Annotated in this window: 53 protein-coding genes (1 of these 53 cut by a window edge); 33 read left to right on the top strand and 20 right to left on the bottom strand. The window is 72.1% G+C overall.

What is annotated here, in order from left to right; translation table 11 throughout:
* Positions 1-74: the beginning of a phosphatidylglycerol lysyltransferase domain-containing protein gene (locus tag ACIOC0_RS07135; protein WP_402153361.1), read on the bottom strand. 1,741 nt of this gene lie to the left of the window's left edge; 74 of the gene's 1,815 nt are visible here — the first part of the coding sequence; it begins with the start codon at positions 72-74; its stop codon lies off the left edge, out of view.
* A gap of 232 nt (positions 75-306) precedes the next feature.
* Here ACIOC0_RS07135 and ACIOC0_RS07130 point away from each other — a divergent pair, with 232 nt between their 5' ends.
* Both ACIOC0_RS07130 and ACIOC0_RS07125 read left to right on the top strand, forming a co-directional pair.
* Entirely contained in the window at positions 307-1,431 is a 1,125-nt protein-coding gene (locus ACIOC0_RS07130; RefSeq protein WP_402153359.1) for an alpha/beta hydrolase, read from the top strand.
* A gap of 156 nt (positions 1,432-1,587) precedes the next feature.
* Complete coding sequence (locus ACIOC0_RS07125; RefSeq protein WP_402153357.1) at positions 1,588-3,114, top strand: hypothetical protein; 1,527 nt, start codon at positions 1,588-1,590, stop codon at positions 3,112-3,114.
* 21 nt (positions 3,115-3,135) lie between these two features.
* Here ACIOC0_RS07125 and ACIOC0_RS07120 read toward each other — a convergent pair whose 3' ends face one another.
* Positions 3,136-4,479, bottom strand: coding sequence for a PH domain-containing protein (locus ACIOC0_RS07120; RefSeq protein ID WP_402153355.1), 1,344 nt, complete (start codon positions 4,477-4,479; stop codon positions 3,136-3,138).
* Positions 4,476-4,988, bottom strand: a complete 513-nt coding sequence (locus ACIOC0_RS07115; protein WP_402153353.1) for a PH domain-containing protein — start codon at positions 4,986-4,988, stop codon at positions 4,476-4,478. Before ACIOC0_RS07115 ends, ACIOC0_RS07120 begins: the two co-directional genes overlap by 4 nt.
* 31 nt (positions 4,989-5,019) lie before the next feature.
* Here ACIOC0_RS07115 and ACIOC0_RS07110 point away from each other — a divergent pair, with 31 nt between their 5' ends.
* Positions 5,020-6,171, top strand: coding sequence for an NADH-quinone oxidoreductase subunit D (locus ACIOC0_RS07110; RefSeq protein ID WP_402153351.1), 1,152 nt, complete (start codon positions 5,020-5,022; stop codon positions 6,169-6,171).
* 52 nt (positions 6,172-6,223) lie between these two features.
* Here ACIOC0_RS07110 and ACIOC0_RS07105 read toward each other — a convergent pair whose 3' ends face one another.
* Complete coding sequence (locus ACIOC0_RS07105; protein ID WP_402153349.1) at positions 6,224-7,252, bottom strand: SAM-dependent methyltransferase; 1,029 nt, start codon at positions 7,250-7,252, stop codon at positions 6,224-6,226.
* Between the two features lie 118 nt (positions 7,253-7,370).
* On the opposite strand from ACIOC0_RS07105, the gene ACIOC0_RS07100 reads away from it, so the two are divergent.
* Genes ACIOC0_RS07100 through ACIOC0_RS07090 form a run of 3 tightly spaced genes read left to right on the top strand, consistent with a single transcriptional unit; the run spans position 7,371 to position 9,975 of the window.
* A complete protein-coding gene (locus tag ACIOC0_RS07100) occupies positions 7,371-8,576 on the top strand; it encodes a sensor histidine kinase (RefSeq protein ID WP_402153347.1) in 1,206 nt (401 codons plus the stop codon).
* 48 nt (positions 8,577-8,624) lie between these two features.
* A complete protein-coding gene (locus tag ACIOC0_RS07095; RefSeq protein WP_402153345.1) occupies positions 8,625-9,293 on the top strand; it encodes a response regulator in 669 nt (222 codons plus the stop codon).
* Positions 9,294-9,342: 49 nt separating this feature from the next.
* Positions 9,343-9,975: an AAA family ATPase gene (locus ACIOC0_RS07090; RefSeq protein ID WP_402153343.1), complete on the top strand. Its 633-nt coding sequence runs from the start codon at positions 9,343-9,345 to the stop codon at positions 9,973-9,975.
* Between the two features lie 35 nt (positions 9,976-10,010).
* Here the strand turns inward: ACIOC0_RS07090 and ACIOC0_RS07085 are convergent, their stop codons facing one another.
* Positions 10,011-11,117 (bottom strand): DUF5937 family protein, encoded by a 1,107-nt coding sequence (locus ACIOC0_RS07085; RefSeq protein ID WP_402153341.1) that lies wholly within the window; start codon positions 11,115-11,117, stop codon positions 10,011-10,013.
* A gap of 161 nt (positions 11,118-11,278) precedes the next feature.
* On the opposite strand from ACIOC0_RS07085, the gene ACIOC0_RS07080 reads away from it, so the two are divergent.
* Complete coding sequence (locus ACIOC0_RS07080; protein WP_402153339.1) at positions 11,279-11,497, top strand: hypothetical protein; 219 nt, start codon at positions 11,279-11,281, stop codon at positions 11,495-11,497.
* Here ACIOC0_RS07080 and ACIOC0_RS07075 read toward each other — a convergent pair.
* The gene (locus ACIOC0_RS07075) at positions 11,487-12,689 is read right to left on the bottom strand and encodes a threonine aldolase family protein (protein WP_402153337.1); all 1,203 of its coding nucleotides are present in this window, start codon (positions 12,687-12,689) and stop codon (positions 11,487-11,489) included. The genes ACIOC0_RS07080 and ACIOC0_RS07075 overlap by 11 nt on opposite strands.
* Before the next feature lie 197 nt (positions 12,690-12,886).
* Between ACIOC0_RS07075 and ACIOC0_RS07070 the strand changes: the two genes are divergently transcribed.
* The 10 genes from ACIOC0_RS07070 (at position 12,887) to ACIOC0_RS07025 (ending at position 21,152) form a co-directional block, all read left to right on the top strand.
* Positions 12,887-13,816, top strand: coding sequence for a DUF2520 domain-containing protein (locus ACIOC0_RS07070; RefSeq protein WP_351090592.1), 930 nt, complete (start codon positions 12,887-12,889; stop codon positions 13,814-13,816).
* Positions 13,813-14,826 carry a pantoate--beta-alanine ligase gene (gene panC / locus ACIOC0_RS07065; RefSeq protein WP_402153335.1) on the top strand — a complete coding sequence of 338 codons (1,014 nt, stop codon included), beginning with the start codon at positions 13,813-13,815 and terminating at the stop codon, positions 14,824-14,826. The genes ACIOC0_RS07070 and panC overlap by 4 nt, the downstream gene beginning before the upstream one ends.
* A complete protein-coding gene (locus ACIOC0_RS07060) occupies positions 14,823-16,538 on the top strand; it encodes an L-aspartate oxidase (RefSeq protein WP_402153333.1) in 1,716 nt (571 codons plus the stop codon). Before panC ends, ACIOC0_RS07060 begins: the two co-directional genes overlap by 4 nt.
* Positions 16,539-16,543: 5 nt before the next feature.
* Complete coding sequence (gene nadC / locus ACIOC0_RS07055) at positions 16,544-17,527, top strand: carboxylating nicotinate-nucleotide diphosphorylase (protein ID WP_402153331.1); 984 nt, start codon at positions 16,544-16,546, stop codon at positions 17,525-17,527.
* Between the two features lie 15 nt (positions 17,528-17,542).
* Positions 17,543-18,340 (top strand): type III pantothenate kinase, encoded by a 798-nt coding sequence (locus ACIOC0_RS07050; protein WP_130438376.1) that lies wholly within the window; start codon positions 17,543-17,545, stop codon positions 18,338-18,340.
* Between the two features lie 136 nt (positions 18,341-18,476).
* Positions 18,477-19,193 (top strand): hypothetical protein, encoded by a 717-nt coding sequence (locus tag ACIOC0_RS07045; RefSeq protein WP_402154341.1) that lies wholly within the window; start codon positions 18,477-18,479, stop codon positions 19,191-19,193.
* A gap of 112 nt (positions 19,194-19,305) precedes the next feature.
* Complete coding sequence (locus ACIOC0_RS07040) at positions 19,306-19,482, top strand: hypothetical protein (RefSeq protein WP_402153329.1); 177 nt, start codon at positions 19,306-19,308, stop codon at positions 19,480-19,482.
* A 137-nt stretch (positions 19,483-19,619) separates the two neighbouring features.
* Positions 19,620-20,048 (top strand): BlaI/MecI/CopY family transcriptional regulator, encoded by a 429-nt coding sequence (locus tag ACIOC0_RS07035; RefSeq protein ID WP_402154339.1) that lies wholly within the window; start codon positions 19,620-19,622, stop codon positions 20,046-20,048.
* A gap of 9 nt (positions 20,049-20,057) precedes the next feature.
* Positions 20,058-20,591, top strand: a complete 534-nt coding sequence (locus tag ACIOC0_RS07030) for an amino-acid N-acetyltransferase (RefSeq protein ID WP_130438374.1) — start codon at positions 20,058-20,060, stop codon at positions 20,589-20,591.
* Between the two features lie 225 nt (positions 20,592-20,816).
* The gene (locus tag ACIOC0_RS07025; RefSeq protein ID WP_130438373.1) at positions 20,817-21,152 is read left to right on the top strand and encodes an Lsr2 family protein; all 336 of its coding nucleotides are present in this window, start codon (positions 20,817-20,819) and stop codon (positions 21,150-21,152) included.
* On the opposite strand, the gene ACIOC0_RS07020 is transcribed toward ACIOC0_RS07025, so the two are convergent.
* Positions 21,131-21,802, bottom strand: a complete 672-nt coding sequence (locus tag ACIOC0_RS07020; protein WP_402153326.1) for an SCO3374 family protein — start codon at positions 21,800-21,802, stop codon at positions 21,131-21,133. The two genes, ACIOC0_RS07025 and ACIOC0_RS07020, sit on opposite strands and share 22 nt — an antisense overlap.
* Positions 21,803-22,231: 429 nt before the next feature.
* On the opposite strand from ACIOC0_RS07020, the gene ACIOC0_RS07015 reads away from it, so the two are divergent.
* Entirely contained in the window at positions 22,232-24,760 is a 2,529-nt protein-coding gene (locus ACIOC0_RS07015) for an ATP-dependent Clp protease ATP-binding subunit (RefSeq protein ID WP_130438371.1), read from the top strand.
* 84 nt (positions 24,761-24,844) lie between these two features.
* Here ACIOC0_RS07015 and ACIOC0_RS07010 read toward each other — a convergent pair whose 3' ends face one another.
* Positions 24,845-25,480, bottom strand: coding sequence for an HAD family acid phosphatase (locus ACIOC0_RS07010; RefSeq protein WP_402153324.1), 636 nt, complete (start codon positions 25,478-25,480; stop codon positions 24,845-24,847).
* 516 nt (positions 25,481-25,996) lie between these two features.
* Between ACIOC0_RS07010 and ACIOC0_RS07005 the strand changes: the two genes are divergently transcribed.
* Positions 25,997-26,599 (top strand): M23 family metallopeptidase, encoded by a 603-nt coding sequence (locus ACIOC0_RS07005; protein WP_402153322.1) that lies wholly within the window; start codon positions 25,997-25,999, stop codon positions 26,597-26,599.
* Between the two features lie 25 nt (positions 26,600-26,624).
* Here the strand turns inward: ACIOC0_RS07005 and ACIOC0_RS07000 are convergent, their stop codons facing one another.
* Positions 26,625-27,245 carry a TetR/AcrR family transcriptional regulator gene (locus ACIOC0_RS07000; protein WP_402153320.1) on the bottom strand — a complete coding sequence of 207 codons (621 nt, stop codon included), beginning with the start codon at positions 27,243-27,245 and terminating at the stop codon, positions 26,625-26,627.
* Between the two features lie 172 nt (positions 27,246-27,417).
* Between ACIOC0_RS07000 and ACIOC0_RS06995 the strand changes: the two genes are divergently transcribed.
* The gene (locus tag ACIOC0_RS06995) at positions 27,418-29,040 is read left to right on the top strand and encodes an MDR family MFS transporter (protein ID WP_402153318.1); all 1,623 of its coding nucleotides are present in this window, start codon (positions 27,418-27,420) and stop codon (positions 29,038-29,040) included.
* Positions 29,041-29,131: 91 nt separating this feature from the next.
* Here ACIOC0_RS06995 and cseC read toward each other — a convergent pair whose 3' ends face one another.
* The 5 genes from cseC to ACIOC0_RS06970 form a co-directional block, all read right to left on the bottom strand.
* Positions 29,132-30,469: a two-component system sensor histidine kinase CseC gene (gene cseC, locus ACIOC0_RS06990; RefSeq protein ID WP_402153316.1), complete on the bottom strand. Its 1,338-nt coding sequence runs from the start codon at positions 30,467-30,469 to the stop codon at positions 29,132-29,134.
* 19 nt (positions 30,470-30,488) lie between these two features.
* Positions 30,489-31,190, bottom strand: coding sequence for a two-component system response regulator CseB (gene cseB / locus ACIOC0_RS06985; protein WP_351090610.1), 702 nt, complete (start codon positions 31,188-31,190; stop codon positions 30,489-30,491).
* A 348-nt stretch (positions 31,191-31,538) separates the two neighbouring features.
* Positions 31,539-32,207, bottom strand: a complete 669-nt coding sequence (locus tag ACIOC0_RS06980) for a hypothetical protein (protein ID WP_402153314.1) — start codon at positions 32,205-32,207, stop codon at positions 31,539-31,541.
* Entirely contained in the window at positions 32,192-32,734 is a 543-nt protein-coding gene (locus ACIOC0_RS06975) for a SigE family RNA polymerase sigma factor (RefSeq protein ID WP_130438363.1), read from the bottom strand. The genes ACIOC0_RS06980 and ACIOC0_RS06975 overlap by 16 nt, the downstream gene beginning before the upstream one ends.
* A 310-nt stretch (positions 32,735-33,044) precedes the next feature.
* Positions 33,045-34,001, bottom strand: coding sequence for an A/G-specific adenine glycosylase (locus ACIOC0_RS06970; protein ID WP_402153312.1), 957 nt, complete (start codon positions 33,999-34,001; stop codon positions 33,045-33,047).
* A gap of 348 nt (positions 34,002-34,349) precedes the next feature.
* Between ACIOC0_RS06970 and ACIOC0_RS06965 the strand changes: the two genes are divergently transcribed.
* Positions 34,350-35,225: a hypothetical protein gene (locus ACIOC0_RS06965; protein WP_402153310.1), complete on the top strand. Its 876-nt coding sequence runs from the start codon at positions 34,350-34,352 to the stop codon at positions 35,223-35,225.
* A gap of 63 nt (positions 35,226-35,288) precedes the next feature.
* Here ACIOC0_RS06965 and disA read toward each other — a convergent pair whose 3' ends face one another.
* Together disA and radA are read right to left on the bottom strand one after the other, a co-directional pair.
* Complete coding sequence (gene disA, locus ACIOC0_RS06960) at positions 35,289-36,413, bottom strand: DNA integrity scanning diadenylate cyclase DisA (protein WP_389039642.1); 1,125 nt, start codon at positions 36,411-36,413, stop codon at positions 35,289-35,291.
* 81 nt (positions 36,414-36,494) lie between these two features.
* Positions 36,495-37,904 carry a DNA repair protein RadA gene (gene radA / locus ACIOC0_RS06955; RefSeq protein WP_402153308.1) on the bottom strand — a complete coding sequence of 470 codons (1,410 nt, stop codon included), beginning with the start codon at positions 37,902-37,904 and terminating at the stop codon, positions 36,495-36,497.
* A 200-nt stretch (positions 37,905-38,104) separates the two neighbouring features.
* Between radA and ACIOC0_RS06950 the strand changes: the two genes are divergently transcribed.
* Positions 38,105-39,859, top strand: coding sequence for a hypothetical protein (locus tag ACIOC0_RS06950; protein WP_402153306.1), 1,755 nt, complete (start codon positions 38,105-38,107; stop codon positions 39,857-39,859).
* 24 nt (positions 39,860-39,883) lie between these two features.
* Here the strand turns inward: ACIOC0_RS06950 and ACIOC0_RS06945 are convergent, their stop codons facing one another.
* Entirely contained in the window at positions 39,884-40,726 is an 843-nt protein-coding gene (locus tag ACIOC0_RS06945) for a hypothetical protein (RefSeq protein ID WP_402153304.1), read from the bottom strand.
* Positions 40,727-40,822: 96 nt separating this feature from the next.
* On the opposite strand from ACIOC0_RS06945, the gene ACIOC0_RS06940 reads away from it, so the two are divergent.
* The 4 genes from ACIOC0_RS06940 to ilvD all read left to right on the top strand — a co-directional run bounded on the left by ACIOC0_RS06940 (position 40,823) and on the right by ilvD (position 45,674).
* Positions 40,823-41,755, top strand: a complete 933-nt coding sequence (locus tag ACIOC0_RS06940) for a Ppx/GppA phosphatase family protein (protein WP_352244917.1) — start codon at positions 40,823-40,825, stop codon at positions 41,753-41,755.
* A 516-nt stretch (positions 41,756-42,271) separates the two neighbouring features.
* Positions 42,272-43,096, top strand: a complete 825-nt coding sequence (locus ACIOC0_RS06935; RefSeq protein WP_402153302.1) for a sugar phosphate isomerase/epimerase family protein — start codon at positions 42,272-42,274, stop codon at positions 43,094-43,096.
* Positions 43,093-43,698 carry a TetR family transcriptional regulator gene (locus tag ACIOC0_RS06930; RefSeq protein WP_351339550.1) on the top strand — a complete coding sequence of 202 codons (606 nt, stop codon included), beginning with the start codon at positions 43,093-43,095 and terminating at the stop codon, positions 43,696-43,698. The genes ACIOC0_RS06935 and ACIOC0_RS06930 overlap by 4 nt, the downstream gene beginning before the upstream one ends.
* A 122-nt stretch (positions 43,699-43,820) precedes the next feature.
* Positions 43,821-45,674: a dihydroxy-acid dehydratase gene (gene ilvD, locus ACIOC0_RS06925; protein WP_402153300.1), complete on the top strand. Its 1,854-nt coding sequence runs from the start codon at positions 43,821-43,823 to the stop codon at positions 45,672-45,674.
* A gap of 27 nt (positions 45,675-45,701) precedes the next feature.
* Here ilvD and ACIOC0_RS06920 read toward each other — a convergent pair whose 3' ends face one another.
* Positions 45,702-47,921, bottom strand: a complete 2,220-nt coding sequence (locus ACIOC0_RS06920) for a serine/threonine-protein kinase (protein ID WP_402153299.1) — start codon at positions 47,919-47,921, stop codon at positions 45,702-45,704.
* A 193-nt stretch (positions 47,922-48,114) separates the two neighbouring features.
* Between ACIOC0_RS06920 and ACIOC0_RS06915 the strand changes: the two genes are divergently transcribed.
* From ACIOC0_RS06915 to proC, 6 genes are all read left to right on the top strand, one after another.
* Complete coding sequence (locus ACIOC0_RS06915) at positions 48,115-48,429, top strand: SH3 domain-containing protein (protein WP_402153297.1); 315 nt, start codon at positions 48,115-48,117, stop codon at positions 48,427-48,429.
* 151 nt (positions 48,430-48,580) lie between these two features.
* Positions 48,581-49,075, top strand: coding sequence for an EamA/RhaT family transporter (locus ACIOC0_RS06910; protein ID WP_402153295.1), 495 nt, complete (start codon positions 48,581-48,583; stop codon positions 49,073-49,075).
* 101 nt (positions 49,076-49,176) lie between these two features.
* The gene (locus tag ACIOC0_RS06905) at positions 49,177-49,947 is read left to right on the top strand and encodes a class I SAM-dependent methyltransferase (RefSeq protein WP_402153293.1); all 771 of its coding nucleotides are present in this window, start codon (positions 49,177-49,179) and stop codon (positions 49,945-49,947) included.
* A 148-nt stretch (positions 49,948-50,095) separates the two neighbouring features.
* Positions 50,096-50,908 carry an ABC transporter ATP-binding protein gene (locus ACIOC0_RS06900; RefSeq protein WP_402153291.1) on the top strand — a complete coding sequence of 271 codons (813 nt, stop codon included), beginning with the start codon at positions 50,096-50,098 and terminating at the stop codon, positions 50,906-50,908.
* Complete coding sequence (locus tag ACIOC0_RS06895) at positions 50,905-51,678, top strand: ABC transporter permease (RefSeq protein ID WP_402153289.1); 774 nt, start codon at positions 50,905-50,907, stop codon at positions 51,676-51,678. Before ACIOC0_RS06900 ends, ACIOC0_RS06895 begins: the two co-directional genes overlap by 4 nt.
* A gap of 139 nt (positions 51,679-51,817) precedes the next feature.
* Positions 51,818-52,630 carry a pyrroline-5-carboxylate reductase gene (gene proC, locus ACIOC0_RS06890; RefSeq protein ID WP_402153287.1) on the top strand — a complete coding sequence of 271 codons (813 nt, stop codon included), beginning with the start codon at positions 51,818-51,820 and terminating at the stop codon, positions 52,628-52,630.
* 29 nt (positions 52,631-52,659) lie between these two features.
* On the opposite strand, the gene ACIOC0_RS06885 is transcribed toward proC, so the two are convergent.
* Positions 52,660-53,244: a cysteine hydrolase family protein gene (locus ACIOC0_RS06885; protein WP_402153285.1), complete on the bottom strand. Its 585-nt coding sequence runs from the start codon at positions 53,242-53,244 to the stop codon at positions 52,660-52,662.
* A gap of 75 nt (positions 53,245-53,319) precedes the next feature.
* On the opposite strand from ACIOC0_RS06885, the gene ACIOC0_RS06880 reads away from it, so the two are divergent.
* Positions 53,320-54,318: a GlxA family transcriptional regulator gene (locus ACIOC0_RS06880; RefSeq protein ID WP_402153283.1), complete on the top strand. Its 999-nt coding sequence runs from the start codon at positions 53,320-53,322 to the stop codon at positions 54,316-54,318.
* Here the strand turns inward: ACIOC0_RS06880 and trpS are convergent.
* Complete coding sequence (gene trpS, locus ACIOC0_RS06875) at positions 54,258-55,283, bottom strand: tryptophan--tRNA ligase (protein ID WP_402153281.1); 1,026 nt, start codon at positions 55,281-55,283, stop codon at positions 54,258-54,260. The genes ACIOC0_RS06880 and trpS overlap by 61 nt on opposite strands.
* Positions 55,284-55,903 lie beyond the last annotated feature (620 nt).

Below are 55,903 nucleotides of genomic sequence, written 5' to 3'. Positions count from 1 at the left end.
ACGAGGACGGGCACGGCCTCGGGGCGGGGGCCCCGGATCAGCCGACGAACCCTGCTCGGAACCCCGCCCGACATTTCCTCATCTTCCCTGACAGACATCGCATCCCGTAGTTCCGCGAGAGACATGGAGACCCGGGCCCGATCGGGCATCCGGCGACTTTGCGCCCTCTAGGACGGTGTCTCGGGGAGAGAGGTTCACTCGCCTCGTCAAAGCCGCCGAAAAGGCCAAGGAAAGTCCGGGAAAAGCCCTCGCGCAGGAGCGGAGGCGGACGGGAACCCCGGCGGAGAGCGCAGGCAGGAACACCTCATGGGTCTCACGAGCAACGCAACGCTGTGGACGACGGCCGCCGCCGCTCTACTGCTGTTCGCCGGCACGGTGTGGCAGTGGCCGCGGCTGGCCGGGCGCGGCTGGCGGGCCGTCACCGGGCGCGTCGGCCTGCTGCTCGCCACGCAGGTGGCGCTCTTCGCGGCGGTGGGCCTCGCCGCCAACCAGGCGTTCGGCTTCTACGCCAGCTGGGCCGACCTGTTCGGGCAGGAGAACGACCAGGGCGTCGTCGTCGACCACGCGGAGGACGGCCGTCCGACGGGACCGCTGCGCGTCGTGGACACGCACCGCCTGGCGGGCGGGGGGCAGACGAGCACGAGCGGGCAGATCCAGCAGGTCACCGTGGCGGGCCGGACGACGGGCATCAACTCGCCCGCGTTCGTGTACCTGCCCCCGGAGTACTTCGACCCGCAGCAGCGCACGCGTACGTTCCCCGCGGCCGTCGTCCTCACGGGCTACCCCGGCACGGCCAAGGCGCTCGTCGACAAGTTGGAGTACCCGCGCACCGCGCGGGAGCTCGCCAAGGCCGGCCGTATGGAGCCGACGATCCTGGTGATGCTGCGGCCGACGGTGGCGCCGCCGAGGGACACCGAGTGCGTGGACGTCCCGGGCGGGCCGCAGACCGAGTCGTTCTTCGCCAAGGACCTGCCGGAGGCGGTGGCGGCGCACTACCGGGTGAACAGGAAACAGGGCAGCAGATGGGGCGTCATAGGCAACTCCACCGGCGGCTACTGCGCCCTGAAGCTGGCGATGCACCATCCCGACGTCTTCGCGGCGGGCGCCGGCCTGTCGCCGTACTTCACCGCGCCGTCCGACCCGACGACCGGCGACCTCTTCCACGGCGACAAGACCCGCCGCGCCGAGGCCGATCTGCGCTGGTTCATCAAGCACCGGCCCGCGCCGGACACTTCGCTGCTCGTCACCAGCAGCAAGGTCGGGGAATCCGACTACAAGGCCACGATGAAGTTCATCGACATGGTGAAGGCGACGAAGAAGACGAGGATCTCGTCGATCATCCTCGAAAGCGGCGGACACAACTTCAACACCTGGCGGAGGGAGATCCCGGCGACCCTGGAGTGGGTCAGCGGACGGCTGAGCAGCCCGTGACACCGGGGCCGGGGCGGCCGCCCAGCGGAAACGATCTTGTTTGTTCGTCGAATTCCGTGACAGCGCCGAATGCCGATGCGCTGTGAAGACATCGGGACGGCTGGTTTTTACGGGGCGGGGCGCCAACAATCCTCTACGCGCGGTAAGTTTCTGGCCATGCCACGTGGACGTCACCGCCATTCACCGCCCTTGCACAGGCTGCTTCCTCCGTCGGCGATCGCAGGCGTCTCCGTCGTCTGCGCCCTCGGTCCCTGGGTGTTCACGGAGCCCTTCGCGCTCCGAGGTCTGGCCGCCGCCGCCGCGGCGACGGCGGTCATCGGCGCGATCGTCATGCGCCGTTGGGACATCCAGGCCGGCAAGCAGGTCGCCGACCTCACGCGCGCGCGTGCGGGCGACGAGTGGCGCTTCGAGGAGCGCGTCGCCGAGTTGGAGAGCGACCTCGACGAGTCGCGCGAGCTGCGGATCAAGCTGGAGCAGCGGCTGCGTGCCAAGCGCGCCGAACTCGCCGGTCTGCGCAACGAGCACGCGGCGCTGCTGCGCCGCTATGCCACCGCCGAGACGGAGCGGGCGACCGCCCTGGAGGGCCGTCGCCTGCTGGAGATAGAGGCCGCGCCACCGTCGAACGCCCTGCCGCCCGCGCGGGCTGCGGAGACGGCCGAGGGCGCGGGGACCGAGGGGACTTCGGTCGACGAGGCCGCGCTCGCCGAGGGATCGGTCGACGGGACTCCGGTCGTCGGGGCTTCGGCCACTGGAGCTTCGAAGGCCGACGTGTCCGCTTCCGGGGCGTCCGGCGGGGGCGAGCCCGACGCTCCCGCGGTCTTCTCCGCCGACGGCTCCAAGCTGTTCCTGCGTGCGCTGAGCGCGCTGGCCCGCTTCGACGCCGACCGGCCTGAGCGCGCGAAGCCCGCGGAGTCCGAGCCGGCTCGGCCCGCCGTGTCCGAGCCGGTGAAGTCCGCCGAGCCGACCGAGCCCGTCGGGCCGGCCAAGGCCGGCAAGTCGGCCGAGACCGCCAAGACCAAGCCCGCCGACACCCCCGGCACCACCGACTCCACCGAACCCGCCGACGCCAAGCCCGCTTCGGTCGCCTTCTCGAAGGCCGGCGGCGACAAGGAGGCCGCGCGGGAGGACGAGGCGGAGGGGAAGCCCGAGGCGGTCGACGAGCACGCGCGCGCGGCCGCCCCTCCCCTGGACCCCGACGAGGACGAGGCCCCGGCCCAGAAGACGGCCGCCGCCGCGCCGGAAGAGGCCGCCGAGCGGACGCAGGCCACAGACGCGAACCCGACAGACGGAACAGACGGAACAGGCGGCACGGGCGTCACGGACACCCCGGAAGCGCCTCACGCCGTCGTTCCCGCGCGGCGCCCCGGTGGGCACTTCACGGTGCCCACCGCCGTGGCCGTCGCTCCCGAGTCGCAGCCGGTGCGCCGGCCCACGGCCGAGGGCGGGTTCGACTTCTTCGGCACGAAGGAGTCGGCGGCGTCCGACGCCCTGGAGGCCGTGCAGAACGAGGACCTCGCCGATGTCGTCGGCCAGGAGGCGCTCGCGCTGCACAAGGCGGAGACCGAGGCGGAGTTCAAGCCGGCCGACGACGACTCGCGCCGCGTCGGCCAGGTGATCGACCTGACCGCGCACGACGAGACCGAGCAGATCGACCTGCACCGCCTGCGCAGCGCCGTCTCCTGAACAAGCCTTGCGCGACAGCGGCTAGGCCATCCACCGGTCGGGCCGGGCGTCACGGCGTCCGGTCCGGGACCGTTCGGCCTGGCCGCGCAGCAGCTCCGCGGCCTCACGCGCGTCCCGCAGACGCGCCGTGACGGTCGTGCCGGCCCCCGAGTCCACCCGCACGTCGGCGACGCGCCACAGCAGCTGCCAGGGGCCTTGCGTGAGTCGCACGCTCTGCACCTTGGCGTGCGGGACGAGCGCCAGACTCCGGCGCAGCAGCCCGTGCCGGGAGGCGAAGACCGTGTCGGTGACCGCCGTCCCGTAGCCCCGCCACCAGACCGGGAGACACCGTCCGGCCCGGCGGGGCGGCCGTGCCAGGGCGGCGGCGTCGGGGACGGTGACGCCGGGCAGCACGCGCGCGATGACGGCCTCCGCGGCCTCGCGCGGGGCGACCGGGACGAGCACGGAGTTGGTCGAGCCGGCCACGTCCAGCTCGACGCGCACCCACCCCCGGCGCCGCCACAGCAGCGGCTCGACGATCCGGACCGTCTGCACCCGCCCGGGCGGCACCGTCTCGTGCGCGCGGTCCAGCAGACCGTGGTCGATCCGCAGCCCGTCCGGTGAATCGCCGACGCTCCAGTCGAACTCCGCGACGAACCGCCCCACGCTGCGCGCACCCGCCGCGCCGAGCAGCGGCACACCCGTCGCCAGCACCGTCCACACGCTCTCGGTGACGAGCCACAGCACCGGCAGCACCACGAGCGCGGCGATCAGCGCGCCCCAGGTCGCGCCGGTCAGCGCCAGCGCGATCGCCAGCTCGCGCGCGGGCACGCGCAACAGCTCGCGCGCCGGGGCCTCACCGACCTCGTGCGCCGTCTCGGGGGCGAAGCCGGCCGCGCGCGCGAGCAGTTCGGCCCGCAGTGCGCTCGCCTCGTCCTCGCCGAGGAAGGCGAGTTCGTCCTTTTTGTCGGCGCCGACCACGTCGAGCCGCAGCTTGGCGACGCCGGCGATCCGCGCGAGCAGCGGCCGGGTGACGTCGACGGCCTGGATGCGCTCCAGCCGGATGTGCGCCGTGCGCCGGAACACCAGGCCGGTCCGTATGCGCAGTTCGCTGTCCGTCACCGCGAAGCGGGTGAACCACCAGCTCAGGAAGCCGTAGAGGGCGGCCGCGGGAATGACGACGGCGACCGCGATCAGCAGGGTCGTCGTGGTGAGCCGTGCCAGCTGCCGCTGGGCCTGGTTCGGATCGTGCGCCGCCCAGCCGGCGACCACCGCGACGGGCGCCCACGCGCGCCGGAACGGCGTCACGGGGTGCAGCCGGCGCTCGACGACGGTCCGCGCCCGCGCGGCGCCGGCCACGCCGCCGTCGAGGCCCGGGGCCGTCACAGTCCCGCCGATCGGGCCTCGCCGAGCTCGGTGAGCCGGTCACGCAGCCGTTCCGCCTCGGTCGGGTCCAGCCCCGGGATCCTCGCGTCCGTCGCGGCGGCCGCCGTGTGCAACTGGACGCCGGCCAGCCCGAAGTACCGCTCGACGGGACCTGAGGTCACCTCGACGAGTTGCATCCGCCCGTACGGCACGACCGTCTCCTCGCGCCACAGCACGCCCCGGCTGATCAACAGGTCGTCGGCGCGCTCGGCATAGCGCCAGGAGCGCCAGTTGCGGCCGAGCATGACCCACCCCCAGCCGATGCCCGCCAGGGGCAGCAACGCGAACGCCGCCCACGCGGGCCCGGCCAGCAGACCGAGCGGGACCCCTACGCCGGCCGCCGCGAGCCCCGACCACACCACCAGCAACAAGCGCCGCATCCGCAGCAGTCCGGGCGGCAGCCCGGTCCACGCCGCGCCGCCCCCCACCGTCTCCACGCCCCCCGGGCCCGCCGGGCTCCCCGTCTCCATGCGGCCAGCGTACGTAGGGGAGACTGGGGCCATGACTCCTACGACGGAGACCACGGTCGGGATCGGCGGCGCCGCGGAGAGCACCGACATGGTGCTCAACATCGGCCCGCAGCATCCCTCCACGCACGGCGTCCTGCGGCTGCGGCTCGTGCTGGACGGCGAGCGCATCATGCACGCGGAGCCGGTGATCGGCTACATGCACCGGGGCGCGGAGAAGCTGTTCGAGGCGCGTGACTACCGCCAGATCGTGATGCTGGCCAACCGCCACGACTGGCTGTCGGCGTTCTCCAACGAGCTGGGCGTGGTCCTCGCGGTGGAGCGCATGCTCGGCATGGAAGTGCCCCCGCGCGCGGTGTGGACGCGCACGCTCCTCGCGGAGCTGAACCGGGTGCTCAACCACCTGATGTTCCTCGGCTCCTATCCGCTCGAGCTCGGCGGCATCACACCGGTCTTCTATGCCTTCCGCGAGCGCGAGGTCCTCCAGAACGTGATGGAAGAGGTCTCCGGCGGGCGCATGCACTACATGTTCAACCGGGTCGGCGGCCTCAAGGAGGACCTGCCGGCGGGGTGGGTCTCCCGTGCCCGCGGGGCCGTCGCCGCCGTCCGCTCCCGCATGGACGTCTTCGACGACCTCGTCCTCGGCAACGAGATCTTCCGGGGCCGCACGCGCGGCGTGGGCGTCCTGTCCTCGCGGGCCGTGCACGCGTACGGCGTGAGCGGGCCCATCGCGCGCGCGTCCGGCGTCGACTTCGACCTGCGCCGCGACGAGCCCTACCTGGCGTACGGGGAGCTCCAGGACACGCTGAGGGCGGTGACCCGGGCGGAGGGCGACTGCCTGGCCCGCTTCGAGTGCCTCCTGGAGCAGACGCACGTCGCGCTGGACCTCGCGGACGCCTGTCTGGACCGCCTCGCCGAGCTGCCGCCCGGCCCGGTCAACCAGCGGCTCCCCAAGGTCCTCAAGGCACCCGAGGGGCACACGTACGCGTGGACCGAGAACCCCCTCGGGGTCAACGGCTACTACCTCGTCAGCAAGGGTGAGAAGACCCCGTACCGGCTGAAGCTGCGCTCGGCCTCGTACAACAACATCCAGGCGCTGACCGAGCTGCTCCCGGGCACGCTGGTAGCGGACATGGTGGCGATACTGGGATCGATGTTCTTCGTGGTCGGAGACATCGACAAGTAGCCGGGGGCATCTCCGCGCCGGTGGCGGCGGGGCGAGCGCTCCGGCGTGCGCCTCAGCGGGGCGGGGCGAGCGGGTCGGCGATCCCGACCGGCTGGAGCAGCCAGGCGAAGTCGCCGAGGCCGTGCGCCGCGGTGAGTTCGGCCGCCTCGCCGGCGCTCGCGAGGGCGCGGACGTACGCGGCGGGGTCCGTGGAGGCCAGCGCGAGCGGGGGGCGCGCGCCGGTGACGCCGAGGGCGTGCAACGCCTCCCGCTGGGAGAGCAGACGGGGCGCGGACGGCGAAAGCGCCGGTGTGCCTGCCTGCGCGCAGGCGTCCAGCGCGACATGCGCCGTGAGGTCGCACGAGCCGTCCGGCACGGGCGTCGTCTCCCGGCCCTCCCGGTAGCCCGTGAGCGTCCCGAACGGGGGGCGAGCGTCCGCCGTGTGCGCGTAGTCCACGGCCACGGCGAGCCCCCGTCCGACACGGGCGACGGCCGACGCCCAGGCGGTGTCCCGGGGCAGCCCGATCTCCGCCCGCAGCCCCTCCTCGCCGGCCAGGGGCCACCAGCGCGCGAGCCATTCCGCCTCCGCGCCGGACACCGGCTCGCCGAGCCGCTCTGCCCCGTCGCCTCGGACGAGCACCCGGCGCGCGGTGCCGGCGGAGTCGACCTCGGCGACCTCGACGGGCACGTTGTCCAGCCACTCGTTGGCGAACAGCAGCCCGGCGACCTGCGGGGGCGGCTCGGGCAGCCACTCGATCCGACGGTCGAGGCCCGCCGGACGGGCGGCGATCTCGACGGCGTACGCGCGTGTGCGGGCCGCCACGTCGGCGGGGAGCGCGGCGAGCACCGCGGTGACCAGTTCACCGCGTCCGGCGGCCATGTCGACGAAGTCGAGCGAAGCGGGCCGGCCCAGCGCCTCGTCCACCTCGCACAGCAGCCGGGCCACCGCCCCGGCGAAGAGCGGGGACGCGTGCACGGACGTGCGGAAGTGGCCCGCCGGGCCCTCGGGGCGGCGGTAGAAGCCGTCCGTCCCGTAGAGCGCGTCCTGCGTCGCCGCCCGCCAGCCACGCCATCCGCCGGAGCCCGTCACCTGTGCCGCCACCGGCTCAGACTATGCGCACAGGTGATCGCCTCCTCCACCTTGCGGAGTATGCGCGCCGGACCCGGATCGGCCCTCCGGTTGACCCGTGCACACATCGGGCTTCCCTACTCTGGGTTACGTGCAGCGCCTCTATGACTTCATCCGCAGACATCCGAGCGGGGTCGACGGCTTCTGGGCCTTCGTCCTGTTCGGGATCTCTGTGGTGGCCGACACCTCCACAAGGAACACCGGCCAGGGAACCGACGATCCGGCACTCATCGTGCCGGTGGCCTTCCTGCTCTGCCTGGTGGTGGCGCTGCGACGGCGCATGCCCGAGGGGATGCTCCTGCTGGCCGGCGCCATCGGCGTGGCGCAGCTGGCGCTGGACGTCGCGACGATGGCCGCCGACTTCGCCCTGCTGGTGATCGTCTACACGGTCGCCGCGACGGGCGTGCGCTGGGCCTCCTGGCTGGCCCTGGGCACGGGGCTGAGCGCGGCGACGCTGGCGCAGATGCGCTGGCCGAACGAGCAGACCAGCGCGTGGGGCAATGTCGCGATCGTCGTCTTCCAGACGGTGCCGTTCGCCCTCGCCTGGGTGCTCGGCGACTCCATGCGGACCCGCCGCGCCTACTTCGCCCAACTGGAGGAGCGGGCCTCCCGCCTGGAGAAGGAGCGCGAGGCGCAGGCGAAGGTCGCTGTCGCCGCCGAACGCGCGCGTATCGCGCGCGAGCTGCACGACGTCGTCGCGCACAACGTGTCGGTGATGGTGGTGCAGGCCGACGGCGCGGCCTACGTCCTCGACGCCGCCCCCGACCAGGCGAAGAAGGCCCTGGAGACGATCTCCTCGACGGGCCGCCAGGCGCTCGCCGAGATGCGCCGCCTGCTGGGCGTACTGCGCACCGGGGAGCACCAGGAGAGCGGCGAGTACGTGCCGCAGCCGGACGTCGAGCAGATCAAGGACCTGGTCGAGCAGTGCAGCGGCTCCGGTCTGCCCGTCGACTTCAAGGTCGAGGGCACTCCGCGCCCGCTGCCCAGCGGCGTCGAGCTCACCGCGTACCGCATCGTGCAGGAGGCGCTGACCAACACGCGCAAGCACGGCGGACCGCACGCGGGCGCCAGTGTGCGCCTGGTCTACTTCGACGACGGTCTCGGCCTGCTCGTCGAGGACGACGGCAAGGGCGCGCCGCACGAGCTGTACGAGGAGGGCGGCATCGACGGCCAGGGGCACGGACTGATCGGCATGCGCGAGCGGGTCGGCATGGTCGGCGGCACGCTGGACGCCGGCCCACGCCCGGGCGGAGGATTCCGCATCAGCGCCCTGCTGCCGCTCAAACCGGCGCACTGACGCCCCCGCACGCCCCCTGTTGACACCTGTAACACGGAAGAGGACCCGATGACGATCCGCGTGATGCTCGTCGACGACCAGGTGCTGCTGCGCACCGGGTTCGGGATGGTGCTCGCCGCCCAGCCGGACATGGAGGTCGTGGCCGAGGCGGGCGACGGCGTCGAGGCTCTCCAGGCGGTGCGGTCCACGGCGGTGGACGTGGTGCTGATGGACGTGCGCATGCCGAAGCTGGACGGTGTGGAGGCGACCCGGCGCATCTGCGCGGAGGAGAACCCGCCGAAGGTGCTGATCCTGACCACCTTCGACCTCGACGAGTACGCCTTCTCCGGGCTGAAGGCGGGCGCCTCCGGATTCATGCTCAAGGACGTGCCGCCCGGCGAACTGCTCGCCGCCATCCGCTCCGTGCACAGCGGCGACGCGGTCGTCGCCCCCTCCACCACCCGCCGTCTGCTCGACCGGTTCGCGCCGATGCTGCCCAGCGCCGGCAACGAGCCGCAGCGCAAGGAACTGGAGCGGCTCACCGAGCGCGAGCGCGAGGTCATGATCCTCGTCGCCCAGGGGCTGTCCAACGGTGAGATCGCCGCCCGGCTGGTGCTGTCCGAGGCGACGGTGAAGACCCACGTCGGCCGCATCCTCACCAAGCTGGGCCTGCGCGACCGGGTCCAGGTGGTCGTCCTGGCCTACGAGACGGGACTGGTGCGCGCCGGCGGGCACTGAGAGCCGGAAAGCGCTCCCCGGTCCCCGTGGCGGCCACTAGGGTCTGCGCATGCTCCTGTGGATAAACGGCCCTTTCGGGGGTGGCAAGACACAGACGGCACACGAGATCCGGCGCCGGCTGCCGGGCAGCGTCGTGTGCGACCCCGAGCACGTGGGCTTCGGCCTGCACCGCATGCTGCCGCCCGGGCTGCGCGAGGACTTCCGGGACCTTGCCTCCTGGCGGCAGGGCGTCGTCGAGGTGCTCGACCTGGCGCTGCGCAAGCACGACGGCGTGGTGATCGTGCCCATGACCCTCACGGATCCGGACCACTTCGCGGAGACCGTCGGCCGGTTGCGTGAACTGGGACACGACGTACGGCACTTCACCCTCCTCGCCGAACGGGAGACCGTGCTGCGGCGGCTGCGGGAACGCGGCTTCGGACGCCTGCTCCGGTTCCTCGTCGGCAAGAACGCCGCTCTGAGGCAGGAGAGTTGGGCCGTTCGTCAGCTCGACCACTGTCTGGAGCGGCTGCGGGAACCCTGCTTCGCCGAGCAGTTGTGGACGGATCGCACCTCCGTGCCCAGGACGGCCGACCGCATCGCCGTCCTGGCCGGTCTGACGCTCCGGCCCAACCGCGAGGGCGCGCTGCGGACCAGGCTGCGGCAGGCGCGCGTGGGGCTGAGGCACATCCGCTTCGACTGAGCGGCCGACCCGCGCGAACCGCTCCTGCCGCGGTGCTAGCGGAGTATCCCCTCCAGGAAGTCGCTGCCGAGCCGCGCCACCATCGTCACGTCCAGCTGGTGCAGCACGTACCGGCCGCGGCGGCGGGTGGAGACCAGGCCCGCCTTCTTCAGGACGGCGAGGTGCCGGGATATCTCGGGCGCCGTCATGCCGTGCGCCTGGGCCAGCTCGGTGGTCGTGTACGCGCTGCGGGCCAGCAGACGGCAGATCCGCATGCGCACGGGGTGGGACAGCGCCGTCATCCGCAGCGTGAGCTGCTCCACCGACGGCGGCGATGCCAGTTCCGGCGAGGCGACCGGGTAGTGCAGCACCGGCTGCCAGCCGTACCGGTGCAGCACCATCAGATGCGGCCAGCCGAGGCTCGTCGGCACCAGCAGCAGGGACCCGTCGGTGACGGCGGTGCGGCCCTCGATCAGCTTGTCGACGGTGATGTGCGCGGCGTGCTCGTCCAGCGTCACGGCGGAGGACACCGAGGCGAGGGCCTCCGCGAGCCCCTTGCGGTGCAGCAGCTCCGTCTTGTGGCGGGCGTCCGCGGCGAGCGTGTGGCGGACCCGGGCCCATACGTCCGCGAAGAAGGCCTCCTCGCAGTCCTGGAGGAACTGCCGCAGCCACGCACGCACGAGGGGCGGGTCGGCGAGCAGCCGTCGGGTGAAGCGCACCTGGCGCGGCCCTCGGGAGGCGGCCAGGTCGAGGGCGCGCTCGTGCAGGGCCGGGTCGGACAGGACGCCGGAGCTCGGCAGCTCGTAGCCCGGCGCGCACGTGAACTCCAGCGCGGAGTCGGTGAACTGTTCGTCGCTCAGTTTGTCCAGCAGGTCGAGCTCTTCGGCGAGTGTGGCACCCGGCCGCGCGCCGCCGCCCGGGATGCCCGCGTACGGCAGGAAGACGTCGGAGAACGTCGTCCGCCACAGGAAGTCCGCCTCGCACATCCGGTCGGCCAGGTGCGGGTCGAGGGACGCCGTCACGCTGGTGACCCAGCCCTGCAGACCGGGGTGGTGGCCCGGTTCGGACAGCGCGTGCAGCGCCATGCCGAGTTCGGCCAGGGGCGACGGCGCGACCGTGACCCGCTCCGGCCGCAGCCCCGTGATGTCGATGCGCACGCTCATGCCCTCATGGTGCACCCCGCCACCGACAACGCAGCCGACGATTGACGGCCCTCGTCAATCGACGGGACGCGCGGCCCGGATCCGCCGCAGCCTGGAGTCACCGGGGCGACCGCGGCGCACCCGGGCCCTTCCCCTCTCCCACTCCCGAAAAGGCAACGGCCATGAGCATCACCGAGCAGTACGCCCTCGACGTCCACCGCGCCCGTCAGCACGGCGAGCCGCTCCCGCCCGCGCCCGGCGCCCATGACTGGCAGCTCGTCCGCGAACTGCGCGATCGCCGTGAGTTCGAGGCGGTCCTCGCCGGCCGCCGCCCCGCCCGCGGGCGCGCCCGGCACGTCCTCGGCCGGCTGCTGCACCGTCTGCGGCCGGTCAGGCCTTGAAGGGCTGTCCGGCGGCCTCCCTCAGCCGCGCCGTGAAGTCCCCGACGGCCGCCCGCACGTCCTGCGGCGTCCACTCCAGGCCAGCGGCCCGCACGGTGACCTCCGTGAACGACAGCCCGGGCGGCCCGCCGCGGCTCCAACCCGACGCGAAGAGCACCGTCTTCGTCTCCTCGGCCTGCCGCACCGCCGCCTCGGCGAGGTCGTCGGCGTCGTAAGGCAGCCAGAGCTGGAACTCGTGCGTGTGCGGTGCCTCCGGATGCACGCGCGCCCAGGGGACCCCGGCCTCGGCGAACCCCTCACGCAGCGCCTCGGCCACCACGCGCGCGTGGGCGACGTACTCCGGCAGCCGGGGCAGCTCCCGCTCCAGCCCGACGAGCGCGGACAGCGCCGTGGGGAACTGCTGGAAGACGGTGCCCCCGTACCGGTGGCGCCAGGCCCTCGCCTCCTCCACCAGCGTCCGCGGGCCGGCGAGCGCCGCGCCGCCGAAGCCGTCCAGGGACTTGTAGAACGACACGTAGACGCTGTCCGCCAGGCCCGCGATCTCCTCCAGGGAGCGGCCGAAGTGGACGGTGGACTCCCACAGGCGGGCGCCGTCGAAGTGCACCACCGCGTCACGCTCGCGTGCCGCGCCCACGACGTCGGTGAGCTCCTCCCAGGAGGGCAGCACGAAACCGGCGTCCCGGAGGGGCAGTTCCAGCATCAGTGTCCCGAAGGGCTCCTCGAAGGCGCGGACCTCGTCGGCCGTCGGCAGCCGGGGCTCACCGGTGACGCGTACCGGCCGCAGCCCGGCCACCGCGCTCAGGGCGCCCCGCTCGTGGACCTCCGGGTGGGCCAGCGCGTGCAGGGCGACCGTGGGGTTGCCGGTGCGCCCGGCCCAGCAGCGCAGGGCGACCTGCTGGGCCATCGTGCCGGTGGGGAAGAACGCGGCGGCCTCCGTGCTCAGCAGGCCCGCGACCCGCTCCTCCAGTGCGGCGACGACTCCGCCGCCGTACACGTCCGGGGGTTCGTCCAGGTCGTACACCTCGGGCGCCGCTTCGTGCAGCAGGGCGAGCCGGTCGCGCAGGCTGCCGCGGAAGCCCGGACGCGACAGCGTCCGCTCCGCCGCCCGGAGGGCGGCCGTCCGTCGCTTCCCGAGCTCCTCCCGCCGCTCCTCGCCCGGCTCTTCCCCGTCCCGTTCCGCCGTGTTCGTCATGCTCGGATCATGCCCGGCGCCGGACCGCCCGAGCACCGGGGTTTCCGCACCACCGGCGGCCCGCGCGCGGGCCGTGCGACCGTCGAGAGGAAACCCACAGCCTGTGGACGACCGGACGCCCCGGCGACCGATCGCGTTAACATGACGAGAAATCGTCCGGTACCCGAAGCGGACTGGAACGGGAAGGCCGTCGCCGCGTGAACACAAGCCAACAGCCAGACCCCAGGGACCGTCCCGCACGGCTCACCGTCGGAGTCGTCGGCGCCGGCCGCGTGGGCCCCGCGCTCGCCGCGTCGCTCCAGCTCGCCGGGCACCGCCCGGTCGCCGTGTCGGGGGTCTCCGACGCCTCCCGCCGCCGGGCCGCGGCACTGTTGCCGGACGTGCCGCTGGTGCCGCCCGCCGAGGTCCTCCAGCGCGCCGAACTGGTCCTGCTGACCGTCCCCGACGACACCCTGCCCGGCCTCGTCGAAGGCCTCGCCGACACCGGCGCCGTACGGCCCGGCCAGCTGCTCGTGCACACCTCCGGGCGGTACGGCGCGAAGGTCCTCGACCCCGCCCTGCGCGCGGGAGCCCTGCCCCTGGCCCTGCACCCGGCGATGACCTTCACCGGCACCCCTGTGGACGTCCAGCGACTGGCCGGCTGCTCCTTCGGCGTGACCGCGCCCGACGAGCTGCGGCTGGCCGCCGAGGCCCTGGTCATCGAGATGGGCGGTGAACCGGAGTGGATCGCCGAGGAGAGCCGGCCGCTCTACCACGCGGCCCTCGCCCTGGGCGCCAACCACCTGGTGACGCTGGTCGCCCAGTCCATGGAGCTGCTGCGGGCCTCCGGGGTGTCGGCTCCCGACCGGATGCTCGGCCCGCTGCTCGGCGCCGCCCTGGACAACGCGCTGCGCTCCGGCGACGCGGCGCTCACCGGCCCTGTCGCCCGCGGGGACGCCGGCACGGTCGCCGCGCACGTGGCCGAACTGCGCAGGCACGCCCCGCAGACCGTCGGCGGCTACCTCGCGATGGCCCGTGCCACCGCCGACCGCGCGCTCGCCCACGGCCTGCTGAAGCCGGAACTCGCCGAGGACCTCCTCGGGGTACTCGCCAACGGGACCGACGGCGCCGAGGGAGAAGCCGGATGACCACGAGCCTGCTGAGCACCACCGACGACCTGCACGCACGCGCGCGTGCCGGGCGCAGGGCGGTCGTGATGACGATGGGCGCCCTGCACGAGGGGCACGCCACGCTCGTCCGCGCCGCCCGCGAGATCGCCGGGCCGGACGGCGAGGTCGTCGTCACCGTCTTCGTCAACCCGCTGCAGTTCGGCGCGGGCGAGGACCTCGACCGTTATCCGCGCACTCTGGACGCCGACGTCAAGCTCGCCGAACAGGCCGGCGCCGACGTCGTCTTCGCCCCGTCCGTGGACGAGGTCTACCCGGGCGGCGAGCCCCAGGTACGCATCACCGCCGGGCCCATGGGCGAGCGTCTGGAGGGCGGCTCGCGCCCCGGCCACTTCGACGGGATGCTGACCGTCGTCGCCAAGCTGCTGCACCTCACCCGGCCCGACGTGGCCCTGTTCGGGCAGAAGGACGCCCAGCAGCTCGCCCTGATCCGCCGCATGGTGCGCGATCTGAACTTCGGCGTGGAGATCGTGGCCGTGCCGACCGTCCGCGAGGAGGACGGCCTGGCCCTGTCCAGCAGAAACCGCTATCTGTCGGCGACCGGGCGACGCACAGCGCTCGCGCTGTCCCAGGCGCTGTTCGCCGGCCGCGACCGGCACGCCGCCCAGGAGGCGCTGCGGGCACGCGCGCGTGAGGTGCCGGCCACGCACGCGCGCGCTGAGGCGCTCAGCGCCCTGGGCGAGTCCCGTGCCGCCGCCGACGCGCACGCCGTCGCCAAAGCCGTCCCCGGCACCGCTGCGGCCGTCCCCGGCGCCGCTGCGGCCGTCCGCGCGGCCGCCCGCCTGGTCCTCGACGAGGCCGCCCGCATGGACCCGCCGCTGCGGCTGGACTACCTCGCGCTGGTCGACCCGGCCGACTTCACCGAGATCGGGGACGACTTCACCGGCGAGGCCGTCCTGGCCGTCGCCGCCCGGGTCGGGACGACCCGGCTGATCGACAACCTCCCCCTCACGTTCGGAGCCGCCTCGTGACCAGCACAGGCATACGACTGCACGCGCCCGCGCCCGGGTGGTCCATCTCGGCGGACGTCGTGGTCGTCGGCTCCGGAGTGGCCGGCCTGACCGCCGCCCTGCGCTGCGAGGCCGCAGGCCTGACGACGGTCGTGGTCACCAAGGCCCGCCTCGACGACGGCTCCACGCGCTGGGCGCAGGGCGGCATCGCCGCGGCCCTCGGCGAGGGCGACACCCCGCAACAGCACCTGGACGACACGCTGGTGGCGGGCGCGGGCCTGTGCGACGAGGACGCGGTACGGCTCCTGGTCACCGAGGGACCCGGCGCCGTACGCCGGCTGATCTCCACCGGCGCCCACTTCGACACCGACGACGAGGGCGGCATCCAGCTCACCCGCGAGGGCGGCCACCACCGCCGCCGCATCGCCCACGCCGGCGGCGACGCCACCGGCGCGGAGATATCCCGCGCGCTGGTGGAGGCCGTACGCGCGCGTGGCCTGCGCACGATCGAGAACGCGCTCGTCCTGGACCTGCTCACCGACGCCGAGGGCCGCACCGCGGGCGTGACCCTGCACGTCATGGGCGAGGGCCAGCACGACGGCGTGGGCGCCGTGCATGCTCCCGCGGTCGTCCTCGCGACCGGCGGCATGGGCCAGGTCTACTCCGCGACGACCAACCCGTCCGTCTCCACCGGCGACGGCGTGGCCCTCGCCCTGCGCGCGGGCGCCGAGGTCAGCGACCTGGAGTTCGTGCAGTTCCACCCCACCGTGCTGTTCCTCGGCCCGGACGCGGAAGGCCAGCAGCCGCTGGTCTCCGAGGCCGTGCGCGGCGAGGGCGCGCACCTGGTCGACAGCGACGGCGTGCGGTTCATGCTGGGGCAGCACGAGCTGGCCGAGCTCGCGCCCCGCGACATCGTCGCCAAGGGCATCACGCGCCGCATGCAGGAACAGGACGCCGAGCACATGTTCCTCGACGCCCGCCACTTCGGCGCCGCCATGTGGGAGAACCGCTTCCCGACGATCCTGGCCGCCTGCCGCTCCCACGGCTTCGACCCGGTCACCGAGCCCGTCCCGGTCGCCCCGGCCGCCCACTACGCCTCCGGCGGCGTGCGCACCGACTCCCACGGCCGCACCACCGTCCCGGGCCTGTACGCGTGCGGGGAGGTCGCCTGCACCGGTGTGCACGGCGCCAACCGGCTCGCCTCCAATTCCCTCCTCGAAGGCCTCGTCTACGCCGAGCGCATCGCCGCCGACATCGCCGGCGACCGGGTGGCCGACGGCCCGCACGAGCGCGTGCCCGCCCCCTTCGAGCACCCGGCGACGCCTGCGCACCCGCTGCTGGCCCCCGAGGCCCGGTTCGCGATCCAGCGCACCATGACGGAGGGCGCGGGGGTCCTGCGCTCCAAGGAGTCGCTGGAAAAGGCCGCCGACCGGCTCCAGCGGCTGCACACCGAGGCCCGCGACGCCCTCGACGAGAACGGCAAGACCGCCGAGCCCGGCGTCGACACCTGGGAGGCCACCAACCTCCTGTGCGTGGCCCGCGTCCTGGTCGCCGCCGCCCTGCTGCGCGAGGAGACCCGCGGCTGCCACTGGCGCGAGGACCGCGCCGGGCGCGACGACGCGAACTGGCGCCGTCACATCGTCGTACGGCTGAATCCGGACCGGACGCTCGCCGCACGCACCACCGATACCGCAGACTTCCCCCCTACCCGGCAGCACCAGCAGGAGCAGTGACAGAAGTGAGCACCCCCGAGGACCTTTCCCTCGTCGAGAACGGCGGCTGCGGCGACGGCTGCGCCTGCGGCGACGGCACCGGCGACGAGGAGTACATGGAGTGCGGGCTGGACCCCGCTCTCGCCCAGCTCCTGGCCGACGCCGGACTCGACCCCCTGGAGGTCGAGGACATCGCCAACGTCGCCATCGAGGAGGACCTTGCCCTCGGCGTGGACGTGACGACCGTCGCGACCATCCCCGAGGAAGCCGTGGCCACCGCCGACTTCACCGCGCGCGAGGCCGGCGTGGTGGCGGGCCTCAGGGTCGCCGAAGCGGTGATCTCGGTCGTCTGCACGGACGAGTTCGAGGTCGAGCGGCACGTCGAGGACGGCGACCGCGTGGAGCCCGGGCAGAAGCTGCTGTCGGTCACCACGCGCACGCGTGACCTGCTGACCGCCGAGCGCAGCGCGCTCAACCTGATGTGCCGCCTGTCGGGCATCGCGACCGCCACGCGCGCGTGGGCCGACGTCCTCGAGGGCACCAAGGCGCGCGTGCGGGACACGCGCAAGACGACGCCGGGGCTGCGCGCGCTGGAGAAGTTCGCGGTCCGCTGCGGCGGCGGCGTCAACCACCGGATGTCGCTGTCCGACGCGGCCCTGGTCAAGGACAACCACGTGGTCGCCGCCGGCGGTGTCGCCCAGGCCTTCGAGGCCGTCCGCAAGGCCTTCCCGGACGTGCCGATCGAGGTCGAGGTCGACACCCTGCACCAGCTGCGCGAGGTCGTGGACGCCGGCGCGGACCTGATCCTCCTGGACAACTTCACCCCCGGCGAGTGCGAGGAGGCCGTCGGCATCGTCGGCGGACGCGCGCTGCTGGAGGCGTCCGGCCGGCTCACCCTGGACAACGCCGAGGCATACGCCGCCACCGGCGTCGACTTCCTGGCCGTGGGCGCCCTGACCCACTCCTCGCCGATCCTGGACATCGGCCTCGACCTTCGAGCCGCGGAGTAGGAGCGGGAACCGGCCATGCTGCTGACGATCGACGTGGGGAACACGCACACCGTGCTCGGCCTGTTCGACGGGGAGGACATCGTCGAACACTGGCGGATCTCCACCGACCCCCGGCGCACGGCCGACGAGCTCGCGGTCCTGCTCCAGGGGCTGATGGGCATGCACCCCCTGCTCGGGGTGGAACTGGGCGACGGCATCGACGGCATCGCCATCTGCGCGACGGTCCCCTCGGTGCTGCACGAACTGCGCGAGGTCACCCGCCGGCACTACGGCGACGTGCCGGCGGTGCTCGTCGAGCCCGGCGTGAAGACGGGCGTGCCGATCCTGTTCGACAACCCCAAGGAGGTCGGCGCCGACCGCATCATCAACGCGGTCGCCGCCAACGAGCTCTACGGCGGCCCCGCGATCGTCGTCGACTTCGGCACGGCGACGACGTTCGACGCGATCAGCGCGCGCGGGGAGTACGTCGGGGGCGTCATCGCGCCCGGCATCGAGATCTCGGTGGAGGCCCTGGGCATCAAGGCCGCGCAGCTGCGCAAGATCGAGGTGGCCCGCCCCCGCAGTGTGATCGGCAAGAACACGGTCGAGGCGATGCAGTCGGGCGTCGTCTACGGCTTCGCCGGGCAGGTCGACGGCGTGGTCGGCCGGATGGCGCGTGAGCTGGCGGACGACCCGGACGACGTGACGGTGATCGCCACGGGCGGTCTGGCGCCGATGGTGCTCGGCGAGTCCTCGGTGATCGACGAGCACGAGCCCTGGCTGACCCTGATCGGTCTGCGCCTGGTCTACGAACGGAACGTGTCCCGCATGTGAGCGGGGCGCACCGCCGGCCCGCGGGTGCGGGCCGGTCGGTGGAATCCGCATGCGCCACGCCTGCCCGTTATGTCGAACTTGTCTGATTAGCGCGTATCGTCGCCGCATGCCCACGCCATACGGATCCCGCGGCGGCATGGCGTTCGGCCCGGAGGAGCTGCGTGTGCTCCGCCGTGCTCTCGCCCTCGCCCTCCACCCCGGCCCCGCCTCGGCCGAGGACGTCCAGGACTGCCATCGCCTCGCTGAGTCCCTCGACGAGGCGGCGCGGGAGGCCGCCCGGCTGCGGGCCTTCCTGGTGGCCGACCTGGGCCGGTACCGCGCCGCCCTGCCCGGCACGGCGGCCGGCTACCTCCGGCTCCTGGAGGAGGTGCTGGGCGCCGGCTACCGGCCCGTCCCCGACGACCTCGCCGCGCTGCGGGCGCTGCGGGGCTCTCCGGCGGCCGCGGCGCTCCTCGAACGCTGCCAGGCGCTCGCCGAGCAGGACGTACGCACCCGTCTGGCGGGTCGTGCGGCCCAGCAGTCCGCCCGGGTCGCCCCGATCGTCCCGGCGTCCCGCACGCGCCTTCTGGCGCTCCCTGGAGGCCGTTCCGAGGAGCGCCAGAAGCAGGAGGACGGCGAGGCTCTCCGCGCCGCAGGGGCCGTCGCGGCGGCCGACGAGCCGAAGAAGAAGCCCGCGGAGAAGCCGGCGGCCCCCGCCCCGGGCCCCAGGCCGGGCCCCGGGCCGGTCCCGGTGAACCCCTCCGCCCCCGAGCCGTCGCGCCGGCCCATCCCGACGCCGGGCGAGGTCTTCCCCCGCCGCAAGCCGGCCGCACCGCCCGCGGGCGCCGGGCGGCGGACGCTGGCGGCCGGCTGACCGGAGGGCGGACACGGCCCCGCGGCGCCGGGGCCGCTCCACCCGGGCGTCGGCGGGCGCCGCACGGCCACCCCTCCCCGGGATCCCCTCGCGTCCTGGCTACTCTGGATCCATGGACTACGTCTCCGCGCTCGTGCCCCCCGTCGTCATGGCCGTGTTCTTCATCGGCGTGATCAGGGTGATCGTGAAGACCCAGGGCGGGGCCAACAAGGCCAAGGAGGACGCGGCCGTCGACGCCGCCCTCGCGCGCACGGACGCCCGCTCGGCCTCCGGGCCGGCCGACGCCTGACCCCGCCGCCCACCTGGGCGCACGACTCCGACCCGCTCGGACTCGTGCGCCCTTTTTGTTCTTCTTGTCGACGAAAGCGCACGTCCGGCACGCGATGGGCGGGATCTCCCACTATTGTCTGAGCTGTGCCTCGCCCATTGGGAGAACTCGAAGACGCGGTCATGACGCGGGTGTGGAAGTGGAACCGCCCGGTGACCGTTCGAGAAGTCCTGGAAGACCTTCAGCGGGAACGGTCGATCGCGTACACGACGGTCATGACCGTTTTGGACAATCTCCATCAGAAGGGCTGGGTCCGCCGTGAGGCGGAAGGCCGCGCCTATCGATATGAGGCGGTCTCCACCCGGGCCGCCTACGCGGCCGCGCTGATGAACGACGCCTGGGCGCAGAGCGACAACCCCGCCGCGGCTCTCGTGGCCTTCTTCGGGATGATGAGCGAGGAACAGCGAAGGGCGCTCAGCGACGCTGTGCGCATCGTCCAAGGTCCTCAAACACCACCGCCTCCGCCCGCGGAAGCGGGCAGTGCGGGCGAGAACCCCGGCTCGGCATCGGGGACGGGTGGGCGATAGCGTCCGCACATGTCAGCTCAGAGCCCTGAAGTCAGCGCTAAAGCCATCACCGTCCGCCGGGCCCGGACCAGCGATGTCCCCGCCGTACGCCGTCTCCTTGACGCGTACGTCCGTGGCGGCATCCTGCTCGACAAAGCGACGGTGACGCTTTACGAGGACATCCAGGAGTTCTGGGTCGCCGAACGCGACGACAACGCCGAGGTGGTCGGCTGCGGGGCACTGCACGTGATGTGGGAGGACCTCGCGGAAGTCCGCACTCTCGCCGTGAAGGACGGCTTGAAGGGCGCCGGCGTCGGCCATCAGTTGTTGGAGAAGTTGCTCCACACCGCCCGCTGGCTCGGTGTTCGGCGCGTTTTCTGCCTGACCTTCGAAGTGGACTTCTTCGGCAAGCACGGCTTCGTGGAGATCGGTGAGACGCCGGTCGACACCGATGTCTACGCCGAGCTGTTGCGTTCCTATGACGAGGGCGTCGCGGAGTTCCTCGGTCTCGAACGAGTGAAACCGAACACCTTGGGCAACAGCCGGATGCTTCTGCATCTGTGATCGCCGAGTTCATTCCGCACCGCCCGCCTTGCCCGGGTGCCCTATGTCCGAAACGCGCACGTTTCCGGGCGCGGGACCGGCCCTGAGCCTCAACCGGGGGTTTGTGTTTTCTCGGGAAAAGCGGTTTGCTTTCCGACGTACTGCAGTACTGCATATAACAGGGGGCGGCGAAACGGCGGACGCCGGAGACCCCCGGCCCTCACGTTATCGATGAAAGGAAATGCGGTGGCACAGAAGGTTCAGGTCCTTCTTGTCGACGACCTCGACGGCGGCGAGGCGGACGAGACCGTGACGTTCGCTCTGGACGGTAAGACGTACGAGATCGATCTCACGACGGCCAATGCGGACAAGCTGCGCGGCCTTCTCGACCCGTACGTGAAGGGCGGCCGCCGTACCGGAGGCCGTGCTTCGGGTGGGCGCGGAAAGACGCGCGCCGCTTCCGGCGGCAGCCAGGACACGGCGCAGATCCGTGCCTGGGCGAAGGAGAACGGTTACGAGGTGAATGACCGCGGGCGCGTTCCCGCGACCATTCGCGAGGCTTACGAGAAGGCCAACGGCTGAGCGCACGCGCGCAGCAATCGGACACGGTGACAGTGCGTCGCCAGTGTGTTGACCAGCCGCACGAGATCGGGGGCGCCTCCACCGCCCCCCAACGCCGACACGGTCGGCAGCGAGGCCTCCACCTCGCACCCCGCCACAGGGGGCCGCAGCCAGACCGCGGCCCCCTGCACCGCTTCCGCGGACCGCTTACAGGGCGCGGTAGAGGTGTGGGGGCGTCGGGAAGGCGAGCGCGGCTCGCTGCTCTCCTGAGGCGCCGGCCGCTCGGCGAGGGCGGTGGGCCGAGGCGCTTCCACGGCGCCCCCGGGGCCGATGGCCCTCAGGTCCAGGGGAAGCGGCTCCCATTCCAGCCAGCGCAGGATCCCCGGCAGTTCCTCCGCACTGCCCGCGGCCACCAGGAACTGCATCCGCTCCCCCCGCACGGCCACCGGAGCGCCCGGCGGCAGACGCCGCAGCGCCGCGTGGCCCGCGACGGCCGGCACGTCCAGGACGTCGAAGCGCACTCCCACGGAAAGTCGTACCGGCTCCCCGGGCACCGTGGCCCACCCCAGTTCGTTCTCGTACCAGCCGCGGACCCGGTCGGCCGGGACGGCCGGGTCGGGATCGAGCGGCCGACGCGGAGACGGGACGAGGGAGGAGGCTGTGCCGACCATGCCAAGTGCAACCCCGAAAAGCCCCGCAAGTTACGCTGGGTGTTTCCCCGATCGCGCAAGGTGCCCGGAATCGGGGCGCGCGAGGGCGTCCGGGGGCGCAAGGTTGTTCGCCCATAGCGGAGCGAACCGGGGCGCGCGGCATGGAGTGTCAGTCCCGACGGGTAAGACATGCCTAGTGGGAGGGGGCGACACGCAGGACAGGACGTCTCACGTTCGCCATCGGCGTACTGGCGATGGGGGTAACTGCCTGGCCTGCGGGAACATCGTCTCGCACCATCGGGTTGGAGCAGATGTCGGCGTTCGGGGTCAGGAGGCCATCGACGGTGTCGGCAGTTGGAATGAGCGGTCCCCGCTTGCGGGACTAAGCTGCGGAAGGACAGGGAGGGGAAGTTCCCCCCACTGCCTGACCGCTCTGAGGAGCGATTAACGATGTTCGAGAGGTTCACCGACCGCGCGCGGCGGGTTGTCGTCCTGGCTCAGGAAGAAGCCCGGATGCTCAACCACAACTACATCGGCACCGAGCACATCCTCCTGGGCCTGATCCATGAGGGTGAGGGTGTCGCCGCCAAGGCCCTTGAGAGCCTCGGGATTTCGCTCGAGGCGGTCCGCCAGCAGGTGGAGGAGATCATCGGCCAGGGCCAGCAGGCCCCGTCCGGGCACATCCCCTTCACCCCCCGTGCCAAGAAGGTCCTGGAGCTGTCGCTCCGCGAGGCCCTTCAGCTGGGCCACAACTACATCGGCACGGAGCACATCCTGCTCGGCCTGATCCGTGAGGGCGAGGGTGTCGCCGCCCAGGTCCTGGTCAAGCTGGGTGCGGATCTGAACCGGGTGCGGCAGCAGGTGATCCAGCTGCTGTCGGGTTACCAGCAGGGCAAGGAGACCGCCGCCGCCGGCGGTCCCGCCGAGGGCACGCCCTCGACGTCCCTGGTCCTGGATCAGTTCGGCCGCAACCTCACGCAGGCCGCTCGCGAGTCCAAGCTCGACCCGGTCATCGGGCGCGAGAAGGAGATCGAGCGGGTCATGCAGGTGCTGTCGCGCCGCACCAAGAACAACCCGGTCCTGATCGGTGAGCCCGGCGTCGGCAAGACCGCGGTCGTCGAGGGCCTGGCCCAGGCGATCGTCAAGGGCGAGGTGCCCGAGACCCTCAAGGACAAGCACCTTTACACCCTGGACCTCGGCGCCCTGGTCGCCGGCTCCCGCTACCGCGGTGACTTCGAGGAGCGCCTGAAGAAGGTCCTCAAGGAGATCCGCACCCGCGGCGACATCATCCTGTTCATCGACGAGCTCCACACGCTGGTCGGTGCGGGCGCCGCCGAGGGCGCGATCGACGCGGCAAGCATCCTCAAGCCGATGCTGGCCCGCGGCGAGCTCCAGACCATCGGCGCCACCACGCTGGACGAGTACCGCAAGCACCTGGAGAAGGACGCGGCCCTCGAGCGCCGCTTCCAGCCCATCCAGGTCGCCGAGCCGTCCCTGCCGCACACGATCGAGATCCTCAAGGGTCTCCGTGACCGGTACGAGGCCCACCACCGCGTCTCCATCACCGACGAGGCCCTCGTCCAGGCCGCCACGCTGGCCGACCGGTACATCTCGGACCGCTTCCTCCCGGACAAGGCGATCGACCTGATCGACGAGGCCGGCTCCCGGATGCGCATCCGCCGGATGACCGCGCCGCCGGACCTGCGCGAGTTCGACGAGAAGATCGCCGGCGTCCGCCGGGACAAGGAGTCCGCGATCGACTCGCAGGACTTCGAGAAGGCCGCCTCCCTGCGCGACAAGGAGAAGCAGCTCCTGGCCGCCAAGGCCAAGCGGGAGAAGGAGTGGAAGGCCGGCGACATGGACGTCGTCGCCGAGGTCGACGGCGAGCTGATCGCCGAGGTCCTCGCCACGGCCACCGGCATCCCGGTCTTCAAGCTGACCGAGGAGGAGTCCTCGCGTCTGCTGCGCATGGAGGACGAGCTCCACAAGCGGGTCATCGGCCAGGTCGACGCCGTCAAGGCGCTGTCGAAGGCGATCCGCCGTACGCGTGCCGGTCTGAAGGACCCGAAGCGTCCCGGTGGTTCGTTCATCTTCGCCGGCCCGTCCGGCGTCGGTAAGACCGAGCTGTCCAAGGCGCTCGCCGAGTTCCTCTTCGGCGACGAGGACGCGCTGATCTCCCTCGACATGTCGGAGTTCAGCGAGAAGCACACGGTGTCGCGTCTCTTCGGTTCCCCGCCCGGATACGTGGGTTACGAAGAGGGCGGCCAGCTGACCGAGAAGGTCCGCCGCAAGCCGTTCTCCGTCGTCCTCTTCGACGAGGTCGAGAAGGCCCACCCGGACATCTTCAACTCGCTGCTGCAGATCCTGGAGGACGGTCGGCTGACCGACTCCCAGGGCCGGGTCGTGGACTTCAAGAACACGGTCATCATCATGACGACCAACCTCGGCACCCGGGACATCTCCAAGGGCTTCAACCTCGGCTTCGCTGCCGCGGGCGACTCGAAGACCAACTACGAGCGCATGAAGAACAAGGTCTCGGACGAGCTCAAGCAGCACTTCCGGCCCGAGTTCCTCAACCGTGTCGACGACGTCGTCGTCTTCCCGCAGCTGACCCAGGAGGACATCCTCGCGATCGTCGACCTGATGATCGGCAAGGTGGACGAGCGCCTGAAGGACCGGGACATGGGCATCGAGCTCTCCCAGACCGCCAAGGAGCTCCTCTCCAAGAAGGGTTACGACCCCGTCCTGGGCGCCCGGCCGCTGCGCCGCACGATCCAGCGCGAGATCGAGGACACCCTCTCGGAGAAGATCCTCTTCGGCGAGCTGCGCCCCGGCCACATCGTGGTCGTGGACACCGAGGGCGAGGGTGACACGAAGACCTTCACCTTCCGGGGTGAGGAGAAGTCGGCGCTGCCCGACGTCCCGCCGATCGAGCAGGCGGCCGGCGGTGCCGGGCCGAACCTGAGCAAGGACGCCTGACCCTTCGGGGACTGAGCGCGAGAGAGGGGCCGGTGCTTTCGGGCACCGGCCCCTTTCGCATGTCTGCGTCCGCTCCCGCCGTGGTTACGACAACTGCCCGTCGTAGTCCGGCAGCTTGTAGGTCTTCTCGGCGTGGCCGCCGGACAGGTCGGTGGCACTGTTCCCGATGTTCGCGATGATCGTGTAGCCCTTGTTCTCGATGTCGGCGCGCTGGGCGGTCTTGTAGGCGGCGACGTTCTTGAAGAGGTCGAACAGCCCGCGCACACGGAGGCCGGAGACCTTGTAGCCGACCTGCTTGAGGTTGTAGTCGGTGAAGCCGGCGATGATGTCCGGGCGCGCGGTGACGAAGAACAGCGAGACGCCGTGCTCCTGGGCGTACTTGGCGACGTCGCGGACCGGCTTGTTGGCCGGCTGCGGGTAGCTGAAGCCGAAGTCGGTCTCCAGCGCGGTGTTGTCGATGTCGAGGACGAGCGCCTGTTTCTCGCCCGGCTTGGCGGCGGCGATGCGCTGCTTGAGGTACGGCAGGGCCTGGTTCATCACGACCTGGCAGTCGGCCTGCCAGGTGGCGTAGTCGACGTCCGCGGCGACTGCCGTCGTGGCGACGGTGGAGCTGCCGGAGGCCGTCGCGGCCTGGGCGCCGGCCGGGACGGCCATCGCGGTGACGGCGGCCGTGGTCACGGCCGTCATGGCGATACGGCGCATCCAGGTACCTCTGTTCATGGTGTGGGGGTCCTCTCACGTCCATGTGCTGCGGGTGTCGTGGGCATGCTCATCGGTGGGGATGGCCTGAGGGGAACCAGCGGGTTACCGGACGGTAGCGGTTGATGAGACGCCGCTCACAGAGGCATGCAGTCGAAGGTGATGCGGGTCACAACTCCGTGTGCACGTAAGGGAGTAGTGCCCGTCACATGAAGAAGTCCCCCGTGGCGGGGCGTTGGTGACATGCCGCACAGGCGAAATGTCCGTTACTAGACGGAATAGTGAGAACGATAATTCCGGCAAAAGGGACAAATTACCTAAGGGGTGAGGTGAACTGTGCGCCCGAGGGTGGGAGTTGGCAGGGAAACGGACTAAAAGGCCAACTGTCAAGAACTCGTCTCATTCGGGGTTTAGTACTAGCTACCGCCGTAGGTCACACATTTGAGGCGGCATGGGCCGGGGGGTTACCAAGGGATGGCCATCCGGCGGACGTCACGTCGGGTGGTTCTCTCTGACCCCGGACCCATGAGGTTTTCCATGTTCCAGCGCGTCACGTCCCGTTCCTCCCGTACGTCTCAGCTCCGCACCCGGGCGGCCGTCGGGGCCGCCGCTCTCGGCGCCTCGGTCGTGCTGGGGTCCGGAGTGGCGTCCGCCGCGCAGCCCGCGGCCGCCAAGCCCGCCGCCGTCGCCAAGCCCGCCGCCGCGGCCGCCAAGAAGAGCGCCTCCTGGGTCGACCCGGTGGCGAAGTACCGGCTGTCCGCGAGCTTCGCCCAGGCCGGCGGCATGTGGGCGCACAAGCACAGCGGCCAGGACTTCGCCGTGCCGACCGGCACCAAGGTCATGGCCGCCCATGGCGGCATCGTCGTCAAGGCCGGAGGCAACGGCGCCGGCGACGGTCCGGCCTACGGCAACGCCGTCGTGATCAAGCACGCGAACGGCGTCTACTCGCAGTACGCGCACCTCTCGCGCGTCGACGTCAACGTCGGCCAGGTCGTCAAGACCGGGCAGCGCATAGCCCTCTCCGGCAACACGGGCAACTCCAGCGGCCCGCACCTGCACTTCGAGATCCGCACGACCCCGAACTACGGTTCGGCGATCGACCCGGTGAAGTTCCTGCGCGCCAAGGGCGTGACCGTCTGACGACGGGCAGGGCCGCCCGGCTCTTCTAGTCCTCCGAAGGGGAGGGCGCAGAGGACGGCCGGGCGCCCTGATGGGCCTGGGTGACCAGATCGACGGCGACCTCAAGGACGGCTTCCCGCTTGTCCTCGGGGTCGCCTTCGAGGTCGTGGAGGAAGAACATGCCGGCGTGCAGCGTGAAGATGGCGCTGACGCAGCGGACCTGATCGGTGAGCGGGGCGTCCGGGTCGAGGATGATGTCGCGCAGACTCCGCAGGCGGTCCTTGAAGGAGTCCCCGATCTGCAACTCCCGCACCGTCGCCTGGTTCTCCTGCATGAAGCGGAAGAGCGGGGCCGCCTCGGCGAGGGCCTTGCTGTAGCGCCGCACCAGTTCCTGCTTGGTCTCCAGGGTGTGCGGCTGCTCCCGGCCCCAGTCGATCAGGTCCTCGATCGGCTTCGTCAGATCCGTGAAGATGCTGACGATGATCTCTTCCTTGGTCTTGAAGTGGTAGTACAGGGCCGCCTTGGTGACGTCGAGGCGCTCGGCGATCTCGCGGAGCGAGGTCTTCTCGTAGCCCTGCTCGGCGAAGAGTTCGAGCGCCACGTCCTGGATGCGCTGGCGGGTGTTGCCGCGGCGCTGCTGCTTGGTGCCGTCCATAGTGGCGTCCATCCTCGTAGTCCTCACGGTCCCACGGAAATCCGGCCGCCGGAGGTAAGAAACACTTACTTGCCGACCGGCTAGAACTTACTTGACGCCCGGCTAGTTCCACGTCTACTTTCACCAGTGTAGTGAGAACTAGCCGGGCGGCAAGTAAGTGGGCCGCCGTGGGGGAGTGGAAGCGATGGCGGACAGCAAGGGCGTCGAGCGGGAGACCGGCACACCGGGCATGCCGGATGCCGGTGCACAGGAGAAACAGGCGAAGAGCGTGCGGGCCGTGATCCTCGCGCTCATGATCACGATGATGCTCGCCATGCTCGACAACATGATCGTCGGCACCGCGATGCCGACGATCGTGGGCGAACTCGGCGGCCTGGAGCACCTGTCCTGGGTGGTGACGGCGTACACCCTCGCGACCGCCGCCTCCACCCCGATCTGGGGCAAGCTCGGCGACATGTACGGGCGCAAGGGCGCCTTCATGACGTCGATCGTGATCTTCCTGGTCGGGTCCGCGCTCAGCGGCATGGCACAGGACATGGGCCAGCTCATCGCCTTCCGCGCGGTGCAGGGCCTGGGCGCCGGCGGTCTGATGGTCGGCGTCATGGCGATCATCGGCGACCTGGTCCCGCCGCGGGAGCGCGGCCGCTACCAGGGCATGATGGCCGGCGTCATGGCGATCGCGATGATCGGCGGACCGCTCGTCGGTGGCTCCATCACCGACCACTGGGGCTGGCGCTGGGCCTTCTACATCAACCTGCCGCTCGGCGTCGTGTCCCTCGGCCTGATCAGCGTCATCCTGCACCTGCCGAAGAAGCGGTCCGACGCGCGCGTCGACTACCTGGGCGCCGCGCTGCTGACCGTCGGCATCACCGCCATCGTCCTCGTCACCACCTGGGGCGGCACGGAGTACGCCTGGAGCTCCGCGCGGATCATGGAGCTGACCGCCATCGGCGTCGCCGCGCTCGTCGGGTTCGTGTTCTGGCAGACCAAGGCCGCCGAACCGATCGTCCCGCTGCACATCTTCCGCAGCAGCAACTTCACGCTGATGTCGATCATCGGCTTCATCGCCGGCTTCGTGATGTTCGGCGCGACGCTCTTCCTGCCGCTGTACCAGCAGTCCGTGCAGGGCGCGTCCGCCACCAACTCCGGACTGCTGCTCCTGCCGATGCTCGGCGCGATGCTCGTCACCTCGATGATCGCGGGCCGGATCACCACCAGCAGCGGCCGCTACAAGGTCTTCCCGATCGCCGGCAGCGTCCTGCTGGTCGCCGGTCTGTATCTGCTGTCGACGATGGACACCGGGACCTCGCGGTTCATGTCCGGCGTGTTCATGGCCGTCACCGGCCTCGGCATGGGCCGTCTGATGCAGATCACCATGCTGGTCGCGCAGAACAGCGTGGAGATGAAGGACATGGGCGTCGCGTCCTCGTCCACCACCCTCTTCCGCACCCTCGGCTCCTCGTTCGGCGTCGCGATCATGGGCGCCCTGTTCAACAGCCGGGTCCAGGACGTCATGACCGAACGGGCCGGCGCCCTCGGCTCGAAGGTCACCGAGCAGTCCGCCCAGCTGGATGCCGCCAGCCTCGCCAAGCTGCCCGTGGCGGCGCGGGAGGCGTACCAGTACGCGGTATCCGACGGCACGCACGCGGCGTTCCTCCTCGGAGCCGTGGTGGCCGTGATCGCCCTGGTCGCCGCGGTGTTCGTCAAGGAGGTCCCGCTGCGGGGCGCGTTCCCCAAGCCGGACGGCCCGGACGGCGCCACGGACGGGACGGCCCCCGCCAAGGCCCCGGTCGTGGAGTCCGTCTGACCCCGAGCCGAAAGCGAGGCGGCGTCGCGTGCCCAGACGCGGCGCCGCCCGCCCTTGTCCGCGACGCGGCCCGAGCGCCGGTGCCTTCCGCTCAGGGCAGCATCGGATAGCTGCCGGTGTTCGTCGGCGCGTGTTCGGGCAGCCACAGCACGGCGACCGCGCCCTCGGCGGGTATGTGCTCGGGCGCGCCCACCGGCTGCACATTCCGGAAGGTCAGCCGGGCGCCCATGACCCGGGCCTGACCGGCGGCGATGGTCAGACCCAGCCCGTGACCACGGCCGGCGCGGGCGCTGCTGCCGGTGCGGAAGCGGCTCGGGCCCTCGGCGAGCAGAGCCTCCGGGAAGCCGGGACCGTGGTCGCGCACCCGGATCACCCGCCCCTCCACGGAGACCTGGATCGGCGCCTTGCCATGCCGGGCCGCGTTGGTGAGCAGGTTGAACAGCACCCGCTCCAGCCGCCGCGGATCCGTGGTCACCATCGACTCGTGGATCACGCGCACCTCGACCTCGGGATCCTTGGCCGCGACCCGGCGGGCGACGAACTCGCCCAGCAGGATGTCCTGCAGCTCGGCCCGCTCCGACGCCCCGTCCAGTCGGGCCACCTCCAGCACGTCCTCGACGAGCGTGCGCATCGCCTTCGCCCGGTCCAGGACCAGTTCGGTGGGTCGGCCGGGCGGCAGCAGTTCGGCGGCGGTCAGCAGCCCCGTCACCGGGGTGCGCAGTTCGTGCGCGATGTCGGCGGTGACCCTGCGCTCCGCCTCCAGCCGCTGCTGCAGCGCGTCCGCCATCGCGTCCACGGCGCTGGCCAGGTCGTCCGTCTCGTCCCGGACCACACCGCCGATCGCGTCCCGCACGCGGACGTCCGCCTCTCCCTTGGCGACCTCGTTCGCCGCGGCCGCCGCATTGCGCAGCCGCCGGGACAGCTGTCCGCCGATGAGCACGCCGAGCGCGCTGCCGCCGAAGACGACCGCGATGGAACCGATCACCAGGGCCTGGTCGAGATCCTTGAGGATGTCCGTGCTGCGGTCGGTGAACCCGGTGTGCAGGGAGAGCACATGATCGCCGTTGTTGACCGGCACCGCCGCCCAGATGTCCGGCGCGCCGCCCCCGTGGTCCGACACGAACGTCGCCCGGCGGCCCTCCTCGACCTTCTCCCTCAGCTCCGCCGGCAGCCGCGGGTCGTCGATCTTGATGTTGGGGAAGTTCGGGTGCCTCGACAACTGGTAGTTGCGCTGGGCGATCTGGATGCGCTCGTCCGCGAGATCGCGGGCGTTGTCCAGCATGGACACGCGGGCCGCGTTGTGCACGACGAGACTGAGCGCGACCGCCACCAGCGCGCCGACCAGCGCGATGGCCGCGCTCAGCTTCCACCGCAGGCCGGTGCGGATGCCCGCGCGCTCCACGCGGACCGGAACCAGGTGTCGCAACATCCCCCGATACCCCGTCCGCTCAGGCCTTCAGCTTGTAACCGAAGCCGCGGACCGTCTCGATGCGGTCCTGACCGATCTTGGTCCGCAGCCGCTGCACATGGACGTCGACCACCCGCGTGTCACCGCCCCAGCCGTAGTCCCACACCCGCTCCAGCAGTCTGTCCCGGGACAGCACCGTGCCCGGGGCGGAGGAGAACTCCAGCAGCAGGCGCATCTCGGTCGGCGTGAGCGCCACCGGCCGGCCCGCCCGCCGTACCTCCATGCCCTCGGTGTCGACCTCCAGCTCGCCGAAGGTCAGCACGCCCCCGACCGCCGACGCGTCCTGGTCCGACCGGTCGCCGCCGCCTGCGTGACCGAACCGGCGCAGCACCGCTCTGATACGGGCGACCAGGACGGCGCCGTCGAACGGCTTGGTCACGTAGTCGTCCGCGCCGGCCTCCAGGCCGAGGACGACGTCGATGGAGTCGGCGCGCGCGGAGAGCATGATCACCGGCACGGTGGACTCGTCGCGGATGCGCCTGCACAGGCTCACGCCGTCCAGGCCGGGCACCATCACGTCCAGCAGCGCGATGTCGGGCCGGTCGGTCCGGAACGCCTCCAGTCCGGACAGGCCGTCGGGCATCGCGGTGACCACGAAGCCGTCCCGCTCCAGGGCGAGCTGGGTGGCCTCGCGGATGACGTCGTCGTCCTCGACGAACAGGACGTGGGTCTGGTCTGCCATCCCGGTGCTCTCAGTCCTCGTGCGTATGGCCGCTCGTGAGCCGGCTCGTGGTGAGCCGGTCGCTTGCGTCTCGGTGGGTCGTGTTCGGTTCGGTGGTGTCTGGTCGGTCGTGTCTGCTCGGTCGTGGCTCGGCGGTCGGATCTCGGGCATGATCTGTCGCTTCGCTGTCCGAGTGTCCCTAGAAGGGACGCCCGGAGCGCTCAGGTCGTTCACTGGTTCATCGGTCCGGAGGGCCCGAACGGTTCACCCGACGGCCGATTCTTCTCCGACGACCTTGCCCGACGACCTCGCCGGGGGACTTCGCCCGACCACGTTCCCCGACGGCGTTCCCCCGTGCGACCGGCCCGGTCAGCCGCCGGCCGACGGCGGCGGCGTCGCGTCGTCGCCCACGACGCTGTAGTCGTTGTGCCAGCTGTACTCCTTGACGAACCGGCCCGAGACCCAGCGGTAGGTGACCACATTCTCGCCCGAAGGACTGGAGACCGGGTCGCCCTTCTCGTACACCTGCCTGCTCACGACGAGGCCGCCCCGGTCCACCTCCGCGTAGACCGGCGGCTCCTCCGCCTTGAACACGTTGGTGTACCCGTCGCCCGCTCGCCGGTACACGTACGAACCGACGCCGACGACGTCACTGCACGTCAGCACGTTCACCACGATGTCGTCCTCCGAGCCGCCGGTGAGGTCGCCGTACGACACGTCGACCGGCCACTCGTCGCCGACGCAGGGCTTCAGCCCGCGCTTGACCTCGGCCGACACCGCCGGATCGTCCTTGACCAGACGGACCGCGTCCACACGGTCGAAGGTGCTGGTCGGGGCCGCGGCGGGGGTGGCGCCCGACGAGGCGGCGCCCAGGGAGGCGTCGCCCCGGGCCGGTCCCTCGTCGCGCGCGCCGGTCCCCCCGGTGGCGCAGGCGGAGGCCAAAAGCCCGAGGGCGGCGAGCACGGTCATCGCCGTGATCGCCGCCTGGAAGATCCCCCGGACCCGTGGGGGCCCGGCCTCGGTCAGGCCGCCGCGCAACGCTCCCGCTCCTCACGCTCCAGCGCGCGTGCGTCCAGATCGCGGGATTCCAGCTCCTCACGGAGCCGGGCGAGCGCCCGGTGCAGCGTGCTCTTGACCGTTCCCGCCGACATGCCGAGGGCGGCGGCGGTCTCGTCCGTGGACATCTGCTCCCAGTGTCGCAGCACGACGACGCTGCGCTGCTTGGGAGCGAGCACCTTCATCGCGTCCATCAGCAGGGCGCGGTCCGCGTGCTGCTCGGTGGAGTCGTCCACGCAGGCGTCCGGGAGCTGCTCGGTGGGCACCTCCTCCAGCTTGCGGGCCCGCCACCACTCGGTGCGGGTGTTGATCATGACGCGGCGCAGGTAGGCGTCGGCCAGCCGCTTGTCCGCGATGCCTTCCCAGCGGCCGTACGTCCGGGCCAGCGCCGTCTGGAGCAGGTCCTGGGCGTCGACCGGGTCCGGGACCAGTCGGCGGGCGCTGCGCAGCAGCGCGTCCTGCCGAGTGCGGACGTACTCCTCGAACTCGAGCACCTCTCCCTGCGCCATGTTCAACACCCTCCGTGTCCCCGTTCCGGCCGACCGTGGTCCGCCGGTGTCCTGCTCGTGGTCTGTGGCCCTTGCCGCTGCGGCCACGGAAGAGAAGCTACGGAGGTGTTGTCACGGCACTGTCCGAGGCAGCCTGCGGCCAGCGCTCGGCTGTCCGTCGGTTGTGTAACGGAAATGAGTTCGGGGTAAGAGGACCGACCGATCGGCGTGCCTATGGGGGGTTTTGGGTCGCGAGCGAGTGTGACGGAAGCCCGTTACGGAGATGTGCGCAAGCGCCGAGCCTGTGCGACGGCCGTGAACTGGCTGTGCGTCACGTCAGCGGCAGGCGGTACTGGCCGCCGGGCAGCGGTTCCACGAGACCGTCCGCGACGAGCCCGTCCAGCGCACGCGCGCGTTGCACCGGCTCGTGCCACACGCGGTCCAGAACGGTCTGCGGCACGGGCGCGTGAGCGTCCCTCAGGACGGCGAGCAGCTTGCCGCGCACCTGGCGGTCGGTGCCGGCGTACGTCTGCCCCCGGCGGGGCGGGCCGGTGTGCTCCGGCTTGCCCGCGAGCCGCCAGGCGCACTGTGCGGCGATCGGGCAGCGCCCGCACGTCTCGTTCTTGGCCGTGCAGACGAGCGCCCCCAGTTCCATGGAGGCGGCCGCCCAGCGCGCGGCGGTCTCCTGTTCCTCGGGCAGCAGCGCCCGGGCGAGTTTGCGCTCGGCGGCCGTGGTCGCGTTCGGCGGGTACTGGACACCGGTGACCGCGCGCGCGAAGACCCGCCGGACGTTGGTGTCCAGCACGGCGTGCCGCTGCCCGTACGCGAACGAGGCGACCGCGGCGGCCGTGTACTCGCCGATGCCGGGCAGCGCCAGGAGTTGAGCGTGGTCCGACGGCACGTCGCCGCCGTGCCGTTCCGTTATGGCCACCGCCGCGCCGTGCAGCCGCAGGGCGCGGCGCGGATAGCCGAGCCTGCCCCACGCGCGTACGGCCTCGCCGGGGGCTTCCGCGGCCAGGTCGGCGGGGCGCGGCCAGCGGGCGAGCCACTGCTCGTAGACGGGCAGGACCCGGTTGACGGGAGTCTGCTGGAGCATGAACTCGCTGACCATCACGCCCCATGCGCCGGCTTCGGGCCGCCGCCAGGGCAGGTCGCGGGCGTTGTCGTCGAACCAGTCGATGACGGGGGAATGGAGGTGGGCGCCGGTGACCTGCTCGTCGAGCAGGGGACCGGGGGCGGTGCCGGCGTCGGCGGGGCTGCTGTACGGGGGCTTGGTGGGCGCAGTCATGGCCCTACCGATCCTGCCATGAGGGGAGGGGGGCGCGCGTACCGCCACTCTGTGGGGCGGGCCACGGGGATCTTCCGTGGGACCGCGCCCTCCCGGTCGCGGCCGGAGCGTCAGGCGGCTGTGGCCAGAGGTGCAAGCGGCGCGAATGCGAAGGGAGGCGGCTCCTTCCGCCCCGGTCACGGATGGTGAGCGTGGAGGCCGTCGTCGTCACCTCGTGTGACTGGTGGCGGTGGGAAGGGCACAAGTCGAGGGCGGAGCAGTCGTGTCCGGGATGATGATCCGGAAAAGTTGTTCTCCGGGCGGCGGGTGGGGCCGGTGAACGGCGCGATCTCTCGTACAGTTTGCGCCGTGGGATCTCTGCGCAATCCGGTCGGGCCGCTTCCCTCCTCCATCTACTGGCGACGGAGGGTCGTACTGCTGTCCGTGGTCGCCCTGTTGGCGCTGCTGGTCACCTGGATCGTGGCCTCGGGCGGGGGTGGCGGACGCAACGGCGCGGACGGTCCCAACGGGAAGAATCCCGCGCCTTCGATCACTCCGGGACCGTCCGGATCAGGGCCCGCGATCAGTCAAAACCCCGGCGGCCGCGACGAGTCGGGCGATGAGGGCTCCGGTTCCGGCTCTGGCGGATCGGGTGGATCGGGCGGGTCCGGGGCCGTGGGCGGCTCCGGGGGCGCGTCGGGTTCGGGTGGCGGAGCCGGGACCGGTTCCGGTGGCGCCGGTGCGGGCGACGGTGGGTCCGCGGTGGGCGCCGGGGGTGTGGTGAGCGACGGCGTTTCCAGTGCCGGGACGTCCGCCACGGTCCTGCCGGCCGGGACCACGCTGCCCAACTGCACCGCGAGCGTGGTGACGTTGAGCCTGCGCAGTGTCCGCAACACCTACTCGCCGGGACAGAAGCCCACGTTCCAGCTGACGGCGAAGAACTCCTCAGGGAGTGACTGCAAGGTCGATCTCGGGCCCGCGAAAGCAGTTTTGACGATCACTCAGGCGGGGGCGGAGGACGACTACTGGTCCTCCGACGACTGCCCCAAGGGTGCGGGCAGCCGGCTGTACCGCGTGGCCGGCGGGAGCGGCCTCACGTACACCGTGACCTGGGACCGCAAGCCCGGTGCACCCAAGTGCGCGACGCCGCCGCCGGGGGTGGCCGGACCGGGGACCTACCTGGTCGAGGCGAAGGTCCCGGGCTTTGCGAAGGCGCAGACGTCGTTCGTGCTGAAGGCCGACTAGGGCGAAACGCGCCCTAGGGCGGACAATCGGCCCGCGGCTCGCATGCCGCAGCCGCGGGCTGTGTCAGACGTAGCGTTCCAGGATCGAGGACTCCGCCAGACGGGAGAGGCCCTCTCGGACGCTGCGGGCCCGCGCCTCGCCCACTCCGTCGACCGTCTGGAGGTCGTCGACGCTCGCGGCGAGGAGTTTCTGGAGGCCGCCGAAGTGCTCCACCAGGCGGTCGATGATGGCGCCGGGAAGGCGGGGGACCTTGGCCAGGAGCCGGAAACCGCGCGGGGAGACCGCGGAGTCGAGGGCCTCGGGGGAGCCGGTGTAGCCCAGCGCCCGCGCCACCGTGGGCATTTCGAGGAGCTCGGCGTGGCTCAGCGCGTCCAGCTCGTACAGCGCCTCGTCGACCGTGCGGGAGCGCTTGGCCGTCGGCTCCGGCACGTAGTCCCGGACCACCAGCTCACGCTCGGGCTCCACGCCCGCGATCAACTCGTCGAGCTGGAGGGCGAGAAGACGGCCGTCGGTGCCCAGCTCAACCACGTACTCGGCGATCTCGGTGGCGATGCGGCGCACCATCTCCAGGCGCTGGGCCACGGCGGACACGTCCCGGACCGTCACCAGGTCCTCGATCTCCAGCGCCGACAGAGTGCCCGCGACCTCGTCCAGGCGGAGCTTGTAGCGCTCCAGGGTGGCGAGGGCCTGGTTCGCGCGGGACAGGATCGCCGCCGAGTCCTCCAGGACGCGGCGGTGGCCGTCGACGTAGATCGCGATCAGCCGCATGGACTGGGAGACCGAGACGACGGGGAAGCCGACCTGCTTGCTGACGCGGTCCGCCGTGCGGTGCCGCGTGCCGGTCTCCTCCGTGGGGATCGTGGGGTCCGGCACCAGCTGGACGCCGGCCCGAAGGATCTTCGACAGGTCGGAGGAGAGCACGATGCCGCCGTCGAGCTTGCACAGCTCGCGCAGCCGGGTCGCCGTGAACTCGACGTCCAGGACGAAGCCGCCCGTGCACATCGCCTCGACCGTCTTGTCGGAGCCCAGCAGGATGAGCCCGCCGGTGTTGCCGCGCAGGATCCGCTCCAGGCCGTCGCGCAGAGCCGTGCCGGGGGCCACCGCGCTCAGCGAGGCACGCATCAGGCCCTCGGCACCGGAATTGCCACCGGACTTTCCATGAGCTGCCGCCCGGTCGTTGGCTGCCACTGCACTCCTCCGGTCGCAGGTTCTGGGGCGTCCCCGCTGCGCGCACTCGGTTCGTACGGACGGGCGAGACCTGGGCAAAGTCTACCGGCGGTCCTCCCCCTCCCGTGGGGCCTCTCGGCGACGGGACCGTGGCAGGACCCGCAGGGCGTCCCCCATGTCCGCGACTTCCAGGACCTTCATGCCCGCGGGGACCCTTCCGGGATCGCCCGGCACGAGCGCGTGCGTGAAGCCCAGACGGTGGGCCTCGGCGAGCCTGCGCTGCACGCCCGTGACCCGTCTTACCTCGCCCGCGAGGCCCACCTCGCCGATCGCGACGAGGTTCTTCGGCAGGGGTGTGTCGCTGGCGGCGCTGGCCAGCGCGAGGGCGATCGCCAGGTCCGCGGCGGGCTCGGAGAGCTTCACCCCGCCGACCGTCGCGGAGTAGATGTCCCGCTTGCCGAGGGCGCTGATCCTGCCCCGCTGTTCCAGGACCGCGAGCATCATCGACACCCGGGACGTCTCCAGGCCGGAGGTCGTCCGGCGCGGGGAGGGGATCTGCGAGTCGACGGTGAGCGCCTGCACTTCGGCGACCAGGGGGCGGCGGCCCTCCAGGGTGACCGTCAGGCAGGTCCCCGGGACCGGTTCGTCACGACGGGTCAGGAAGAGGCCGCTCGGGTCCGCGAGGCCCGTGATGCCCTCGTCGTGCAGTTCGAAGCAGCCCACCTCGTCCGTCGCCCCGTAGCGGTTCTTGACGCCCCGCACGAGACGCAGGCGCGCGTGCCGGTCGCCCTCGAAGTGCAGGACGACGTCGACCAGGTGCTCCAGCAGGCGCGGCCCCGCGATCGCGCCGTCCTTGGTGACATGGCCCACGAGCAGCGTGGACATGCCGCGTTCCTTGGAGGCGCGGATGAGGGCCCCGGCCACCTCGCGGACCTGGGCCATCCCGCCGGGCGCGCCGTCGATCTCCGGGGAGGCCACGGTCTGCACCGAGTCGAGGATCAGCAGCGAGGGCTTCACCGCGTCCAAGTGGCCGAGGACGGCCGCCAGATCCGTCTCGGCGGCGAGGTAGAGGTGGTCGTCGATGGCGCCGATGCGGTCGGCGCGCAGCCGGACCTGGCTCGCGGACTCCTCACCGGTCACATAGAGCGTGCGGTGCTCGTCACTGGCCGACTTGGCGGCCACGTCGAGCAGGAGCGTCGACTTGCCCACGCCCGGCTCCCCGGCGAGCAGCACCACCGCACCCGGCACCAAGCCCCCGCCGAGCACACGGTCCAGCTCGGTCACGCCGGTGGGGCGGGCGGTGGCCTGACGGCCGTCGACCTGGCCGATCGGCAGGGCGGAGGTGGTGACGCGCCCCGGCGTCGTCGTACGGACCGCGGGCGCGCCGTACTCCTCGACCGTGCCCCACGCCTGGCATTCGGGGCAGCGGCCGAGCCACTTGGCCGTCTGCCAGCCGCATTCCGTGCAGCGGTAGGACGGACGGTCCTTGGTGGTCTTCGTACGGGCAGCCATGGGGAAACCGTAACCGCAGCCACCGACAACGGTCCGCGCCTGTGGACAACCGTGCGCCCCCGGCGTTCCCCCACGGGGGGACGACCCCCGTATGCACCTTTCGCTCCCGACCCGTATGAGGGATCGTTTCACCCGTACGGATTAAAAGGACTCAAGGGGGCAGAACACGCAGTTCCGCGCCGCCTACGGTCGCACGGGTGATGAGCAGCAGTCCGCAGACCCCGACCCGCACGACCGGCGCACACCGGGCGCACCGGGAGGTGTGCGACCGCGCCGAGGCGCGCACGCCGGCGCGGCGACCGCACGGCCGCAGCGAGCCGTCCTACGAGCCGTACCTCGACGGGCTGTTCACCTACTGTCTGTCCGTCCTGTGCGAGCACGACGCGGCCACCGCAGCCCTCGCGGACGCCCTCGCCCTCGCCGAGCGACGCGGTCAGCGCGTCCCGGACGCTCCGGGCGACCGCAGGGCATGGCTGTACGCACTGGCCCGCTGGGCGTGTCTGCGGGAGCTCGCCGAGGCCCGGCGGAAACGCCAGGGCACGCACGCGGCGGGGCGGTCGAACGCCCCCGGCGCGAGCGGCGCGAAGCCCGCCGAAGCGCCCCTCGCCGATCTCGCGGACGAGGCCCGGCAGCAGCAGCGGCGGCGTGAACTCGCCCTGCTCGCCTGGCCGGAGGCGGCCGGCACCACACCCGAGCAGCGCGAGGCGCTGGAACTCGCCGTACGCCATCAGCTCGCCGCCCACGAGGTGGCCGCCGTTCTCGGGATGGAGCACGCCGCAGCCCGCGAGCTGCTCGCCACCGCCGCCTGCGAGGTCGAGCGCACCCGCGCCGCCCTCGCCGTCGTCGAGACCGGCGGCTGCCCCGGGGTGGACCGCCTCTCCGGAGACGACCAGCTCGTGCTGAGCGCCGCCCTGCGCCGCGAACTCGTCCGGCACGTCGACGACTGCCCGCGCTGCCGCCGTGCTGCCGAACGCGCGGTCCCCGGCCGCTGGCCCGGCGCCGGCGTCACCCCCGCCGAGCTGCCCGTGCTGGAAGCACCCCGCGCGACCCTGCGCGCCGCCACCGCCCGCCTCTCCCGCGCGCGGGGCGCGGCCGCCCCCCGGTTCGACCGGCGCGGCTTCCCGATGGCCCCCAAGGACCGCGCCGCCCGCCGCGACCGCCTACGCGCGCGTGCCGTCACCACGACCGTCGTCGCCACCGTCGTCGCCGCGCCCGTGATCGCCCTCTGGGCCGCCTACCGGAGTACGCCGACCACCGAGGGCGCCGACGGACGCAACCCCGCCGCCAGCGAGGCACACGACCCCGGCGGACTCGACTCGGCGGCCGCCGGCGGTTACCAGAACGCCGGCAACGCCAGTACCCGGCCCGGCGGGCGCGCTTCCGCGGGCGACGAGACCGACGTCTCGGTCGAGGTCATCAGCGTCGCCGGACTCGGCGAGCACGGCGTCGGCCGCCTCTCCGTGCGGGCCGGCACCGAAGGCGCCACCACTCTGATCACCCTGACCGCGGCCCCGGACGCGCCCGAGCCGATCCGCTGGTCCGCGACCGCCACCGCCCCCTGGCTCCACCTGAGCCGCTCCCGGGGCGTGATCGAGCCCGGCGATTCGACGACGGTCAAGGTGTACGTCGACCGTCTGCGCGAACCCGCCGGGCACTGGCACGCACGCGTGGCGATCGCCCCGGCCGGCGCGGTCGTCTCCATCGACGGCTACGGCGTCGCGCCCGCGCCCGCCGATCCCGGACCGGGCCGCCCCACCGGCGCGCCCCCGTCGCAGGGACCCGCGCCCAGCCCCACGGCCCCGCCCACGACGCCCCCGGCCTCCAGCCCCCCGCCGGCCACCGCCGACCCCGAGCCCACCCCCGATCCGTCCACACCGGACCCGGGCGTCTCCACACCGCCACCGGGCGACGGCGGCGGGGAGGGCGGCGGCGACGGCGACACCGGGGCGCCTTGACGGAGCCGCCCGGCAGAACCTCCCTCAGCCCGCCGGGTCCGCCGGATGCGGCGCCACCAGCGGAAGCTGCGCGGCGAGCCGCTGCTCGCACAGCTCGACCAGCCGGTCGTAGCCCGCCTTGCCCATCAGCTCGGTCAGCTCCGCCCGGTACGACACGTACACCGGCTCGCCCGCGCCGTGCGCCGAGGTCGCCGAGGTGCACCACCAGTGCAGGTCGTGACCGCCCGGACCCCAGCCCCGCCGGTCGTACTCACCGATCGACACCTGCAGCACGCGTGTGTCGTCGGGCCGGTCGATCCAGTCGTACGTGCGCCGCACCGGGAGCTGCCAGCAGACGTCCGGCTTGGTCTCCAGCGGTTCGCGGCCCTCCCGCAGCGCCAGGATGTGCAGCGAGCAGCCGGCGCCGCCCGCGAATCCGGGACGGTTCTGGAAGATGCACGATCCGTTGAACGGGCGGGTCTGCCGCGAGCCGTCCTCGTCCTCCGCGACCCAGCCGCCCCGCGTGCCCTCGTCGTGGTGCTGCCAGATCTCCGGGGTGAGGCGCGCCACGTGCTCGGCGACGCGCTTCTCGTCGTCCTCGTCGGAGAAGTGGGCCCCCAGTGAGCAGCAGCCGTCGTCGGCGCGGCCCGCCTGGATGCCCTGGCAGCCGCTGCCGAAGATGCAGTTCCAGCGCGAGGTCAGCCAGGTCAGGTCGCACCGGAAGACCTGCTCCTGGTCGGCGGGGTCGGGGAACTCGACCCACGCGCGCGCGAAGTCGAGGCCCTTCTCGTCCCCGGGCGGGTCGGCGGGCGACCCCTGCGGGGCGGCCTTGCGCGACTTCTTCGAGGTGGCGTTCTTGTCGTGCTTCGCGCTTTTCGTCTTTGGCACGCCTCCAGGGTAAGTCGCCCGCGGGACGGCGCGACACCGTCTCAGGAAGCACACCGGGGACCGTGCGGAGCCCGCCTGGCAGTAGCGTTTCCCCTCATGAGACTCGGTGTCCTCGACGTGGGATCGAACACGGTGCACCTGCTGGTGGTGGACGCGCACCCCGGCGCATGCCCGCTGCCCGCGCACTCGCACAAGGCGGAACTGCGCCTGGCTCAACTCCTCGACGACAGCGGGGCGATAGGCGCGGAAGGCGTCGACCGGCTGATCACGGTCATCCAGGAGGCCCTCCAGGCCGCCGAGGACAAGGGCGTCGAGGACCTGCTGCCGTTCGCGACGTCCGCCGTGCGCGAGGCCGGCAACGCCGACGACGTCCTCGCGCGTGTGCGGGACGAGACCGGCGTCGAGCTCCAGGTCCTCACCGGTGCGGAGGAGGCCCGGCTCACCTTCCTCGCCGCCCGCCGCTGGTTCGGCTGGTCGTCGGGCAAGCTGCTCGTCCTGGACATCGGCGGCGGCTCCCTGGAGATCGCGTACGGCATCGACGAGGAGCCCGACGCGGCCGTCTCCCTCCCCTTGGGCGCGGGCCGGCTCACGGCGGGCTGGCTGCCCGGCGACCCGCCCGACCCCGAGGACATCCGGGCGCTGCGCCGGCACGCGCGCGCGGAGATCGCCCGCACGGTGGGGGAGTTCAGCCGCTTCGGTTCCCCGGACCACGTCGTCGCCACGTCGAAGACCTTCAAGCAACTCGCCCGCCTCGCCGGCGCCGCCCGCTCCACCGACGGCCAGTACGTGCAGCGCGAGCTCAAGCGGGAGTCCCTGGAGGCCTGGGTGCCGCGCCTGGCCGGCATGACCGCCGCCCAGCGCGCGGAGCTGCCCGGCGTCTCGGAGGGCCGCGCGGGCCAGCTCCTCGCCGGGGCACTGGTCGCCGAGGGCGCGATGGACCTGTTCGGTGTGGAGACCCTGGAGATCTGCCCCTGGGCCCTGAGAGAGGGCGTCATCCTGCGCCGCCTGGACCACATGGGCTCGGCGTAGAACGAGGCGGACCACACGTGCGCGTGCGCATGGCGGGCAGGCCACACGCCGCGTGTGCGCGAGCCGGCGGGGCACACGTGCACGTGCGCGAGCCGGTCGGCCCGCGTGCGCGATCGGACCAGCGGGCCGCACGTGCGCGTGAGCGTACGAGGCGGCTCCTCGTGGCCCGCCGACGGGGCACACACGCGTGAGCGCCGCCCCACCGACGTCCCAGCCGCCCCATCGGGAGGCCTGCGCCCCCGCTACAGCCCCGCCACCCTCCCCGCCGGCAGCCACGCGCGCGTAAGCGCCCTCGCCACCCCCCGTCACCGTCCCCGCCGACCCGCCGCGGCGCGCATCCACACACGCCCCCCTCCGTCTGCCGCCCCGTCAGTCACACGCGCGGGCGTGTGCTTGCGCAAGCCCCTGCGCATTCGGCGCGAATCCACCGGAGCCCGTCGTGGGCGTCGTGGCGAACACCACAACGGCCGCCGGGGACCCGGCTCGCACTCGACCGCACCCCGTAACCTGTCCCCCATGGCAGAGCCAGTCGTGCGCATCCCGGATGCGAAGGTCGCCCTGTCGACGGCCTCGGTCTATCCGGAGTCGACGGCGACGGCCTTCGAGATCGCCGCGCGCCTCGGATACGACGGCGTCGAGGTCATGGTCTGGAACGACCCGGTCAGCCAGGACATCGACGCGCTCCGCAGACTCAGCGACTACCACCAGGTGCCGATCCTCGCCGTGCACGCCCCGTGCCTGCTGATCACGCAGCGGGTGTGGTCGACCGACCCGTGGGTCAAGCTGCAGCGGGCCCGCGCGGCGGCCGAGAGGCTCGGCGCCGGCACCGTCGTCGTCCACCCGCCCTTCCGCTGGCAGCGCCAGTACGCGCGCGACTTCGTCACCGGAATCTGGCGGATGGCCGACGAGACGGACGTGCGGTTCGCCGTCGAGAACATGTACCCCTGGCGTTACCGCGATCGCGAGATGCTCGCCTACGCGCCGGACTGGGACGTCACCAAGGACGACTACCGGCACTTCACGATCGACCTCAGCCACGCCGCGACGGCCCGTACGGACGCCATCCAGATGCTCGACCGTATGGGCGACCGCCTCGGGCACGTCCACCTCGCGGACGGCAACGGCTCGGCCAAGGACGAGCACCTGGTCCCCGGCCGCGGCTCGCAGCCCTGCGCGGAACTGCTGGAGCGGCTCGCGCTCAGCGGCTTCGACGGCCATGTCGTCATCGAGGTCAACACCCGGCGCGCCATGTCCGGAGCCGAACGGGAGGCCGACCTCGCGGAGGCCCTGGCCTTCACGCGACTGCACCTCGCGTCGGCGCCGAAGGTGCCCCGCTGGTGAACGGCACCGGCGCGCGCCGTCGCGGGCGGCCTCCGCGCACCGAGTCCGGCGACACCCGCGACCGCATCCTGACCGCGGCCCGCGAGGAGTTCTCCGAGCGCGGCTACGAGAAGACGTCCGTGCGGGGCATCGCCAAGGCCGCCGGGGTCGACTCGGCGCTCGTCCACCACTACTTCGGCACCAAGGAGCAGGTCTTCGCGGCGGCCATCGAGGTCGCGTTCGCGCCCGCGCTCGACGCGCCCGACGCCCTCGCCGACGGCCCGCCGGCCGAGGTCGGCGAGCGCCTCACCCGCTTCATCCTGGGCATCTGGGAGAACCCGGCGACCCGTGCGCCCGTCCTGGCCATCGTCCGCTCGGCGGTGACCAACGAGACCGCGGCGGCCGTCTTCCGCCGTCTGGTCGCCTCCCAGCTCCTGCGCCGCGTCGCCGCGCAGCTCGAACTCCCCGACGCCGAGCTGCGCGCCGAACTGGCGGCCGCCCAGCTGGTGGGGATGGCGATGCTGCGGTACGTGATCAAGGTGGAACCGCTGGCGTCGGCGGACGTCGAACAGATCGTCGCCCGGGTCGCGCCGGTCGTGCAGGGACACCTCGCCGGGCCGTGACCGGGAGCCGCACCCGCCCCTCAGGCGAGACATGCGTCCCGCATCCCGGACACATCGTCCCGGTCCCTGGATGACCGGCGTACGCTCGGCAGCAGCCCTATCTGTCTGAAGGAGCGAGCGCGATGCCCGAGCTGAGGTCCCGCACAGTCACCCACGGCCGCAACATGGCGGGCGCACGCGCCCTTATGCGCGCCTCCGGTGTACCCGGTGCGGACATCGGCCGGAAGCCGATCATCGCCGTGGCCAACAGCTTCACGGAGTTCGTGCCCGGTCACACCCACCTCCAGCCGGTCGGCCGGATCGTCAGCGAGGCGATCGTCGAGGCCGGCGGCATCCCGCGCGAGTTCAACACCATCGCCGTCGACGACGGCATCGCGATGGGTCACGGCGGCATGCTGTACTCCCTGCCCTCCCGCGACCTGATCGCGGACAGCGTCGAGTACATGGTCGAGGCCCACTGCGCCGACGCCCTGATCTGCATCTCCAACTGCGACAAGATCACCCCGGGCATGCTCAACGCGGCCCTGCGGCTGAACATCCCCACGGTGTTCGTCTCCGGCGGCCCCATGGAGTCCGGCCGCGCCACCCTCGTCGACGGCACGGTCCGCACGCTCGACCTGGTCGACGCCATCTCCGACGCCGTCAACGACAAGATCTCCGACGAGGACATCCTCCGTATCGAGGAGAACGCCTGTCCGACCTGCGGCTCGTGTTCCGGCATGTTCACCGCCAACTCGATGAACTGCCTGACCGAGGCCATCGGCCTGTCGCTCCCCGGCAACGGCTCGACCCTCGCCACCCACACCGCCCGCAAGCGGCTCTACGTCGACGCCGCGCGCACGGTCATGGACATCACCCGCAGGTACTACGAGCAGGACGACGAGACGGTCCTCCCGCGCAACGTCGCCACCTTCGCGGCGTTCGAGAACGCGATGGCGTTGGACATCGCGATGGGCGGCTCCACCAACACGATCCTGCACCTGCTGGCCGCCGCGCAGGAGGCGGGCGTCCCGTTCGGCCTCGACGAGATCGACGCCGTCTCGCGCCGGGTCCCGTGCCTGGCCAAGGTGGCGCCCAACGTCGCCAAGGACCGCACGTACTACATGGAGGACGTGCACCGAGCCGGCGGCATCCCCGCCCTCCTCGGCGAGCTGCACCGCGCGGGCCTGCTCAACGAGGACGTGCACGCCGTCCACAGCCCGTCCCTCGCGGACTGGATGAAGACGTGGGACGTGCGCGGCGGCTCGCCGTCCCCCGAGGCGATCGAGCTGTGGCACGCCGCGCCGGGCTGCGTCCGCTCCGCCGAGGCGTTCTCCCAGTCGGAGCGCTGGGCGGCCCTGGACGAGGACGCCGAGGGCGGCTGCATCCGCTCCGCCGAGCACGCCTACTCCAAGGACGGCGGCCTGGCGGTCCTCAAGGGCAACCTCGCCGTCGACGGCTGCGTGGTCAAGACGGCCGGCGTCGACGAGTCGATCTGGACCTTCGAGGGCCCTGCGGTCGTCTGCGAGTCGCAGGAGGAGGCCGTCGAGAAGATCCTGCTGAAGCAGATCACGGAGGGCGACGTCGTCGTCATCCGCTACGAGGGCCCCAAGGGCGGCCCCGGTATGCAGGAGATGCTCTACCCGACGTCGTACCTGAAGGGCCGCGGACTCGGGAAGGCCTGCGCCCTGATCACCGACGGCCGTTTCTCCGGCGGCACTTCGGGCCTGTCCATCGGCCACGCCTCGCCCGAGGCGGCGTCCGGCGGCACGATCGCCCTCGTCGAGGACGGCGACCGCATCCGCATCGACATCCCGAACCGCACGATCGAGTTGCTCGTCGACGACGAGGAACTCACGCGCCGTGAGCAGGCGTTGAACGGGACGTACGCCCCGAAGAACCGTGAGCGCAAGGTGTCCGCCGCCCTGCGCGCCTACGCCGCGATGGCGACGAGCGCCGACAAGGGCGCCGTGCGGGACGTGTCCAAGCTGGGCTGATCCCGTGCCGCGGGGGCGACGGCGGGGTCACCAGCCCGCCGGGTCGCCCCCGTCCACCGCGAAGACGGTGCCGTCGGGCGCGCTGCCGTACACGCGCCCGTCCGCGACGACGGGCGCCGGCAGGGAGGCCGCCACCCGGTCGCCGTGCGCGCCGAGGCGGGCCGGGGTCTGCCCGAGCAGCCGCCCGGCGCGGGCGTCGACCCCGAGGAGCCGTCCGTCGGCGCCGACGAGGTACACATGCCGGCCGTCGGAGACCGGCTCCGAGCCCCGGCTCACGCCGGTCTCCAGCTGCCACAGGACGCGGCGCCCCGCCATGTCGACGGCCTCCAGCGCCCCGCCGGTGCTCAGCAGGTAGACGACGTCCCCGCGCACGCCGGCCTGCGGGTCCTGGCGGGTCACCGGCAGCTTCACCCGGCGGGTCGACTTCGACGCGGGGTCGTAACGCACGACGGCGTCGGTGTACCCGGTCTGGTCCTCGACCGACAGCAGTAACAGGGCCCCGTCATGGCTGCCGACGGCCGTGAGCGTGCCGTCCAGCCCCGCCTGCCATCGCACGGCGCCCGTGGCCGGGTCCACGGCGGTGACGGAGGTCCTCCCCGAGTCGGAGGTGCTCGTCACGTAGGCGAGCGGATCGCCGGCGAACGAGGTGAAGTACGGCGCGGGCTGCCCGGGGACCGTACGGCTCCACGCGGTCCTGCCCGTGGCGCCGTCGACGCCGGTGACCGTGCCGTCGGGGGAGGTGAGCAGCAGCATGTCGCCGACGGCGTGCAGCGCGTTGTACTCGGGCACGTCCGCCGTCCAGCGCACCTCGCCTGAGGCGGGGTCGAGCGCCTCCAGCCGCGGGGCTAGGTGCGCCGGGGGCTGCACCAGACCGCCGACGAGCACCGGCGCCCCGCTGCCGAGGGGCGCCTCGACGGTGTGCCGCCAGGCCGGGGAACCGTCGGCGGGGTCGAGCGCGAGAACCGTCCCCGCCTGGGCGCACAGGAGCTTCCCGGCGCCGTAGGAGCACTCGGGCGCGGTCTGCGCGTCGGACACCGGGTCCGACCTCCACGCCGAGAACCCGGCCGGCGCCGTCCGCCCCCCGGTGGGCCCCGGCGCGGGCGCGCCCCCGGCCCACTGGACGGCGGCGACCCCGCCCGCGACGAGGCTCAGCGCCCCCGCGGCGACCGCCATCGGCCGGAGCAGCCGACGCCGGGTGCGGGGCGCGGGCGTGGCGGCCCCGCCCTTCTCGGCGTGCCCGTCGCCGTCGGAGTCCCCGTGGCTCCAGGCGGACCGACTGCCCCCGGGGGTGTCCTCGCCGGCCGCGTCCGCCTGACCGGTGAGACGGAGGGAATCGCGGTCCGGCTTCTGGTCCTGGTCCCTCTCTCGGTCCCCGTCCCGGTCCCGCGGCGCCGGTATGAACACCTGTGTGTCGTACGAGGCCGACACCGAACGCAGTTCCCGCATCAACTCGTCCGGTGTGGGCCGCTCCTCGGGCTCCTTCGCCAGACAGCGCTGGACCAGCGGGGCGAGGACCTGCGGCACGCCCGTGAGATCGGGCTCGTCGTGCACGACCTGGTAGGCGACGACGTAGGGGCTGTCGGAGTCGAACGGCCCCCGCCCGGTCGCCGCGTGCACCAGGACCGACCCGAGCGCGAAGATGTCGGCGGCGGGCCCGACCTCCCTCGGCCGCCGGAACTGCTCCGGCGCCATGAACGGCGGGGTGCCGATCAACTTTCCTGTCTCGGTGCGCAGTTCACTGTCCTTGGGCCGGGAGATGCCGAAGTCGATGACCTTCGGGCCGTCCTCGGCGAGCAGGACGTTGCTGGGCTTCAGATCCCGGTGGACGACGCCGACGCGATGGATGTCGCGCAAGGCCTCCGCGAGTCCGGCCATCAGCCGTCGCAACTCACCCGTACTCAAGGGCCCGTTCCGCTTCACCTGGTCCGAGAGGGTCGGACCGGGGATGAACAGCGTGGCCATCCAGGGCCGTCCGGCCTCCGGGTCGGCGTCGACGACGGGTGCGGTGAACGCCCCGCTCACCCGTCTCGCGGCGGCGACCTCCTGCCGGAACCGCCCTCTGAACTCGGGGTCCTCGGCGAACCGGGCGTGCACCACCTTCACCGCGAGCTTCATCCCCGAGGTGCTGCGGGCCAGGTGGACCACGCCCATCCCGCCCGAGCCCAGACACGCTTCCAGACGGTAGTGGCCGGCGTACTCGGGAAGTTCCGCTTCCGCATCCGATCCGGCGTTGCGCTGTGGCGCCATGGACCACCCCCGTGCTGTTCGGCCGCGAATCGGCGCGCGCGACGCAGGGAGCCTAGTCGATGAGGCTGACGGGACCGAGGAGGCTTGCCAGGCCCCCGTGTTCGAATTGCATACATGCGTTTCAGCCGCTGATTCCAGGGAATCAACGTCTCCCCCCATGGAGGTCATGGGGGTTCACGGGGGAGGTTCAGTCATGTCTGTCGAGCAGGTCGAAGAGGTCGAGGGCGGCGGGGAGCCGGTGCGGCGGGCGGCCGTGGCGGTGAACTCCTATCCGGTCGCCCCGGGCGTCCGGCTGAACGTCCGCAGCGGTCCCGGCACCGGTTACGGCGTGGTCCGCGTCCTGCCCGAAGGGGCCTCGGTGGCGATCTACTGCCAGACGCCGGGCACATCGGTCAGCGGCCCGTACGGCACGTCGAACATCTGGGACAACATCGGCAGCGGCCAGTACGTCTCGGACGCATATGTCCGCACGGGCAGCGACGGCTACGTGGCCTCACGCTGCGGCTGACCCGCACGGCACGGGCGGGCTCCCACCGGTTCGACCGGTTCGAAGGCCGGACGGAAAGCCCGACGGGACACCTCACGGGAAACCCGACGGAAGCCCGCCCACCTCCGGCCCCACCCGGGGAGCCCGCCCCGCCCGCGGCCATAATCGTCATGTGAGCGACGACAACGGCGCCCGGGGCGGCGCCACCGGCCCCCGCCCCGAGCCCCTGCGCTTCTTCGGCACGACCTGGGTCGACCACGACCAGGGCTACGCCGCCCGCCGGGCCGCCGCGTCCGTCGGGTCCCTCGCCGCCGCGGTCGGCTCCTGCCTGGTGCTGCGCCTCGCCTACGAGGGCCTCGCGATCGCCGACAGCGGCAGCTTCGTGACCCTGCTGGTCGTCGTCATGTTCGCGGTGTGCAGCGCGCTGGCCTTCCGGCACACCCTGGAGGGCTTCACCAAGCGCCACGACCCCGAACGCCAGTCCTCCCTGCGCGGTCTGCTGGCCATCGGCTTCGTCGGCTCCCTGCTCGCCTACTTCTTCCGCTCGCTCACCGAGGCTCCGGGCGAGAAGCTCCACCGCGAGGAGTACGAGGCGGCCCGCGTCCAGTACGAACGCCGCTCCGGCCGCCGTACGGGCAACCCGTCGAAGAAGCGCCGCCGGATCTGAGCCGCCCCGGCGCACCCGCAGGCCCCGTTCCCCTCGCCGCCCGCCCCGGCGCACCCGCAGGCCCCGTTCCCCTCGCCGCCCGCCCCGGCCACGATGGCCCCATGACGGCTCCCGCACACACCGGCCGAGCGCTCTCCTTCAGCTCCGCCGCAGCCCAGTACGCCGCCAACCGCCCCTCCTACCCGCCCGCCCTCCTCGAAGCGATCGAGACCATGGCGGACCGTCCGCTCGCCGGGGCGCGCGTCGCCGACATCGGCGCGGGCACCGGCATCGCGACCGCCCTCCTGCACGCCCGCGGCGCCGACGTCATCGCGGTCGAACCGGGCGACGGCATGGCCGAGCAGTTCCGCCGCGCCCTCCCCGAGGTGCCGGTCGTCCGAGGCGACGGCAACCGACTCCCCCTCGCCACCGCCTCCGTCGACTTCCTCACCTACGCCCAGTCCTGGCACTGGACGGACCCGGCGCGCTCCGTCCCGGAGGCCGTACGCGTGCTGCGCCCCGGTGGCGCCCTCGTCCTGTGGTGGAACGCCGCCGCACTCGACGTGCCCTGGATCGACGCCCAGACCGACCGCGTCCAGCGCCACTTCGGCCTGGAGCGGACCGCCGGCAGGAACGGCGACGGCACGCACGCGGTCCTGGCCGGCCCGACCGACCCCCTGGACTTCGCCCGCGGCCAGGTCCGCTGGAGCCGCCGCGTCCCCCTGGACACCCATCTGGCCAACATCGGCAGCCACTCGATCTTCCTCGTCCACGCCGGGGAGAGCGCCGACGCCTTCCTCGACGAGGAGCGCCGGCACCTCCTGACCGTCTTCCCGGACGGCATCGTCGAGGAGACGTACGACGTCGCGTTCCTGGTCGCCCTCCGACCCTGACCCCGCGGACCACACCTCTCCCGTGCGGCGGCTCCCGGTTCCGGGGCCGCCGCACACGCATGTTCCACGGGCCCGGCCCTTCTCGACGACGCCCCGCCCGCCCTCGCCCCTCTTGACGGCGCCCCGTCCGAGGCGCATTATTCATCACATGATGAATTACAGTTCCGGAGAGCCTCCGAGGCCTCCCGACGCCGACCGGACACCCGCCGTCCAGGCCCGAGGCCTCACCGTCGTCCGAGGCCCCCGCACGGTGCTGCGCTCCCTCGACTTCACCGTCCCGCGCGGCCAGATCACCGGGCTCCTCGGCCCCTCGGGCTGCGGCAAGTCGACCCTCATGCGCGCGATCGTCGGCACCCAGGCCAAGGTCACCGGCACCCTCGACGTCCTGGGCCGGCCCGCCGGACACCCCGCCCTGCGCACCCGCATCGGCTACGTCACCCAGGCCCCCTCCGTCTACGCCGACCTCACGGTCCGCCAGAACCTCGACTACTTCGCCGCGATCCTCGACCCCGGGCGCCCGGCGGCCGACCGCCGCCACGACGACGTCACCCGGGCCATCGCCGACGTCGACCTCACCAGCCACACCGACGCACTCGCCGGCAACCTCTCCGGCGGCCAGCGCAGCCGCGTCAGCCTCGCCGTGGCCCTCCTGGGCGCTCCCGAACTCCTCGTCCTCGACGAACCCACCGTCGGCCTCGACCCCGTCCTGCGCCGCGACCTGTGGAACCTCTTCGACGACATCGCCGCCTCCCGCGGCGCCACCCTCCTCGTCTCCTCCCACGTCATGGACGAAGCCGAGCGCTGCCACCGGCTCCTCCTCATGCGCGAGGGCGAGATCCTCGCCGACGACACGCCCGACGCCCTCCGCACCCGCACCGGCTCCGACACCGTCGAGGCGGCCTTCCTGCACCTCGTCGACGAGGCGACGCGGTCCGCCCGTGAAAAGGAGACGACCCGATGACCACACCCACCCGCCCCGCCCCCACCGGCACCCTCAACCTCTCGCGCACCACCGCCACCGCGGCCCGCGTCCTGCGCCAGCTCCGCCACGACCCCCGCACCATCGCCCTGATGATCGTCATCCCCTGCGCGATGCTGTTCCTGCTCCGCTACGTCTTCGACGGCAGCCCCCGCACCTTCGACGACATCGGAGCCTCCCTCCTCGGGATCTTCCCGCTGATCACGATGTTCCTGGTGACGTCCATCGCCACCCTGCGCGAACGCACCTCCGGCACCCTGGAACGCCTCCTCGCCCTCCCCCTCGGCAAGGGCGACCTGATCGCCGGCTACGCCCTCGCCTTCGGAGCCCTCGCGATCATCCAGTCCGCCCTGGCCACCGGCCTCGCCGTCTGGTTCCTCGACCTCGACGTCACGGGCAGCCCCTGGCTCCTTCTCCTGGTGGCCCTGCTCGACGCGCTCCTCGGCACGGCCCTCGGCCTGTTCGTCTCCGCCTTCGCCGCTTCGGAGTTCCAGGCGGTCCAGTTCATGCCGGCGGTGATCTTCCCCCAGCTCCTCCTGTGCGGCCTGTTCACCCCGCGCGACGAGATGCACCCCGCCCTCGAAGGCCTCTCCGACGTCCTGCCCATGTCCTACGCCGTCGACGGCATGAACGAGGTCCTCAGGCACACCGACATGACGGCGACCTTCGTCCGCGACGTCCTCATCGTGGCCGGCTGCGCCCTGCTGGTCCTCGGCCTCGGCGCGGCGACACTCCGCAGGCGTACGGCATGACAGCCCGCCCGCGACCGCGCGCCGGCCCCGCTCCACCGCCCCGCCCGACGTCCCGCCTGCCGGACGACCGCACCACGCGGCCCACCCCGGATGCGAGGATGCCCTCAGGACGACGCACCCCTCCGGAGGACACCCCGCCATGGCCCAGAAAGTCGCAGTCCTCGGCACCGGCAAGATCGGCGAAGCCCTTCTCAGCGGAATGCTCCGAGGCGGCTGGCCCCCCGCCGACCTCCTCGTCACCGCCCGCCGCGCCGAGCGGGCCGAGGAACTCCGCAGCCGCCACGGAGTCGTCCCGGTCACCAACGCCGAAGCCGCCAAGACCGCCGACACCCTCATCCTCACGGTCAAGCCGCAGGACATGGGCGCCCTCCTCGATGAACTCGCCCCGCACGTCCCCGCCGGGCGCCTGGTCATCAGCGGAGCCGCCGGCATCACCACCGCGTTCATCGAGGACCGCCTCACCGCCGGCGTTCCCGTCGTCCGCGTCATGACGAACACCCCCGCCCTCGTCGACGAGGCCATGTCCGTCATCTCCGCCGGCAGCCACGCGGGCGAAGCCGACCTCGCCCACACCGAGGAGATCTTCGGCTCCGTCGGCAAGACCCTGCGCGTCCCCGAGTCCCAGCAGGACGCCTGCACCGCCCTCTCCGGCTCCGGCCCGGCCTACTTCTTCTACCTGGTCGAAGCGATGACCGACGCCGGCATCCTGCTCGGCCTGCCCCGCGACAAGGCCCACGACCTCATCGTCCAGTCCGCCATCGGCGCGGCCACGATGCTCCGCGACAGCGGCGAACACCCCGTCAAGCTCCGCGAGAACGTCACCTCCCCGGCGGGCACCACCATCAACGCCATCCGCGAACTGGAGAACCACGGCGTACGCGCCGCCCTCATCGCGGCCCTCGAAGCCGCCCGCGACCGCAGCCGCCAACTGGCCTCCGGCACAAAGGACTGACGCCGCCCGCCCACCGGGGGGCAGTCACCTCACCGCGCCGCGTCCACGACCTCCTTCGTGGTCACCACCCGCGCGAAACCGCCCCCGTGCAGCGACACCGCCGACGCCTGCCCCACCTCGTCCGCGCTCCGCCGCCACCCGAACGGCCCCTCCAGGTCGAACGTGTACGTCGCGTCGTAGGCGAGCAGCACGTCGTACCCGAGATTCCCGCCCATCCGGGCCGTCGTCTCCACGCACATGTTCGTCTGGATCCCCGCCACCACGAGCTGCGAGATCCCCGCGGCCTTCAACCAGCCGTCCAGATCCGGCGTCCCGTAGAAAGCAGAGTTCACGCTCTTCGTGACGAACAGGTCCGGACCTGTTCCCCTGCCGCGCCGCTCCTCCACGTACCCCTTCAACTCGTTTCCCGCGTACCCGGCCCGCAGCGGCGAGTCCGGCTTCGACGAGTCATGCCGAACGAACACGACCGGCCGGCCCGACCCCTGCCACACGTCGATGAGCGCAGCGATGTTGTCGTCGGCGCCCGGGTTGTTCCGAACCCCCCAGAAACCGGCCTCGTCGAAGCCCTTCTGCACGTCCACCACCAGCAGCGCGGCGTTCTGTGAAATCTCCATGCCGACGATCCTGCCGCTGTACCGACACTGCTCACAGAGGGCAGAAAGTCAGTGATCGATGGTTTACTGCCAACCATGGAGAACCCGTACCGTGTGGCCCTCGTCGCCTTTCCCGGCATCCGCGCCTTCGACGTCTCCGTCATCACCGAGGTCTGGGGCAGCGACCGCACCGACCGCGGAGTCCCCGCCTTCGACCTGCGCCGCGTCGCCGCCGACACCTCGGCCCCCATCCCGATGCGCGGCGGCCTCACCCTCCTCCCCGACCGCGCCCTCTCCTGGCTCTCCCACGCCGACCTGATCCTCGTCCCGGGCCTCGACGACCACCTCACCCCCGCACCGAAACCCGTCCTCGACGCCCTGTGCCGCGCCCACGCCCGTGGTACCACCCTCGCCGCCCTGTGCGGCGGAGCGTTCACCCTCGCCCAGGCCGGCCTCCTCGACGGCCGCCGCGCGATCACCCACTGGAGCCTTGTCGACCTCCTGCGCACCCATCACCCCCGCGTCGACCTGGTCCCCGACGCCCTCTTCATCGAGGACGACAACGTCTGGACCGCCGCCGGCACCGCGGCCGGCATCGACCTCTGCCTCCACCTCGTTCGCATCGCGCACGGAGCCGAGGCAGCCGCCACCATCGCCCGATCGATGGTCACCGCTCCCTTCCGCACCGGCACCCAGGCCCAGTTCATCGAACGACCCACCCCGCGCACTGCCGACGACGCCGACACCCTCGCCGCCGTCCGCGAACACGCCCTGCGCCACCTCCACCAACCCCTGACCGTCGCGGACCTGGCCGCTCACGCCGGCATGTCCCCACGCAGCTTCGCCCGCCACTTCACCGCCGAGACCGGCACCACCCCCTTGCGCTGGCTCCTCGACCAGCGGCTCGCCGCAGCCCAGAAACTCCTCGAACGCACCGACCTCCCCATGCCAGAGGTCGCCCGCCGCGCCGGATTCGGCAGCGAGGTCACGATGCGCCAGCACTTCGCATCGCGCCTCGCCACCAGCCCGCGCGCCTACCGCGCCGCGTTCAGCAGCGGCTCCGGCACCGGCGGCAGCAGCCCGATCGCGCGATAGGCGGAGTCGACCACCGGACGGGCCATCGCCCGGGCCTTCTCCGCACCCTCCCTCAGCACCCCCTCCACATGCGCCGGGTCAGCGCACAGCTCCTTGTGCCTGGCCTGCAGGGGCTTCAGGACCTCGACCACAGCGTCCGCCGTGTCCTTCTTCAAAGCGCCGTACGACCGGTAGTCGGCGCTGAGGGATTCGGGGTTCCCGCCCGTGCACGCCGCGAGGATCTCCAGCAGATTCGCCACCCCTGGCCGCCCCGCCCGGTCGTACACGACCTCCCGGCCGCTGTCGGTCACGGCCCGCATGACCTTCTTGCGCACCACGTCGGGCTCGTCCAGCAGGTAGACGATCCCCGGCCCGGAGTCCTCGCTCTTGCCCATCTTCGACGCGGGCTCCTGCAGGTTCATCACCCGGGCGGCCACCGCGGGATGCGTGGCCCTCGGCACCACGAACGTCTGCCCGTAGCGCTGGTTGAACCGCAACGCCAGATCCCGCGTCAGCTGGACGTGCTGCGCCTGGTCGTCGCCCACGGGCACCTCGTCCGCCGCGTAGGCCAGGATGTCCGCGGCCATCAGCACCGGATACGTCAGCAGCGACAGCCGCACGCTCCCGCCGCGCTCGCGTTCCCGTCCGGCCTTCTCCTTGTACTGGATCATCCGACGCATCTCGCCGTCGGTGGCCACGCACTCCAGCAGGTACGACAGCCGCGCGTGCTCGTCCACGTGGCTCTGCACGAACAGGGTGCACAAGGCCGGATCCAGCCCGGCCGCCAGCAGCAGGGTGGCCGTCTGCCTGCTGAGCCGACGCACCCGCGCCGGATCGTGGTCCACGGTCAGCGCGTGCAGGTCGACGACGCAGAACAAGGCGTCCGCCCGGTGCTGGTCCACCTCGGCCCACCGGCGCATGGCTCCCAGGTAGTTCCCCAGCGTCAGATGCCCGGTCGGCTTGACCCCGCTGAAGACCCTCTTCATCACTCCACCTCCTGGTCGATGACCGCCGCGCCCGCCGGCCGGCTCTCAGGAGGGAGAAACGAGAACGGCCGCCGAGGCGGCGGCCGCTGACTGCATACGTGAGTCCGGCCGCCCTCAGGCGGCCCACCACTGCTGGTTGCACGTACGCATGAACATGACCCCCCACAGTACGCCGCGCGGGACCGCCGAGGAGGCGGGTTGACACACCCCGGGTCGATACGTAGTGTTCTCCGAGTTGTCCGACGTGAGCGCCGACTTCGGTCGGTCCCCGGACAGCCATTCCGCAAGTACCTCACCAGACTCTCGACGAGCAGTCCATTGGTCTGTCGTCGTTTCATTGGCGTGCGTATTCGCGAAATGAGGAATCCGCGTTCGAAAGGACGCGGGCCCCGATTCGCTTCGGCGGCGGGGAATCCGCTAAAGTCTCACTCGTCGGAACGGCCCGAGCGGCCGGGAAGACAACCCCCTCTGACTGGGAATCAGGGCCGAAAGGATCTGATAGAGTCGGAAACGCCGGAAGGGAAACGCGAGAGCGGGAACCGGAAAGCACCGAGGAAATCGGATCGGAAAAAGATCTGATAGAGTCGGAAACGCAAGACCGAAGGGAAGCGCCCGGAGGA

The organism is Streptomyces sp. NPDC088254, from assembly GCF_044740925.1.
Taxonomy (GTDB): Bacteria; Actinomycetota; Actinomycetes; order Streptomycetales; family Streptomycetaceae; genus Streptomyces.
The sequence above is the reverse complement of the archived record's forward strand: the minus strand, read 5'-3'. Positions and strand labels throughout refer to the sequence as shown.

Bases quoted from the DNA above. Each gene is read 5' to 3' on its own strand.
- cseC (WP_402153316.1), bottom strand. From the start codon at position 30,469: ATGTTGCGACACCTGGTTCCGGTCCGCGTGGAGCGCGCGGGCATCCGC.
- ACIOC0_RS06895 (WP_402153289.1), top strand. From the start codon at position 50,905: ATGACCACACCCACCCGCCCCGCCCCCACCGGCACCCTCAACCTCTCG.
- ACIOC0_RS06995 (WP_402153318.1), top strand. From the start codon at position 27,418: ATGGCGGACAGCAAGGGCGTCGAGCGGGAGACCGGCACACCGGGCATG.
- ACIOC0_RS07075 (WP_402153337.1), bottom strand. From the start codon at position 12,689: ATGACGAACACGGCGGAACGGGACGGGGAAGAGCCGGGCGAGGAGCGG.
- ACIOC0_RS07130 (WP_402153359.1), top strand. From the start codon at position 307: ATGGGTCTCACGAGCAACGCAACGCTGTGGACGACGGCCGCCGCCGCT.
- ACIOC0_RS07030 (WP_130438374.1), top strand. From the start codon at position 20,058: ATGTCAGCTCAGAGCCCTGAAGTCAGCGCTAAAGCCATCACCGTCCGC.
- ACIOC0_RS07040 (WP_402153329.1), top strand. From the start codon at position 19,306: ATGGACTACGTCTCCGCGCTCGTGCCCCCCGTCGTCATGGCCGTGTTC.
- ACIOC0_RS07020 (WP_402153326.1), bottom strand. From the start codon at position 21,802: ATGGTCGGCACAGCCTCCTCCCTCGTCCCGTCTCCGCGTCGGCCGCTC.
- ACIOC0_RS07080 (WP_402153339.1), top strand. From the start codon at position 11,279: ATGAGCATCACCGAGCAGTACGCCCTCGACGTCCACCGCGCCCGTCAG.
- ACIOC0_RS06885 (WP_402153285.1), bottom strand. From the start codon at position 53,244: ATGGAGATTTCACAGAACGCCGCGCTGCTGGTGGTGGACGTGCAGAAG.
- cseB (WP_351090610.1), bottom strand. From the start codon at position 31,190: ATGGCAGACCAGACCCACGTCCTGTTCGTCGAGGACGACGACGTCATC.
- ACIOC0_RS06880 (WP_402153283.1), top strand. From the start codon at position 53,320: ATGGAGAACCCGTACCGTGTGGCCCTCGTCGCCTTTCCCGGCATCCGC.
- radA (WP_402153308.1), bottom strand. From the start codon at position 37,904: ATGGCTGCCCGTACGAAGACCACCAAGGACCGTCCGTCCTACCGCTGC.
- ACIOC0_RS07005 (WP_402153322.1), top strand. From the start codon at position 25,997: ATGTTCCAGCGCGTCACGTCCCGTTCCTCCCGTACGTCTCAGCTCCGC.
- proC (WP_402153287.1), top strand. From the start codon at position 51,818: ATGGCCCAGAAAGTCGCAGTCCTCGGCACCGGCAAGATCGGCGAAGCC.
- ACIOC0_RS06950 (WP_402153306.1), top strand. From the start codon at position 38,105: ATGAGCAGCAGTCCGCAGACCCCGACCCGCACGACCGGCGCACACCGG.
- ACIOC0_RS06905 (WP_402153293.1), top strand. From the start codon at position 49,177: ATGACGGCTCCCGCACACACCGGCCGAGCGCTCTCCTTCAGCTCCGCC.
- ACIOC0_RS07050 (WP_130438376.1), top strand. From the start codon at position 17,543: ATGCTGCTGACGATCGACGTGGGGAACACGCACACCGTGCTCGGCCTG.
- ACIOC0_RS06975 (WP_130438363.1), bottom strand. From the start codon at position 32,734: ATGGCGCAGGGAGAGGTGCTCGAGTTCGAGGAGTACGTCCGCACTCGG.
- ACIOC0_RS06900 (WP_402153291.1), top strand. From the start codon at position 50,096: ATGATGAATTACAGTTCCGGAGAGCCTCCGAGGCCTCCCGACGCCGAC.
- ACIOC0_RS07115 (WP_402153353.1), bottom strand. From the start codon at position 4,988: ATGGAGACGGGGAGCCCGGCGGGCCCGGGGGGCGTGGAGACGGTGGGG.
- ACIOC0_RS06915 (WP_402153297.1), top strand. From the start codon at position 48,115: ATGTCTGTCGAGCAGGTCGAAGAGGTCGAGGGCGGCGGGGAGCCGGTG.
- ACIOC0_RS07045 (WP_402154341.1), top strand. From the start codon at position 18,477: ATGGCGTTCGGCCCGGAGGAGCTGCGTGTGCTCCGCCGTGCTCTCGCC.
- ACIOC0_RS07095 (WP_402153345.1), top strand. From the start codon at position 8,625: ATGACGATCCGCGTGATGCTCGTCGACGACCAGGTGCTGCTGCGCACC.
- ilvD (WP_402153300.1), top strand. From the start codon at position 43,821: ATGCCCGAGCTGAGGTCCCGCACAGTCACCCACGGCCGCAACATGGCG.
- ACIOC0_RS07010 (WP_402153324.1), bottom strand. From the start codon at position 25,480: ATGAACAGAGGTACCTGGATGCGCCGTATCGCCATGACGGCCGTGACC.
- ACIOC0_RS07090 (WP_402153343.1), top strand. From the start codon at position 9,343: ATGCTCCTGTGGATAAACGGCCCTTTCGGGGGTGGCAAGACACAGACG.
- ACIOC0_RS06920 (WP_402153299.1), bottom strand. From the start codon at position 47,921: ATGGCGCCACAGCGCAACGCCGGATCGGATGCGGAAGCGGAACTTCCC.
- ACIOC0_RS06970 (WP_402153312.1), bottom strand. From the start codon at position 34,001: ATGACTGCGCCCACCAAGCCCCCGTACAGCAGCCCCGCCGACGCCGGC.
- trpS (WP_402153281.1), bottom strand. From the start codon at position 55,283: ATGAAGAGGGTCTTCAGCGGGGTCAAGCCGACCGGGCATCTGACGCTG.
- ACIOC0_RS06940 (WP_352244917.1), top strand. From the start codon at position 40,823: ATGAGACTCGGTGTCCTCGACGTGGGATCGAACACGGTGCACCTGCTG.
- ACIOC0_RS07110 (WP_402153351.1), top strand. From the start codon at position 5,020: ATGACTCCTACGACGGAGACCACGGTCGGGATCGGCGGCGCCGCGGAG.
- ACIOC0_RS06935 (WP_402153302.1), top strand. From the start codon at position 42,272: ATGGCAGAGCCAGTCGTGCGCATCCCGGATGCGAAGGTCGCCCTGTCG.
- ACIOC0_RS07000 (WP_402153320.1), bottom strand. From the start codon at position 27,245: ATGGACGCCACTATGGACGGCACCAAGCAGCAGCGCCGCGGCAACACC.
- ACIOC0_RS07125 (WP_402153357.1), top strand. From the start codon at position 1,588: ATGCCACGTGGACGTCACCGCCATTCACCGCCCTTGCACAGGCTGCTT.
- ACIOC0_RS07015 (WP_130438371.1), top strand. From the start codon at position 22,232: ATGTTCGAGAGGTTCACCGACCGCGCGCGGCGGGTTGTCGTCCTGGCT.
- panC (WP_402153335.1), top strand. From the start codon at position 13,813: ATGACCACGAGCCTGCTGAGCACCACCGACGACCTGCACGCACGCGCG.
- ACIOC0_RS07085 (WP_402153341.1), bottom strand. From the start codon at position 11,117: ATGAGCGTGCGCATCGACATCACGGGGCTGCGGCCGGAGCGGGTCACG.